This window comes from Streptomyces spirodelae, assembly GCF_017676385.1.
Lineage (GTDB): Bacteria > Actinomycetota > Actinomycetes > Streptomycetales > Streptomycetaceae > Streptomyces > Streptomyces spirodelae.
This window is the reverse complement of the sequence record NZ_JAFFZN010000001.1, coordinates 57,672-114,291: the sequence shown is the minus strand read 5'-3', so window position 1 is coordinate 114,291 and position 56,620 is coordinate 57,672. Positions and strand designations below refer to the sequence as shown.

The 56,620-nt window shown below is 70.5% G+C and carries 50 protein-coding genes (1 of these 50 running past the window's edge); 13 read left to right on the top strand and 37 right to left on the bottom strand.

All coding sequences use genetic code 11. The annotated features are described in order from the left end of the window. Positions 1 to 164 precede the first annotated feature (164 nt). Positions 165 to 959 (bottom strand): alpha/beta fold hydrolase, encoded by a 795-nt coding sequence (locus JW592_RS00485; RefSeq protein ID WP_209262791.1) that lies wholly within the window; start codon positions 957 to 959, stop codon positions 165 to 167. 185 nt (positions 960 to 1,144) lie between these two features. Continuing rightward, positions 1,145 to 1,771: an acyl-CoA dehydrogenase family protein gene (locus JW592_RS33490; RefSeq protein WP_372446435.1), complete on the bottom strand. Its 627-nt coding sequence runs from the start codon at positions 1,769 to 1,771 to the stop codon at positions 1,145 to 1,147. Here JW592_RS33490 and JW592_RS00475 point away from each other — a divergent pair. After that, on the top strand, positions 1,655 to 2,809 hold the full coding sequence (locus tag JW592_RS00475) for a Rieske 2Fe-2S domain-containing protein (RefSeq protein WP_209262789.1): 1,155 nt from the start codon (positions 1,655 to 1,657) through the stop codon (positions 2,807 to 2,809). The two genes, JW592_RS33490 and JW592_RS00475, sit on opposite strands and share 117 nt — an antisense overlap. A 36-nt stretch (positions 2,810 to 2,845) precedes the next feature. Here JW592_RS00475 and JW592_RS00470 read toward each other — a convergent pair whose 3' ends face one another. The 17 genes from JW592_RS00470 to JW592_RS00390 all read right to left on the bottom strand — a co-directional run bounded on the left by JW592_RS00470 (position 2,846) and on the right by JW592_RS00390 (position 20,846). Further along, complete coding sequence (locus JW592_RS00470; RefSeq protein WP_209262788.1) at positions 2,846 to 3,352, bottom strand: GNAT family N-acetyltransferase; 507 nt, start codon at positions 3,350 to 3,352, stop codon at positions 2,846 to 2,848. A 69-nt stretch (positions 3,353 to 3,421) separates the two neighbouring features. Further along, positions 3,422 to 3,931 (bottom strand): DinB family protein, encoded by a 510-nt coding sequence (locus JW592_RS00465; RefSeq protein WP_209262787.1) that lies wholly within the window; start codon positions 3,929 to 3,931, stop codon positions 3,422 to 3,424. Positions 3,932 to 4,175: 244 nt separating this feature from the next. Next, a complete protein-coding gene (locus tag JW592_RS00460; protein WP_209262786.1) occupies positions 4,176 to 5,774 on the bottom strand; it encodes an ABC transporter ATP-binding protein in 1,599 nt (532 codons plus the stop codon). Next, entirely contained in the window at positions 5,771 to 6,628 is an 858-nt protein-coding gene (locus JW592_RS00455; protein ID WP_209262785.1) for an ABC transporter permease, read from the bottom strand. The genes JW592_RS00460 and JW592_RS00455 overlap by 4 nt, the downstream gene beginning before the upstream one ends. An 11-nt stretch (positions 6,629 to 6,639) precedes the next feature. Next, positions 6,640 to 7,593 carry an ABC transporter permease gene (locus JW592_RS00450; RefSeq protein ID WP_209262784.1) on the bottom strand — a complete coding sequence of 318 codons (954 nt, stop codon included), beginning with the start codon at positions 7,591 to 7,593 and terminating at the stop codon, positions 6,640 to 6,642. Next, positions 7,590 to 9,209 carry an ABC transporter substrate-binding protein gene (locus JW592_RS00445; protein ID WP_209262783.1) on the bottom strand — a complete coding sequence of 540 codons (1,620 nt, stop codon included), beginning with the start codon at positions 9,207 to 9,209 and terminating at the stop codon, positions 7,590 to 7,592. The genes JW592_RS00450 and JW592_RS00445 overlap by 4 nt, the downstream gene beginning before the upstream one ends. A 77-nt stretch (positions 9,210 to 9,286) precedes the next feature. Beyond that, positions 9,287 to 10,105, bottom strand: coding sequence for a class I SAM-dependent DNA methyltransferase (locus JW592_RS00440; RefSeq protein WP_209263114.1), 819 nt, complete (start codon positions 10,103 to 10,105; stop codon positions 9,287 to 9,289). Continuing rightward, entirely contained in the window at positions 10,102 to 11,406 is a 1,305-nt protein-coding gene (locus JW592_RS00435) for an MFS transporter (protein WP_209262782.1), read from the bottom strand. The genes JW592_RS00440 and JW592_RS00435 overlap by 4 nt, the downstream gene beginning before the upstream one ends. Then, positions 11,390 to 12,472, bottom strand: coding sequence for an enolase C-terminal domain-like protein (locus tag JW592_RS00430; RefSeq protein WP_209262781.1), 1,083 nt, complete (start codon positions 12,470 to 12,472; stop codon positions 11,390 to 11,392). Before JW592_RS00430 ends, JW592_RS00435 begins: the two co-directional genes overlap by 17 nt. Further along, on the bottom strand, positions 12,469 to 13,560 hold the full coding sequence (locus JW592_RS00425; protein ID WP_209262780.1) for a PLP-dependent cysteine synthase family protein: 1,092 nt from the start codon (positions 13,558 to 13,560) through the stop codon (positions 12,469 to 12,471). Before JW592_RS00425 ends, JW592_RS00430 begins: the two co-directional genes overlap by 4 nt. After that, positions 13,557 to 14,414 (bottom strand): Rossmann-like domain-containing protein, encoded by an 858-nt coding sequence (locus JW592_RS00420; protein ID WP_209262779.1) that lies wholly within the window; start codon positions 14,412 to 14,414, stop codon positions 13,557 to 13,559. Before JW592_RS00420 ends, JW592_RS00425 begins: the two co-directional genes overlap by 4 nt. After that, positions 14,411 to 15,667 (bottom strand): ATP-grasp domain-containing protein, encoded by a 1,257-nt coding sequence (locus JW592_RS00415; RefSeq protein ID WP_209262778.1) that lies wholly within the window; start codon positions 15,665 to 15,667, stop codon positions 14,411 to 14,413. The genes JW592_RS00420 and JW592_RS00415 overlap by 4 nt, the downstream gene beginning before the upstream one ends. Before the next feature lie 323 nt (positions 15,668 to 15,990). Then, entirely contained in the window at positions 15,991 to 16,158 is a 168-nt protein-coding gene (locus tag JW592_RS32390) for a GNAT family N-acetyltransferase (protein WP_229374998.1), read from the bottom strand. Positions 16,159 to 16,483: 325 nt separating this feature from the next. Continuing rightward, entirely contained in the window at positions 16,484 to 17,422 is a 939-nt protein-coding gene (locus JW592_RS00405) for a MerR family transcriptional regulator (protein ID WP_209262777.1), read from the bottom strand. Positions 17,423 to 17,455: 33 nt separating this feature from the next. Then, a complete protein-coding gene (rox, locus tag JW592_RS00400; RefSeq protein WP_209262776.1) occupies positions 17,456 to 18,973 on the bottom strand; it encodes a rifampin monooxygenase in 1,518 nt (505 codons plus the stop codon). Between the two features lie 238 nt (positions 18,974 to 19,211). Then, entirely contained in the window at positions 19,212 to 20,012 is an 801-nt protein-coding gene (locus tag JW592_RS00395) for an SAM-dependent methyltransferase (RefSeq protein ID WP_209262775.1), read from the bottom strand. Between the two features lie 411 nt (positions 20,013 to 20,423). Continuing rightward, positions 20,424 to 20,846, bottom strand: coding sequence for an arsenate reductase ArsC (locus JW592_RS00390; RefSeq protein ID WP_209262774.1), 423 nt, complete (start codon positions 20,844 to 20,846; stop codon positions 20,424 to 20,426). A gap of 92 nt (positions 20,847 to 20,938) precedes the next feature. Between JW592_RS00390 and JW592_RS00385 the strand changes: the two genes are divergently transcribed. Both JW592_RS00385 and arsB read left to right on the top strand, forming a co-directional pair. After that, entirely contained in the window at positions 20,939 to 21,247 is a 309-nt protein-coding gene (locus JW592_RS00385; RefSeq protein ID WP_209262773.1) for an ArsR/SmtB family transcription factor, read from the top strand. Continuing rightward, positions 21,244 to 22,353 carry an ACR3 family arsenite efflux transporter gene (gene arsB / locus JW592_RS00380; protein WP_209262772.1) on the top strand — a complete coding sequence of 370 codons (1,110 nt, stop codon included), beginning with the start codon at positions 21,244 to 21,246 and terminating at the stop codon, positions 22,351 to 22,353. The genes JW592_RS00385 and arsB overlap by 4 nt, the downstream gene beginning before the upstream one ends. 157 nt (positions 22,354 to 22,510) lie before the next feature. On the opposite strand, the gene JW592_RS00375 is transcribed toward arsB, so the two are convergent. The 4 genes from JW592_RS00375 to JW592_RS00360 form a co-directional block, all read right to left on the bottom strand. Then, a complete protein-coding gene (locus JW592_RS00375) occupies positions 22,511 to 23,329 on the bottom strand; it encodes a class I SAM-dependent methyltransferase (protein ID WP_209262771.1) in 819 nt (272 codons plus the stop codon). Then, positions 23,326 to 24,924: a radical SAM protein gene (locus JW592_RS00370; RefSeq protein WP_209262770.1), complete on the bottom strand. Its 1,599-nt coding sequence runs from the start codon at positions 24,922 to 24,924 to the stop codon at positions 23,326 to 23,328. Before JW592_RS00370 ends, JW592_RS00375 begins: the two co-directional genes overlap by 4 nt. A gap of 344 nt (positions 24,925 to 25,268) precedes the next feature. Then, positions 25,269 to 25,850: an SRPBCC family protein gene (locus tag JW592_RS00365; RefSeq protein WP_307805240.1), complete on the bottom strand. Its 582-nt coding sequence runs from the start codon at positions 25,848 to 25,850 to the stop codon at positions 25,269 to 25,271. A 259-nt stretch (positions 25,851 to 26,109) separates the two neighbouring features. Then, positions 26,110 to 26,556 (bottom strand): anthrone oxygenase family protein, encoded by a 447-nt coding sequence (locus JW592_RS00360; RefSeq protein ID WP_209262769.1) that lies wholly within the window; start codon positions 26,554 to 26,556, stop codon positions 26,110 to 26,112. Positions 26,557 to 26,646: 90 nt separating this feature from the next. Between JW592_RS00360 and JW592_RS00355 the strand changes: the two genes are divergently transcribed. The 5 genes from JW592_RS00355 to JW592_RS00335 all read left to right on the top strand — a co-directional run bounded on the left by JW592_RS00355 (position 26,647) and on the right by JW592_RS00335 (position 31,584). Then, complete coding sequence (locus JW592_RS00355) at positions 26,647 to 27,225, top strand: TetR/AcrR family transcriptional regulator (protein WP_209262768.1); 579 nt, start codon at positions 26,647 to 26,649, stop codon at positions 27,223 to 27,225. Positions 27,226 to 27,501: 276 nt separating this feature from the next. After that, positions 27,502 to 28,530: a FecCD family ABC transporter permease gene (locus JW592_RS00350; protein WP_209262767.1), complete on the top strand. Its 1,029-nt coding sequence runs from the start codon at positions 27,502 to 27,504 to the stop codon at positions 28,528 to 28,530. Continuing rightward, a complete protein-coding gene (locus JW592_RS00345; protein WP_209262766.1) occupies positions 28,527 to 29,597 on the top strand; it encodes a FecCD family ABC transporter permease in 1,071 nt (356 codons plus the stop codon). The genes JW592_RS00350 and JW592_RS00345 overlap by 4 nt, the downstream gene beginning before the upstream one ends. Beyond that, entirely contained in the window at positions 29,594 to 30,475 is an 882-nt protein-coding gene (locus JW592_RS00340; RefSeq protein ID WP_209262765.1) for an ABC transporter ATP-binding protein, read from the top strand. Before JW592_RS00345 ends, JW592_RS00340 begins: the two co-directional genes overlap by 4 nt. A gap of 149 nt (positions 30,476 to 30,624) precedes the next feature. Beyond that, entirely contained in the window at positions 30,625 to 31,584 is a 960-nt protein-coding gene (locus JW592_RS00335; RefSeq protein ID WP_209262764.1) for an ABC transporter substrate-binding protein, read from the top strand. 190 nt (positions 31,585 to 31,774) lie between these two features. On the opposite strand, the gene JW592_RS00330 is transcribed toward JW592_RS00335, so the two are convergent. The 9 genes from JW592_RS00330 to JW592_RS00290 all read right to left on the bottom strand — a co-directional run bounded on the left by JW592_RS00330 (position 31,775) and on the right by JW592_RS00290 (position 45,353). Next, positions 31,775 to 33,133, bottom strand: coding sequence for a glutamine synthetase family protein (locus tag JW592_RS00330; RefSeq protein WP_209262763.1), 1,359 nt, complete (start codon positions 33,131 to 33,133; stop codon positions 31,775 to 31,777). Continuing rightward, on the bottom strand, positions 33,130 to 34,974 hold the full coding sequence (locus tag JW592_RS00325; RefSeq protein ID WP_209262762.1) for an IucA/IucC family protein: 1,845 nt from the start codon (positions 34,972 to 34,974) through the stop codon (positions 33,130 to 33,132). Before JW592_RS00325 ends, JW592_RS00330 begins: the two co-directional genes overlap by 4 nt. Then, positions 34,971 to 36,359 (bottom strand): MFS transporter, encoded by a 1,389-nt coding sequence (locus JW592_RS00320; RefSeq protein ID WP_209262761.1) that lies wholly within the window; start codon positions 36,357 to 36,359, stop codon positions 34,971 to 34,973. Before JW592_RS00320 ends, JW592_RS00325 begins: the two co-directional genes overlap by 4 nt. Next, the gene (locus JW592_RS00315; protein ID WP_209262760.1) at positions 36,356 to 37,765 is read right to left on the bottom strand and encodes a lysine N(6)-hydroxylase/L-ornithine N(5)-oxygenase family protein; all 1,410 of its coding nucleotides are present in this window, start codon (positions 37,763 to 37,765) and stop codon (positions 36,356 to 36,358) included. The genes JW592_RS00320 and JW592_RS00315 overlap by 4 nt, the downstream gene beginning before the upstream one ends. Next, positions 37,762 to 39,588, bottom strand: a complete 1,827-nt coding sequence (locus JW592_RS00310) for an IucA/IucC family protein (RefSeq protein WP_209262759.1) — start codon at positions 39,586 to 39,588, stop codon at positions 37,762 to 37,764. Before JW592_RS00310 ends, JW592_RS00315 begins: the two co-directional genes overlap by 4 nt. Next, positions 39,585 to 41,234, bottom strand: coding sequence for a pyridoxal phosphate-dependent decarboxylase family protein (locus JW592_RS00305; protein ID WP_307805239.1), 1,650 nt, complete (start codon positions 41,232 to 41,234; stop codon positions 39,585 to 39,587). The genes JW592_RS00310 and JW592_RS00305 overlap by 4 nt, the downstream gene beginning before the upstream one ends. Continuing rightward, complete coding sequence (locus JW592_RS00300; RefSeq protein WP_209263111.1) at positions 41,231 to 42,586, bottom strand: diaminobutyrate--2-oxoglutarate transaminase; 1,356 nt, start codon at positions 42,584 to 42,586, stop codon at positions 41,231 to 41,233. Before JW592_RS00300 ends, JW592_RS00305 begins: the two co-directional genes overlap by 4 nt. Positions 42,587 to 42,765: 179 nt before the next feature. Then, entirely contained in the window at positions 42,766 to 43,962 is a 1,197-nt protein-coding gene (locus JW592_RS00295; protein WP_209262758.1) for a type III PLP-dependent enzyme domain-containing protein, read from the bottom strand. A gap of 557 nt (positions 43,963 to 44,519) precedes the next feature. Next, complete coding sequence (locus JW592_RS00290; RefSeq protein ID WP_209262757.1) at positions 44,520 to 45,353, bottom strand: hypothetical protein; 834 nt, start codon at positions 45,351 to 45,353, stop codon at positions 44,520 to 44,522. Between the two features lie 236 nt (positions 45,354 to 45,589). Here JW592_RS00290 and JW592_RS00285 point away from each other — a divergent pair, with 236 nt between their 5' ends. Further along, entirely contained in the window at positions 45,590 to 47,053 is a 1,464-nt protein-coding gene (locus JW592_RS00285; RefSeq protein WP_209262756.1) for a hypothetical protein, read from the top strand. Positions 47,054 to 47,271: 218 nt separating this feature from the next. Here JW592_RS00285 and JW592_RS00280 read toward each other — a convergent pair whose 3' ends face one another. Further along, positions 47,272 to 47,637, bottom strand: a complete 366-nt coding sequence (locus JW592_RS00280; RefSeq protein ID WP_209262755.1) for a hypothetical protein — start codon at positions 47,635 to 47,637, stop codon at positions 47,272 to 47,274. Between the two features lie 113 nt (positions 47,638 to 47,750). After that, positions 47,751 to 48,320 carry a TetR/AcrR family transcriptional regulator gene (locus JW592_RS00275; protein ID WP_209262754.1) on the bottom strand — a complete coding sequence of 190 codons (570 nt, stop codon included), beginning with the start codon at positions 48,318 to 48,320 and terminating at the stop codon, positions 47,751 to 47,753. 70 nt (positions 48,321 to 48,390) lie between these two features. Between JW592_RS00275 and JW592_RS00270 the strand changes: the two genes are divergently transcribed. Then, positions 48,391 to 49,284, top strand: a complete 894-nt coding sequence (locus tag JW592_RS00270; protein ID WP_209262753.1) for an NADP-dependent oxidoreductase — start codon at positions 48,391 to 48,393, stop codon at positions 49,282 to 49,284. A 123-nt stretch (positions 49,285 to 49,407) separates the two neighbouring features. Here JW592_RS00270 and JW592_RS00265 read toward each other — a convergent pair whose 3' ends face one another. After that, the gene (locus tag JW592_RS00265) at positions 49,408 to 51,300 is read right to left on the bottom strand and encodes an NAD-binding protein (RefSeq protein ID WP_209263110.1); all 1,893 of its coding nucleotides are present in this window, start codon (positions 51,298 to 51,300) and stop codon (positions 49,408 to 49,410) included. Between the two features lie 307 nt (positions 51,301 to 51,607). Between JW592_RS00265 and pip the strand changes: the two genes are divergently transcribed. After that, positions 51,608 to 52,537, top strand: coding sequence for a prolyl aminopeptidase (gene pip, locus JW592_RS00260; protein ID WP_229374992.1), 930 nt, complete (start codon positions 51,608 to 51,610; stop codon positions 52,535 to 52,537). Between the two features lie 136 nt (positions 52,538 to 52,673). On the opposite strand, the gene JW592_RS00255 is transcribed toward pip, so the two are convergent. Beyond that, positions 52,674 to 53,201 (bottom strand): GNAT family N-acetyltransferase, encoded by a 528-nt coding sequence (locus JW592_RS00255; protein ID WP_209262751.1) that lies wholly within the window; start codon positions 53,199 to 53,201, stop codon positions 52,674 to 52,676. A 484-nt stretch (positions 53,202 to 53,685) separates the two neighbouring features. On the opposite strand from JW592_RS00255, the gene JW592_RS00250 reads away from it, so the two are divergent. Continuing rightward, positions 53,686 to 54,348 (top strand): GMC family oxidoreductase N-terminal domain-containing protein, encoded by a 663-nt coding sequence (locus JW592_RS00250; protein WP_307805238.1) that lies wholly within the window; start codon positions 53,686 to 53,688, stop codon positions 54,346 to 54,348. Positions 54,349 to 54,352: 4 nt separating this feature from the next. Next, the gene (betT, locus tag JW592_RS00245) at positions 54,353 to 56,500 is read left to right on the top strand and encodes a choline BCCT transporter BetT (protein ID WP_307805237.1); all 2,148 of its coding nucleotides are present in this window, start codon (positions 54,353 to 54,355) and stop codon (positions 56,498 to 56,500) included. A 58-nt stretch (positions 56,501 to 56,558) separates the two neighbouring features. On the opposite strand, the gene JW592_RS00240 is transcribed toward betT, so the two are convergent. Continuing rightward, positions 56,559 to 56,620 carry the 3' end of a hypothetical protein gene (locus JW592_RS00240; protein ID WP_229374965.1) on the bottom strand. 382 nt of this gene lie beyond the right edge of the window, so the window shows 62 of its 444 coding nt (coding positions 383-444); its start codon lies beyond the right edge, outside the window; its stop codon occupies positions 56,559 to 56,561.

The window sequence follows — 56,620 nt, the reverse complement described above, 5'->3', positions numbered from 1 at the left end:
AGAAATACAGCTGAAGCCGATGTGGCACTGAACAACTGCGACATCATGAAGGGCTCCGCGCAGCAAGGCAATGAATCGTAAAACCCAAGACGGCATGTTGATATGACGAACCATGCGCCGCGAAGCTCTTGGACCGCCGCAGGCACTCCACTCACCGATTGAGATCAGTTCTCATGCTGCTCCCGGTCGGTGAGGGCCACCGCGATGGCGCTCACGAAGGCTTCCGGGTTGTCCAGCATGATGTTGTGTCCGCAATCCGGGATCGGGACGACGGACACACCCGCCTCGGTGAGAGCGTCGGCGCCCGGGAGGGGGCCATCGGCCTCGGGCAGCAGGTACGTGCGGGGTATCTTCAAATCGAGCAAGAGTTCGCGCATGGTGGGGACGGTTCCGCGGGTGAGATGGACCGCGCTGCGATGCAGGGCTTCCCGGCCGGCCAGGCGCATCGTGGACCACCAGTGCGCACCGACGCGGTCACGGACCTCTTCCCATCCGCCCGCCAGGAACTCCTGCTCGGGGTACGAGGCGATGCCGCTGCTGCTCGCCGAGTCGATCGTGGGCGGTATCGGGTCGAGGTTGGCGTCGACCAGGACCAACCGGGAGACCAAGGAAGGGTGACGGTCGGCCAGGACGATGGCCACTGAGCCGCCCATGCTGTGCGCGATCAGCTCGGCACCCATGACACCCGCGCTGGTCAGAGCAGTAGCGAGTGCGTCGGCATGTGATTCCAGGGCGTAGTCGAAGTCCGTCGGGCGGTCGCTGATGCCGTGACCCAACAAGTCGATCAGCAGTGACCGGCGGCCGGCCAGCAGAGGATGAACCGCGACCTCCGTGAAGTAGGCGGGCGATGTAGCGCCCAGGCCGTGCACGTACACGCGCGGCGGCTCCTGTCCGGGCACCCCGGGCAGTTCGACCCAGCGGATGCGATCACCCTTGGGTGTTACGGCGACGCTGCGCATGGTCTGCTCTCCTCGGTCGAGATCGATGGAGAGACGAGAGTAGCTACCGAGGCTGCATGCACCACCGCTGCTCCCCTCCTCGGCGCCCCCGCCGAGCCGGACCATGCAGAGCGTGGCCTGAGGTGCCGCCAGCCAGTCCAGCTGATCACGGCTGCTCGGTCGCCCCCCGTCGAAAGATGTGGAATTCAACGCCTGCGCCAGGTGCGTTTGGCGCGAAGGAGCACAGGTGCGCAGCCGCTCGGAAGGCCCTGCGCAGCGAATCGCACACGGTCTCGGTCGTGGTCCCCACGGGCGAAGCCACCGGCGACCGGCGTTCGGGGCCTGCTCTCGGGCACGTCCTGGGTCCTGCTCGCAGGTACGACAGGGCTCGCGTCGTGGTGCGCGGCGGTTCCCGCCAGCTGGACCAGCCGCTGCACAGCCCGGATACACAGCCGCGCCATATACGCGCGGTCCCTGCTGATCGCGGCGCCGTGCACGCGTGTGACGTGCGTATACGCGATATGCGGATACCGCTCGCCGCGCGGGCGTCCGGCCCGGCCAGCCGCGCGACTCACCCCTCTGGGCGGTGCCGGGACGACAGGGGAGCGGGAGCCCGCGAGGATGGCAGACAGCGGGCCCTCGGTCGCATCAATGGATTGTTGGCACCTGCCGTGGCCCGTGACCGCAGAGCGGTACCCCCGCTGTAAGGGAGAGGTATGACCGAGACCGACTCCGAGCGGGCCGGCAGTGGTCGGCAGCCGGTACACCACAGCCCGGATTCCGGCCTCAGTCCGGGATCCGGCCTCCTCGACCTGAGACGTGTCGGCGCCCATCCGGACTTCTGGTACCCCGTCGCGCTGTCCCGGAAGGTACGTACCGGCCGGGCGGTCGCAACCGCGTTCGCCGGAGAGCGCATCGCGCTCTACCGCACGGAGAGCGGCACCGTCCACGCGCTGGAGGACCGCTGCGCCCACCGGCAGGTGCCGCTGAGCATGGGCGTCGTGGAAGGCGAGACACTCCGTTGCTGCTATCACGCCTGGGCCTACCGTGGCGACGGTCGCATCTCACAGATCCCGTATCTGTCGAAGGGGGACGGCCGGCCGCCGCGCGGCGTGCGCGGCTACCCCGTTCGTGAGGCATACGGGCTGGTGTTCGTCTTTCCGGGGGACCCGGAGAAGGCGGCGCTCACCGCGTTGCCCGAGCTGCCGGCGTTCGGCTCGCCGGCGTACAAGACGATGTCCTTCTCCCGGACGGTGCACTGCCACTACTCGTTCATGCACGAGAACCTGCTGGACATGAACCACCAGTTCCTTCATCGAGGCGTGGTCGGCAAGCTCCACCCCCAGCTGCTGGATTCCCGGACGCAAGCGCGATCGGTGGAGGCCAGTTACTTGTTCAAGCACGTCGGCGGAAAGCGGAACCGTGGCGCCGAGTTGCTGGCCACCGAGGGCACCGGACGCAGAGGTTCCGCCGACGTCTTGACCATCCGCACGGACTACCCGTACCAGACGCTCGACCTCGTTCCGCAGAATGCCGAACGCCCGGCCTTCCGTCTGTGGGCCGCATACGTGCCCGAAGATGCCGAGCAGCGCACCTGTCACGCCTACGGCCTCCTCATGATCGCCAAGCCCCGGGTCCCCGGCGCTCTTCACCTGGCCTGGCCGCTCATCAGGCGCTTCACCGAGCGCGTGTTCGCCGAGGACCGGATGGCCGTCGAGGCCGAGCAACGGGCGTGGGAGGAACAGGGCGAGGACCGCAACCACGAGGTCTTCCCGCTGATCCTGGACGTCCGCAAGGTCCTGCGTGCCAACGGCGTCCCACTGGTCCCCAGCGGTGGAACAGCCAGGTGCGGCTCCGCCCCGGGGGCATGAGCAGCGTCCCCGCCACTGTCGCTCGTCTTCAACCGTTCAAACCCGCGCGGCGGGTGCCAGGTCGCGCTGGTACCAAGTGCCTGGCTTCCCGCCGAGTTCGGCTGGATCGGCCGGACCGGCCGCGACGAACCCGGCCTTGATCAGCACCTTCTGGGACGCGACATTCCCGTGGGCGGTAGCCGCCCGCAGTGTGCTCAGCCGGTAGCGCACTGCCGCCAGGCGGCACAGCTTCAGAACAGTCGCGGTCGTTACGCCGCAGCCGGCCACGTGCTGCGCGACCCGGTAGCCGAGTACGGCAGTACCGTCCTCGAAGTCGTACAGATTGAACCGGCCCAGCACCGAACCGTCCTCGGCGACGAGCACGTGGAAAGCGCAGATGCCGGCTTCCTGCTCAGCCAGCAAGGCGCTGAACCGGTCGGTGAACCGGTCGAAGAAGTCGTCGCCGCGGTCCGGGACCGAGGCAGCGAAGTAGGCGCGGTTCGCCAGCTCGAAGGCCAGGACCGCCGGGGCATGACCAGCATCCAGCTGCTTCAGCTCGGGCACTGCCCGGACTTTACCCGGACGGTGCGCCGAGGCCACCCGAGTTTCCGCCGGCGGTCTACGGCCGGGGCATCAGGCGCCAACAGTCCCGTCGACCGCCTCACGCAGAAAGTCCGCGTGTCCGTTGTGGCGGCCGTACTCCAGGAGCACGTGCACCATCACCATCCGCAGTGACACCTCCTCGCCCCATCGTGGCTGGTACCCGGCCCGGTCCAGGGACTCGGTCTCCCGCTCGATGCGCCGCGAGTTCTCCACCTCGGCCTCCCAGGCCGCGAACGCCTCCTCCCTGGTCGACGCGCTCGCGTCGTACGCCGCCTGGAAGTCGATCTCGTCGGACCAGACCATGGGCGCGTCATTGTCCTCGAACGCTCGACGGAACCAAGCACGCTCCACCTCCGCCATGTGCCTCACCAGACCGAGCAGCGAAAGCGTCGATGGCGGCACGGACTGCTGCCGGAGCTCCTCGGCGGTAAGCCCTTCGCACTTCATGGCGAGGGTCGCACGGTGATACTCGAGGAAGGCCCGGAGCATGTCGCGTTCCGTGCCAAATCTGGGCGGCCCTATGCGATTGTCGCTGGTCACTGGTCGCACTCCTCAGTCTTTGCCTGTGCTGGTGGCCAGTATCCGTTCCGTGAGGGCCAAGCGTGCCCCGGCAGTGGACCTGTTGACTTCAAGCATGGTTGAACCCTTAACGTCTCCCCGGCCAGGCCCTACCACCAGTGGGTAACGGAGAATGCAGCCGCCTTCCGCTGACTCGCCCAGCACCCCCGTTGCAGGGGCGGCTCCTGGCCAGTGCCGGGGGCTGCGCTCGCCCGAGCCTGCAGTGTCAGCCGCTCGTTCCGGCCTTCAGGCGTGCCGTGGGTACCACGAGGGAGGCGGTGAACGGGTGGGTCGGTTCCGTGAGGAGGCGCTGGGCCGGGCCCTGTTCGACGACTTCTCCGGCGTCGAGGACGGCGATGCGGTGGGCCAGAGCCGCGGTGTCCAGGTCGTGGGTGATCAGGATCAGCGACAGGTCGTCGCGGTCGTGGAGCAGAGTGGTGAGGATGTCGAGGATGCCGCGGCGGCTGATCGTGTCGAGGCCGGAGGTGATCTCGTCACAGACGAGCACGCGAGGATGGGCGAGCAGTGCGCGGGCGAGCGCGGCACGCTGGAGTTCGCCGCCGGAAAGCCGCCCGGCGCTTCTGCCGGACAGGTCCGCCGGCAGTCCGAGGCGAGCCAGGGTGGTAAGAGCCTCCTGCCTGGCTGCGTCGGCGTCGGTGCCGCGCAGCCGGATCGCGGTACGGGCGACCTGGTGGAGTACGGGTCGGTGCTCGTCGAACGCGGCGCGCGCGTCCTGGAAGACGTACTGCACGGCGGCCAGTTGTGTGCGGCTGCGGTTGCGCAGGCTGCGTGGCAGGGCGACGTCGTCGAGGAGAACCTCTCCGTCGTGATCGCGGTGGAGCCCGGCGATGCAGCGGGCGAGGGTGGTCTTGCCGCTGCCGGAGCGCCCGACGACGGCAAGGCATTCGCCCGGGGCCACGTCGAGTTCGGGGGTACGCAGCACCGTGGTCGTGCCGCGTGCCCCGTCGCGGTGGTGGGCGGCGAGGCCGCGTATCCGGAGAACGGGACGGCCGGGGGTGCCGACCGCGGTCTCCGGCTCGGTGAACCCGGGTCGCTCGACGAGCAGTTCCTGCGTCCATGCGTGCTGGGGCGCGGCCCACAGGCGCGCTGCCGGGCCGGACTCCACGACCCGGCCCTGCCGCATCACGACCACGTCGTCGGCGAGGGCCCGTACGACGTCGAGGTCGTGGCTGAGCAGGATGACGGCGATGCCGCGTGCCGCGACGGCTGCCAGTTGGTCGACGACGCGGCTCTTGGTGAGCCGGTCCTGGCCGGTGGTGGGTTCGTCGGCGACGATGACGGGGGCACCGAGCAGCAGAGCCTGGGCGAGGACGACGCGCTGCTGCTGGCCGCCGGAGAGCTGGTGCGGGTAGCGCCGCAACAGGACTTCTGCTGCGGGGAGTTGAGCATCGGCCAGCGCCTGCAGGACGCGGCCGCGGATCGCGGAGCGGCGTCTGCCGCGGGGCAGGTGGCCCACCTGGGCCCGCGCGATGTCGGTCAGGAGCGCGGAGATGCGACGGGCGGGGTTCAAGACGGCCGCCGGGTGCTGGGGGATGTAGCCCACCAGGCCGTCGGCTGCCAGGCGAACGTCGCCGGTGACGCGGGCGCCGGACGGGTACTCACCGAGCAGGGCCAGGCCGGTGGTGGTCTTGCCGCTGCCGGAGGCGCCGACCAGTGCCGTGACCCTGCCGGGTACGGCCTTCAGGCTCACTCCATCGACGATCGTACTGCCGTCGACCTCGACCCGCAGGTCGCGGACCTCGGCCACGGGCTCGTCGGCGGTGCCGCCGGCACGTGAGGATGCGGTGGCGTTCTCGTGGTTCATGGGCGCGCTTCACTCCCTGCCCGGTTGCGGAGGGTCTCGGTCGTCTCCGGACGCTCCGTGCCCCGGGGCCGGCCGCTGCGGCGGTCCCCCGCCAGCGCGGCGTCGAAGAGGAGATTGGTGCCCATCGTCAAGGCCACGATCAGCAGCGCCGGGACGACAACCGCCCACGGCTGGACGAACAGGCCGGTGCGGTTGCGGTCGACCATGACCGCCCAATCGGCGGCGTCCGGGGCGACCCCGACACCGAGGAACGCGGCTGTGGCGACCAGATACAGCACGCCGGTCAGGCGGGTGCCGGCATCGGCGGCCAGGGGGCGCAGTATGGAGCGGCCGACATAGCCGACGGCCATGCGCCACCACGTCTCGCCCTGCATGCGCAGCGCCTCGACCGCGGGACGGGCGGCGGCCTCGGCGGCGGCTGCGCGTACGAGGCGTGCCGCGTCGGGCACGTTGACCAGCGCTACCAGCAGCGCGAGTCCGGCGACGCCGGGGGAGAAGACCGTTGCGGCCAGCAGGATCAGCAGCAGGGAGGGGACGGCGAGCAGGACGTCCAGGGGCCGCATCAGCAACTCTTCCAGCCATCGGCGGTGGGTGAGCGCGCTGACCAGTCCTACCGGGAGCGCGACGAGATAGGCGAGCGTGGTCGCGGCGAGAGCGGTCAGCACCACGGGGCGGCCGCCGTGGAGCACCTGCAGCCATACGTCGCGGCCGACGAAGTCGGTTCCGAGCCAGTGGCCCTCGCCCACGGTGAAGGACGCGGTCCGCGGGCCCGGGTCACCCGCGAGAGCCGGGCCGAGGAGGGCGAGCGCGAGGGGTACGGCGATGACGGCGAGACCGAATGCGAAGCGGCCCATGCGCGGCTTTTTCACGCTGCCACCCCGGCCCGTGGCGCGAGGCGGTGGGCGACAAGGTCGGCACCGAGGTTGAGTGCGACGGTCAGGACGCCGAACACCACGGCGAGGCCCTGCACCACCGGCACGTCGCGTTCGGCGACGGCGTTGAGCAGCACGGTGCCGAGTCCGGGGATCACGTACAGGGCCTCCACGACGATGACGCCGGACAGCAGCCAGTCGATGGTGCGGGCGAGCTGCTGAGTGGCGGGGGCGAGGGCATTGGGCAGCGCGTGGGCGTAGCGGATGCGGGCGCCGGTGACGCCGTAGCGGCGGGCCTGTGACACGTACGGTGAGGCGAGCGCGTCGATCATGCCGGCGCGCATCAGACGGGCGAGCGAGCACACCGGGCGGGAGAGCAGGACGAGTACGGGCAGCATCAGCGCGGCGGGGTGACCGAGCAGGTCGGTGCCGAAGCCGACCGCGGTCGGCGGCAGCCAGCCCAGCTGGAGCGCGAAGACGGTCACCAGCAGCACTCCGAGGGCGAACTCGGGCACCGCGTAGACGGCGAGCGTCACAGAGCTGATCAGCCGGTCGACGAGGCGCCCTTCGTGGCGGGCGGCCAGCACCCCGAGGCCGAAGCCGACCGGGACGAGCACCGCCACGGTGAGCGCGGCCAGCAGCAGGGTGGGGCCGAAGCCGTCGGCGATGTACTGGCTGACCGGGCGGCCTGAGGCCAGGGAGGTGCCGAGGTCGCCGTGCAGGAGCCCCATCGCCCAGTCACCCAGCCGTTCCCACGCCGGCCGGTCCAGGTGCATCGCCTCGCGGATCGCGGCGATCCGGGCCGGGTCGGGGTCGTCACCGGCCAGGGCGACCGCGGCGTCGCCCGGCAGCGCCTCGGTGAGCGTGAAGACCAGCAGCACGACGGCCACGGTCTGCACGACGCCGAGGAGTAGCCGCCGGGCGACGAAGGAGCGCAGTGCGGTCACGCGAGCCACACCTTGTCGAAGCGTGCCCAGTCGAGCGTGTTGGCGGGTGCCTTGCGCTCGACGCCCTTCACTGTGCGTGCCGTGCCGAGAATCCAGTCGGCGAAGCCCCAGACCAGGAAGCCGCCCTCGGTGTACAGGCGGCGCTGCATGCGCTCGTACACGGCGGCCCGCTCCTTCTTGTCGCGGGTGGACTGCACCTGCTGGTAGAGCGCGTCGAAATCCTTGTGCTTCCACTTGGTGGCGTTGGTGGTGGAGTCGGTGAGCAGGCGCTGGGAGACGTGGGACTCGATGGGCATGGCGCCGGAGCGGTAACAGCACAGGGTGCCGCCGTCGAGGATGTCGTTCCAGTACGAGTCCTTGCTGCCCATCTTGACGTCGAGGGTGACGCCCGCCTTCTTCGCCTGGTCGCGGAAGATGCTGGCGGCCTCGGTGAACCCGGCGGCGACCGCCGAGGTGTCGAGGGTGACCTTCAGATTCTCGGCGCCGGCCTTCTTGAGCAGCACGCGGGCGCGGTCGAGATCCTGTTCGCGTTGGGGGAGGCTGTCGGCGTAGTACTCGTAGCCCTTGCCGAACAGGTCGTTGCCGATCTCGCCGGCGCCGGACAGGGCCCCGCGTACGAGCTCCTCGCGGTCGGCGATGAGGAAGAACGCCTCACGCACCCTCTTGTCGTCGAAGGGTGCCCGGTCGGTCTTCATGCAGAAAGCCTGCATGGCGCTGTTGCGCAGGCGCACGATCCCGATCTGCCCCCTGCCCTCATGGGCGCGGGCCGTGGTGGGGTTGAGCTCGTGTGCGTACTCCACCTGCCCGCCGAGGAGTGCGTTGACGCGGGCCGACTCCTCGTTGGCGACGATGAACTCGAGCTCGTCGAGGTGGGGGGCGCCGTCCCAGTACTCCTCGTAGCGGCGGAACACGGCCGAGCGGCCGGGGGCGAAGGAGACGAAGCGGAAGGGGCCGGAGCCGATCGGCTTCTTGTCGAAGTCGGTGGCGTTCTCGGGCACGATGTAGGCGCCGAACGCGGCTAGGACGTTGGGGAATTCGGCCGTGGGCCGCTTCAGCACGAACTCGACGCTGCGCCGCCCGGTGGGGCGGCTGGCGTCGAGGTCGATCGGTTCGAGGGATGCCTTGGCGCGGAACGCCTTCTTCGGGTCGGCGATCCGCCGGTAGCTGTAGAGCACGTCCTGCGCGGTGACCGGCCTGCCGTCGTGGAAGGTGGCCTTGCGCAGGGTGACCTGCCAGCGGTCCAGTGCCTTGTTGGCCTCCCACTTCTCGGCGAGGCGGGGCTGCGCGGACAGGTCGGCGCCGTAGTCGGCGAGCTTGTCGAAGAGCGCTTTGGCGCGGGCGACGTCGGCGAAGAGGTTGGAAAGGTGCGGGTCGAGGGTCTCGCCGGCGCCGCCGCCCGCGAACGCGGCGCGCAGCCGCCCGCCTCTCTTCGGTTTCCCGTCGCCTCCGCTGCCCCCGTCGCGGGCGCCGCCACCGCACCCGGTGAGGGCGAGGGCGCCGAGCGAGGCGGCGCCTGTGACGGCTGTGGCGGCGAGGAAGCCGCGGCGGCGCAGGCCCGGAAAGCTCTCTGCGAAGGGAGCGGAGGAGGGGAGAGGCCGGGGGGATTCGTCGTGCATGCGGGTTTCCTCACGGTGGGTTGGGACACGCCTTGCGGCGCGGGGACGGGGACGGGGACGGGGTTGGGTGTCCGGCGTCAGGGCGCGGTGCGGCAGGCCACGACATGCAGCCGGTCGGCGTCGGCCGTAGACCCTGGGGACAGGCCCTCCCGCCAGGGCGGTTCGGTGCGCGGGCCGGGCCCGTCGTGGAGCTCGAGGACTTCGAAGCCGTGCGCGGCCATGAGGTGGCGCAGCTCCTGAGGAAAGAGCAGCCGCCATGCGGAGTGCTGCTCAACCGACGGTGACCCGTCGTCCACGGTCCACACGCGCGTACGGCGCAGAAGTTGGGCCGTATGGTCCACGGTGAGGGTGGTGGTGGACCGGTAGACGGCGCCCTGCCAGGTGAACGCGTTGCGGGTGGGGGCGTCGAGCAGATCGGTACGACCCAGGAAGTAGGCGCCGTTCCGCATCTCGGCGATCAGCACGCCACCAGGGGCGAGGGCCTGACGGCAGGAGTCCAGAAAGCCGCCGAGCTGGTCGTTGGTGTGGCAGTACAGCAGGGCGCTGTCCAGACACACCACGGCGTCGAAGATGCCCCGGCCCAGAGCGAAGCTGTGCAGGTCGGCGCGGACGTACGCGGGCCCCGGGTGGTGCGTGCGGGCGTGCGCGAGCATCGCCTCGGAGAGGTCGGCGCCGGTCACCTCCCGCCCTGTGCCGTGCAGGTACGCGGCGTCGCGGCCGGTACCGCAGCCCATGTCCAGGACACGCGGGCCTGCGCCATGCCGACGCAGGCAGTCCTCCGCCCAGCGGCCGGCAAGCCGTTCCGGGTCGGGGAAACGCGTCTCGTACAGCTCGGGGTTGTCGGTGAGCAGGTTGCGCACGCTCGCGGCTGCGCTCCCGACCGTCGTGGGGGTCATGTCGCCCGTCGTGCGGGGCATTTCGTCCTCCCTCCGCAGGCCGCCGCCGGCACGGCGGGCTTCGACGGCGTCGGCAGCGACCCCAGCCGGTGCAGCCAGACCACGCCCAGCGCGGAGGCGAGCCCGAACAGCGCGCAGCAAGCCCACGGCAGCCAGCCGAGTGCTCCCCGCTCTCCGGTGTCCATGGCCCAGCCGACGACGGTGTTGCCGACGGCGGCGGCAACACCGGAGACCATGTAGAAGAGCCCGAAGTAGGTGCCGGTCAGCTCGGGTCGGCCGAAGCCGGGGATCAGCTCCATCACGAACGGTTGGGCGACCATCACGCCGAGGTAGAGCAGCAAGGCGCCGGCCAGGATCGGGAGGGCGCGCAGTGCCGCGTCGGCCGCCGAGCCCGCCGGGCCCCCGGAGCTGCTCGCCACCACGGAAGGCGGCAGGAACGCCAGCGTCATCAGACCCAGCCCCGCGGAGATCCAAAGCCCCCGGTTCCCCCGGTTCTTGAGGGCGCGCGTGATGCGCAGTTGCAGCGCGAGGTTGGCCAGAGTGCCGGTGAGGAAGACAAGACCGGCCGCGCCGTCCCAGCCGGTGGCATCGCGCGCTCCGTGCGGCAGCAGCAGGTACAGCTGGTTCTCCAGGGTGAACATGCCGACCATGGCCAGTGCGAAGGCCAGGAACGCGCGGTTGGCGACGACCTCGCGCCAGTCGGCGAGCACCGTGCCCTTGCTCGGTTCGACCTTCCGGGCAGGGAGCACCACGGACTGTGCGAGGGTGAGGACCGCGAAGAGCCCGGCGGCGGTGAGCGCGGACGTTCGGAAGTCCACCAGCAGCAGCACGCTGCCCAGCAGCGGGCCGATCAGCGCCCCGGTCGTGGCGAACACATTGAAGAGGGCGAACGCCTCGACCTGGCGCTCGGCCGCTTCCTGGGAGATGTAGGCGCGTACGGCGGGGTTGAACAGCGCCCCGGCGAAGCCGCTGAGCACGGAGGCGGCGAGCAGCACGGCGAGGTTGTCACCCAGCGCGAACAGCCCGAAGCCGGCGGTGCGCAGTGCGCATCCGGCGATGATGACACCCCGGGCCCCGAGCCGGTCGGCGGCGGAGCCCCCGATGATGAACAGGCCCTGCTGGCTGAGGTTGCGCACGCCGAGTACGACACCGACGACGGCGGCCGACATGCCCAGGTTCTCGTCGAGGTGGGTGGCGAGGTAGGGGATGAGGAGGTAGAAGCCGATGTTGACACCGAGCTGGTTCACCAGCAGAAGCTGAACGGCGAGCGGGAACCCGCGCATCTCACGCCACGTCTTCACGGCTCCCCTCCTCTTCCGTTGACCGCGACGGACGCGGCCGGACACCGAGACCGGGCAGGGCGCTCGCCCGTACGAAGCCGTCGGTGCCGCCGATACCTGTCCACGGGTCGTGGCTGAGCAGCAGGTGGCCGTCCAGATCGGCCCAGCGGGCGCGGTCGGCGAGGTGGACGGCGGGTGCCAGGCCAAGGCTGCTGGCGGTCAGACAGCCCAGCATCAGCTCCGTACAGCTGTCGTCGAGTGCCTCGGCGATCCGCAGCGCCGCATGCACCCCGCCGCACTTGGCGAGCTTGACGTTGACCCCTTGGACGCGGCCGGCCAGGCGGCGTACGTCATCGAGGTCGACGGCGTCCTCGTCGGCGATGACGGGCAGCGGCGAGGTCTCGGCGAGAGCGCCCAGCGCCTCCGGGGTGCCGGGTGCGAGGGGCTGTTCGACGGCCTCGACGCCGAGTTCGGCGAACCGGTGCAGCAGAGCTTCGGCCTGCGGTCCGGTCCAGGCGCCGTTGGGATCGAGCAGTAGTCGTGCCCGGGGCGCCGCGGCGCGGATGGCGCGTACGCGCTCCACATCGTCCTCGGGATCGGGAGTTCCTGCCTTGACCTTGATGACCTCGAAGCCGCTCGCCGCGAGCCGGCGGGCATGCGAGGCCGCCAGTGCGGGAGAGGTGATGCCGATGGTGCGCGCTGTGGCCGCGACCGGAGGTTCCCCGGCGCCGAGAAGCCGATGGACGGGGCTGCTCGCGCGCTTGCCGACGAGGTCGAGCAGCGCCGCCTCGACCGCGGCGGTCACGGCCGGGGGAGTGTCCGCACCGGCGAGCTCTCCCGCTCGCAGGGCCTCAAGGGCGCTCTCGGGGTCGGGGCAGCGCGCGAGGTCGGTTCCGACGGCGGTCAGGAGCCGCTCCAGGGCGCCGGTGTCGAGGCCGTAGTAGACGCTGGTGACGGCCTCGCCGTGACCGGTGACGCCGTCGTGCTCGATGCCCAGCCACACGGCGTCGCGGGCGGTCATGGTGGAGCGTGAGATGCGCAGCGGCTGGGTGAGTTCGAGGCGGGTGGTGTGCAGGCTGGCCTTCACGGGTTCCCTTCCTGGTGGGGGAGGGCCTTGAGCGGATCGGTGACGCGCGTGCAGCGCACCCAGCCGGTGGCCTCGGCCGCGCAGGGGTGCGAGATTTCCACGGGGCGGGTCGCTGCCGCCTCGGGGCGGAGTCCGTGAACCGCGGCGAAGTCGTCGTCGTAGACATTGCCGAGGTAGCGGTGTGGGCCGTCGGGGAAGACGGTGGCGACGACAGCGCCGGGGTGGACGCGGGCGGCCCAGGCGGCGACGCGGGCGGCGGCGCCGGTGCTCCAGCCGCCGCTGACGAAGCTGTGCCGGGCGAGCTGGCGGCAGCTGTAGACGGCCTCGGCCGGACCGACCCAGTGCACCTCGTCGAACGCGTCGTAGGCGACATTCCGCGGGTGGATGCTGCTGCCCAGGCCGCGCATCAGCCGGGGCCGGGCAGGCTGGCCGAAGATGGTGGAACCGGTCGAGTCGACGCCGATCAGCCGCAGCGCGGGCCAGTGCCGCCGCAGTGGGCCGATGATCCCCGCGCTGTGGCCGCCGGTGCCGACGCTGCACACCAGGATGTCCAGATGGTCCAGCTGGGCGATGAGTTCGTCAGCCAGGGAGGCGTAACCGGCGCTGTTGTCAGGGTTGTTGTACTGGTCGGGCCAGTACGAGCCGGGCAGTACGGCGAGCAGCTCCTGGAGCCGGGCGAGCCGCGCTGCCTGCCAGCCGCCCCGGTCCGCGGGCCGGTCCACGATCTCCAGGCGTACCCCGTGGGCACGGAGCAACTGCCGCATGGACAGTTCCAGTTCGCTGTCCCCGACCAGCACGACGGGGTGCCCGAGGGCTTGGCCCGCAAAGGCGAGGCCGATGCCGAGGGTGCCGGAGGTGGATTCCACCACCGGGGCGCCGGGGCGCAGTTCGCCGCGCCTGCGGGCGCCCAGCAGCATGGAAACAGCGGCTCGCGCCTTCATGCCGCCTGCAGCGAGCCCTTCGAGCTTGGCCCAGAAGCCGGGGTGCGGCCCCGGCAGGCCGGCGGTGATCCTGACCAGTGGCGTGTGTCCGAGCAGGGCGAGCAACTCGGGGCGTGCGGCGGGCCGGACGACGGTGGTGGCGGTCACCGGTCACCTCCCGGACGGGTGCCGGGACCGTCGGCGCGGTAGCGGTGGAGGACGCCGGGGCCGCCGTCGAGCCAGAAGAAGGGGTACGGCTCGGCGCACACAGCACTCACCCCTTGGCCGAGGAAGCGCGGCAGGACGGCGCTGCCGGTCTGGGCGAACATCACCAGCTGCTTGCGGTGCCGCAGCGCGTGCTGCCGCAGCGACTCGAAGGTGCCGTTGCCCAGCGTCATGCCGGACACCAGCAGCGCGTCACAGCGTTCGGCCTCGGCGAGGGCGTCGGCGGCCACCGTCTCGCCCCACTCGGTCGTCCCGCCCTTGAGATCGCAGGGCACATAGCGGAGCCCGCGTGAACGCAGCCCTTCCAGCAGGGAGTTGACGACGCCCACCACGAGCACCTGGGCTCCCGGCTGCAGATCGAGCAGCTCGACCACAGCCTTCGCCCGCGCTCTGGACTTCTCCAGCGATGTCCCGGGCGGCAGCTGGACGGTCCGAGCCCCGCTGTCCGGGGTGTGCGGGGTGACGTGCATCAGGTAGGCGTCCAGGGCGGCCACTCGTACCGGCAGCAGCGGATGGTCAAGCAGCCGGCCCACGTCGGCCCCCACGCACTCGTCGAGCGCGCCGTCGGGCAGGGTTCCGGGCTCGACGGCGCACGAGCCGACGGCTCCGGCCAGGCGCAGGCTGAGGACCTCGTTGCGGTAGCCGGTGCCGCGCCCGTCGTGCCGTACCGCCTGCCGCGTCGTGAAGGCCACGGCGATGCGCTGCGTGGCGGGGTCCGGGCCGAGCTCGCGTGCGAGGACCTGCTCCACGAGCTGGTCGTACGTCGTCGCGCGTGCTGTGCCGGCGGCGGCCGTCATCGGATCACCAGTCCGGACCGCAGCTCGCCGAGCAGGGTCTCGACGCGGCCCCGCGCGCCCAGCCCCTCGGGGTCGCCCGCCATGACGTGCCCCAGGTATTCGTTGTTGCTGCCCGCCGCCTTCACCTGCTTGCCGGGCTCGGTGAGGTGGAGCTCCAGTACGTCCTGCGCGGCTTGCAGTTCGCCGCCGTCCAGCGCCTCGAGAGTCCCCGCGGTCTCCGGTACGAGGAAACCGATGGCTGCGCTGCGCAGCCCGGTGTCCTTGTGCCGCAGGTCGGGCTCGTGACCGAGGGACACTTCGACGAAGGCGGCAGCCAGATCGATGCCGGTGACGTGCCGGACCAGTTCGGTGATGCGGTTCCCGGCGGGCCGTGGGTTGACCTCGACGACGCGCGGCCCGCCGGCCGTCAGCTTGATCTCGGTGTGCGCCACCACTCCGTCCACCAGGCCGAGCGCCTTGAGCGCCGCCGACGCGGTCTGTTCGGCGGCCTCGGCCTCGTCGGCGGTCAGGGCGGCGGGGAACATGTGCCCGGTCTCGATGAAGGCGGGTGCCCCGCTGACGCTCTTGTCGGTCACCCCCACCACGTGGACGGTGCCCGCTTGCGACACTGTCTCGACGCTCACCTCAGGGCCGTCCAGCAGTTCCTCCAGCAGTACGGCGGGCGTTCGCTGCTGCCCACGGGCGTTGACCGGGAAGTCGGCCATGTGCCGGACGGCGGCCATCAGTTGGGCTTCATCGTCCACCCGCCGCACGTACATGCCCGCGCACAGGTCGACAGGCTTGACGACCAGCGGGTAGCCGAGTTCCCGAGCCCCCGAGGCGATATCGGTCCACTCCTCGTGTACGGCGAAGCCCGGTCCCGGGACCCCGGCCTCGGCGAGGACCCGGCGCGTGGCGTCCTTGCGGCAGGCGTTCTCGACCGAGACCGGGCCCGAACCGGGCAGGCCGAGGTGTCCGGCGATCCTCGCCACCGTCGACAGGTAGTAGTCGCAGGAGGTGAGCACCCCGTCGAAGCCGAGCACCGAGTGGAGTCGCTCGACCTGCGGCAGCAGGGCCTCGATGTCGTTGGTCTCGGCGGTGACCACGTTGTGTGCCCCGAGCAGCGGGTGTGCGGTGCCCTCGGGTGCCGAGCGCAGGTAGTGGTGCAGGTCGCGGGTGAGGAACGTGAACTCGTGTCCGCACTCCCGGATCGCCCGTGGCAGCAGCCTGCTCATCGATCCGACCCAGCTCTCGATCACCAGCAGATGAGCCACAGCTTTCCTTTTCGTCCCGTTTCGTGGTGTGCGGTTCCGACGTCGGGGCAGCCCGAAGGACGCCTCCGTGGAGAGGGGCGCCGGGCTGAGCCGTCGACTACCATAACGATAATCATTTTCATTGTCATGTCAGTTGTGAGCCGGAGACCCTGAGCCCCGAACTCCGACGGAGAACTTGGCAGTCGCCGCCGCGACCTTCATTCCCGGCCACCCCGCCCACACCGCGGCCCCTCCCGATCGCGGCCTCCGCGCACGACCGTCGAAGGGGCCCGGCAGCTGCGCCGGCCTGTTCCCGGTTGGCGCCTGGTCATGCTCGTGAACGACTACTCGCACGGTGCGTTCGCGACGCGGCACGATGCTGCGTTGTCCACTTGGTGCAGGAGTTCAAGACGCGTCAGTTCGTCCCCGGGAAAGGCAGCAAAGGCCCACTCCGTCAGTGCCCGCAGCGCTCGGGGTGTCACTCCCCGGCCGCGGGCGTGAGCTGGGTCCAGTAGCCGACCTCGGCGGAAGAGGTGCCCGGTGTGACGCTCTTGAGGACCACGTGCCCCAGCACCCTGCCGTCGCCGTCTGCGGTTCGTGATTCGGCGATGGCGAATCCGGAGCGGTCGCCCGTCTCTCATCCCCGTTGCTGTTCGTGAATCCACTGAGCCGCGCTCGCCCCGTCGTGCACAGCTGAGCTCGTCCACCGGCGCAGGGCGTCATCCTGGTACAGCTCGACAAGGTCGGCAGTGTCCGCCTGGCCCAGGGGCGCAGTGTGAGGTCAGGGGCAGAAGGTGCGGCGTCAAGCTGTGGGGCGGGGCTGTGAGGTGGTGGCTGTCACCAGGCTGCACGTTTCCGCAGAGCTGTGATGGACCAGTTGAGCACCGGGGCGAGGGGTTCCGGTGTCGGCCAGTCGTTGATCAGCGCGAGCAGCCGGACGTATCGATCCCTGCGCGGATCGCTCGCGGCTTCCAGGCGGTGCACCAGCCATCGGTGCAACTCGGCCTCATCGGGGTGGCCGTGGGCGAGCGCGCAGCGAGCGGTGAGCGCCTCGACGACAGGGTCGGCCTGGGGTGAGTCGGGGCTGATGCCGCGCGCAACGGCCGGCCCGACGAGATCACGGGCAATGGCGGCCACGTCCGGGCGCGGTGGCGTGGGCGCTTCAGCGGGCAGGGCGGCCAGATGATCTTCGGCCTGCCGCCGCACGCCGGCGCGGAAATCCGGGTCCAGGGACAGTTCGGCCAGCTCCACCCATGCGCCGGCCTGTTCGTCTGTGGGGCTGTCGGGGAGTTCGGGCGTCATGGAACGCCGAGCTGCGGCGTAGTAGGAGCCGCGGTGGAGCCCTTCGAAGACGCTGTCGAGAAAGTCGTCGATCAGGCGTCGGCGTTCAGCTGCGGTCAGTGTGGCCAGCTGATGCATGAGTTCCATCTCCTCCAAGGTGGGCTCGCGGTTGGCGGCGGCTGTCAGTACCGCCCGTCGCAGACGCAGGATGCTGATCTGCGCGTCAAGCGCGGCAGCGTGTTCCGCGGCGACTTCGCTGAGCGTGAGTTCCCGGTGCACGACCTGCCGGATCATGGCCAGGCCGAGCCCCAGCTCTCGCAGCGTCCGCACGAGAGCAAGGCGAGCTACGGCGTCCGGGGCGTACAGCCGGTAACCGGCGTGGGTACGACCGGCAGGCTCGACGATGCCCCGATCCGAGTAGAACCGGATCGTCTTGACCGACAATCCGGTGCGCTGGGCCAGTTCGCCGATCGAGTAGAGGGTGCCGCCGTCCATGGGCTCACCTTCCTGTCTCCCCCTGCAGGAGGCTCAAGTCTGCGCTCCGCCGCGAGACGGTGCCGCCGCACGCCTGCCGAACCAGCGGGAGAGGTGGTCGTCCAGATCCTGCTGGTCGTCGCCGATCCAGGCGACGTGGCCGTCCGGGCGTAGCAGGACGCACGGAACATCCAGTGCCGCGGTGGGGTCGGCAACGTGATCGACCCGGTCCGACCAGCCGCCGACGGTCAGACGTTCGGTGCGGTCCAGCAACAGGCCGCGGCCGCGGTGCAGCAGCCCGTAGAGGCGGCCGCCTTTCACGTCGATGTCGGCCAGGCGGCGGCCGAGCAGCTCAGGGCCCGCACCGAAGTCGTAGCGGATACCGATCGCGGTGATCCTCTCGATGAGATGGCGATTCACCTCGTCGAAGTCCATCAGCTCGGTGAGAAGCCTGCGCACGGCCTGCGGGCCCGGTTCGGGGGAGTGCAGTTCCATCTGGGCGCGGGTGTTGTCCAGCACACTCTCGGCGACCGGGTGGCGCTCGGCCTGGTAGGTGTCCAACAGCGTTGTCGGCGCCCAGCCGCGGATCTGTGCGGCCAGTTTCCAGCCGAGGTTGAACGCGTCCTGAACGCCCAGGTTGAGACCCTGTCCGCCGGTGGGTGGATGGATGTGGGCCGCATCGCCGGCCAGCAGAACCCGGTCGACCCGGTACCGTTCGGCCAGCCGGGTGGCATCTCCGAAGCGGGACAACCAGCGCGGGGAGTGCACGCCGAAATCGGTTCCGGCGACGGCGCACAGCTGTTGCTTGAAATCCTCGATGCCGGGTGGCTCCGCATCGCGACCGCTGACTCCCGCCGCTGGAACGACGATGCTGTAGGCCCCTCCGCCGAAGGGCCTGAGCCAGAATCGCTTGTTGGTCCTGCCGATTTCGGTCACCTTGGCGGCGATCTCCTCCGGCGGCACACCCACTTCCATCTCGCCCATCAGCGTCTCGGTCCGCGAGGGCTCACCGGGGAAGCCGACGCCGAGCAGTTTGCGCACCGTACTGCGCCCGCCGTCACAGCCGACGAGATAGTGCGAACGCACCTGTTCGCCGTCGGCCAGCTCGACGGTCACCCCCTCGTCGTCCTGCTCGAGATCGGCCACCGCACAACCGCGCCGGACCTGCGCACCGAGTTGGCTCGCATGCTCTTCGAGCAGGCGGACGATGACCGGCTGCGGGATGCCCAGCAGATAGGCGTGGGCGGAATCCAGGCCCGTGGGAGCGGGTTTGTCGATGGCGGCGAAGAGTCCGGCGGCCGGACGCTGTCTTCCGTGCTCGCGAATCCGCTCCAGCAGTCCGCGCATTGCCATCAGCTCGAGACTGCGGATGTGCAGGCCGACGATGCGGACGAACGACGCGGGCTCGGTTTCCTTCTCCAGAACGAGTACCCGCACATCGTGCAGCCGCAGTTCGGCGGCCAGCATCGCACCGGTGGGGCCGCACCCGGCAATGATCACGTCGAACATGAGGGGCGCGCGACCGGCGCCGGAGATCGGCGACGTCTCGGCGGTGAACTGCGGAGAGTCCATAGGTGTTGCCTTTCGGGAGTGCCTTCTTGTGGAGGCGCTCCCGGCGACACCTACGTCAATCGCCGGCCGTGACGGAAGGAGGGAGCACCCACGTCCATACGGCGTTCATGGGTCTCACCTCCTCGGGCGGTGTCACGGTCCACCGCAAGCTACAAGTCCGAGCACCACCTCGTCCATTTCTTTTCACGTGCCGCTGACGTGCCTTTCCGGTACCCCGGCGAGGAGCGAGGAGTGCTGGTCAGGGTTTGCGCGCGACGCCGCCCCAGCCCGCCCGGTCGGTGGCGGTCCCCGTGTCCGCGTCGGGCATCCAGCGAGGCCAAGAGGTGTAGCCAGGAGGGTCGATCAGTTCGAGGCCGTCGAAGAGCTGCACGGTCTGGGAAGGCTCACGGAAGATGTAAGGGATCGCACCGCTGCGGTTGTACTCCTCCTGTACCTGGCGGTGCTTCTCGTCGGCTGCGGTCGAGTGGCTCATGGCCAGCCAACTGCCCGACGGGAGGCTGTCCATCAGGCGCCGCACCAGCCCGCGCGCCTCGTCCCAGTCCACGATGTGCCCCAGCACGTCACTGATGACGACGGCGACCGGCTTGGACAGATCCAACGTCTTGCCGGCCCCTTGAAGGACGAGGTCGGTCTTCTCCATGTCCTCTTCGATGTAGGCCGTGGCGCCTTCCTCCGTGCTGGTGAGGAGCGCTTCGACGTGAGTGATCACGAGCGGGTCGTGGTCGACGTAGACCACCCGGCTCTCCGGGGCGATCCGCTGTGCGATCTCGTGAGTGTTGTTGCTAGTGGGAAGGCCGGCACCGAGATCCAGGAACTGCCTGGCACCCTCGTTCCGGGTCAGGAAGGTCACGGCGCGCCGCAGCCAGTCCCGGCTCTCCGGGGGAAAGAGGCGCATCGGCGGATAGTTCTCGATGTAGCGGTCACCGGCGAGGCGGTCGACCTCGTAGTAGTCCTTGCCTCCGGTCCAGTAGTTCCAGATCCGGGCCGAGTGCGGGACCGTGGTGTCTATCCTGCGGCGAGGCCGTGGTGCATTGGTCATAGCGGTTCTTCTCCCGGTCGATATGGTCCCGGCACGTGTGCGGCTGTCCGCGAGGAGATCATCCAGTATCGCGAAGGACAGCAGGACGGCGGCCGGACAGACGGCATACTGCCGCATCAGCTCTCTCCCGTCACTTCGACTCCCCCTGCTCTCCGGGCAGTTCACACATCGACTGCGGAACTGCCGTACGGGAGTTCACGTGACGGCCGTGACAACGCCGTGCCGCGGCCTGGCAGAGCGGGAGCGCCTTTCCATGGCAGACCGGGTGGCACCGCCCCGCACTGTGCAACGGCGATGCGGTCCGGTCTTCGAGCCGAGCCTCCGGCGCCGGGCCGCGATCGTCCACGTGGTGTCAGCCGTGCGTGACCGGGAGTTCGGCGACTCGGGGGACGTGGATGTCGCGGATCCGGCTCACGCCGCGGTCTCCGGCTTTTCCGGGGCGATCTCCTCGATCAGGCCCTCGACCAGCGCCCTGATCTCGTCCCGGATCGGGCGCACGGCCTCGACGCCCTGGCCGGCCGGGTCGTCCAGCTGCCAGTCGAGGTACCGTTTGCCGGGGAAGACCGGGCAGGTGTCGCCGCAGCCCATGGTGATGCAGACGTCCGACTCCTTGACCGCGTCGACGGTGAGGACCTTGGGGACCTCCGCGGAGATGTCGATACCGACCTCGCGCATGGCCTCGACGGCGGCCGGATTGACGTGCTCGCCCGGGTTGGAGCCGGCGGAACGGACCTCGACGCGGTCCCGGGCCAGGTGGGTCAGCCACGCCGCGGCCATCTGGGAACGGCCGGCGTTGTGGACACAGACGAACAGCACGGAGGGCTTGTCGGACATCAGGAGGTCCCTCTTGTCTCACGACGGCGTCAGGCGCGAATGACTTCAGCACCCGATGGTGTCAGCCACCACTGATATGAGAGTATCAGTCCATGATGACGTCAGTCGACACTGACCTGATCCGGGTGCTGGCCGACCCGCTCAGGCTACGGATCGTGACCCTGCTGGCCACAGAGACGCTGTGCACCACCCACCTGGTGGAGGAGACCGGCGCCCGGCAGACCAACCTCTCCAACCACCTGAGAGTGCTGCGCGAGGCCGGCGTCGTCGAGACGGAGCCGTGCGGCCGTTACACGTACTACAAGCTCCGCCCGGACGTCATCGCCTCTCTCGCAGGTCAGTTCGCCGACCTGGCCGAATCCGCCCGTACCGCCGCCGAGAACAAGAGGGCCTGCACATGACCCGCACCGAAGCATCCGCGACCGCCGAGGTGCCCTCGGTCGTCGCGAAGCTGTCGACGCTCGACCGCTTTCTCGCCGTCTGGATCCTCGCAGCCATGGCCATCGGCCTCGGCCTCGGGAGGGCCGTCCCCGGCCTCGACGACGCCCTCGCGAAGGTCGAGATCGGCGGGATCTCGCTGCCGATCGCCCTCGGTCTGCTGATCATGATGTACCCGGTGCTGGCCAAGGTCCGCTACGACAAACTCGACGCCGTCACCAGCGACAAGAAGCTCATGGTCTCGTCGCTGGTCGTCAACTGGGTCCTCGGCCCGGCGGTCATGTTCGCGCTGGCCTGGATCTTCCTGCCGGACCTGCCGGAGTACCGCACCGGCCTGATCGTCGTCGGCCTGGCCCGCTGCATCGCCATGGTCATCATCTGGAACGATCTCGCCTGTGGCGACCGCGAGGCCGCCGCCGTGCTCGTAGCGCTGAACTCGATCTTCCAAGTCCTGGCCTTCGGCCTGCTCGGCTGGTTCTACCTGGCCCTGCTGCCCGGCTGGCTGAACCTGAGCAACGGCGAACACCTCGACATCTCGATGTGGAAGATCGCCCTGAACGTCGTCATCTTCCTCGGCATCCCGCTGCTGGCGGGCTTCCTCACCCGCCGTGTCGGTGAGCGGAAGCTGGGCCGTGCGAAGTACGAGACGGGTTTCCTGCCGAAGATCGGCCCGTGGGCGCTCTACGGCCTGCTCTTCACGATCGTCGTCCTCTTCGCCCTGCAGGGGAAGACGATCACCTCGCAGCCGCTGGACGTGGCCCGGATCGCGCTGCCGCTGCTGGTGTACTTCGCGGTGATGTGGTTCGGCACCTTCGCCCTCGGCAAGGGCCTCGGCCTCGCGTACGACCGCACCGCCACCCTCGCCTTCACCGCGGCGGGCAACAACTTCGAGCTGGCCATCGCCGTCGCCATCGCCACCTTCGGCGTCACCTCAGGCCAGGCGCTGTCCGGGGTCGTCGGCCCGCTCATCGAGGTGCCGGTCCTGGTCGCCCTCGTGTACGTCTCGCTGGCCTGGCGGCGCAAATTCAGCCCCGCACAGCGGCTGGCGGCAGCGCCGCAGGAGACCTGACGCCCTGCATGGACTGCGACGGCATCGCCGCCGCGCTCGCAGGGGCCCCGGAGGCCGCCGACGGACGTCGGCTGTCGACCCGCTGCCGACCCGTCCCGGCAGCGGGGCACGGGATGTGCGGACGCTTACGGGGCGGCGGGCAGGCGGGCTGTGGCCGTCAGCGGGGTTTCTCGGCGATCAGCAGGGCATAGCCCAGGCTGCCCTCGGCCACGGCCGTACGAGCTGCCGCGAGGACGGCGGGGGAGGCGTTCAGGTCGATCCCGGCCTCGGTGAGCTTGGCCTGCGCGGTGATGCGCAGCAGGTTCAGCCGGGCCTCGATCTGGTCGATCATGCGGGTCATGGCCTGGTCGTGCCGCTCGGTGCGGACGGTACGCAGCCCGGCTGCGGCCAGGATGCCGGCGTACTCGGTGAGCGGGCGGGCATCGGCGATGCAGGCGATCCGAGCGGCGAGACCGGACAGTCCGGGCGGGAGCCGGCCGCGATCGGCGGTCACGTCGGTGATACCGAGGCGGCCTCCGGGCTTCAGAACGCGGGCGAACTCGTCGGCGGCACGGGCCTTGCCGGGGAAGGTGCACAGGGCGCACTCGCACACCACCGCGTCGAACATCCCGTCCGGATAGCGCAGTTCCTCTGCGTCACCGGTGGTGAAGACGGCCCGCTCGTGGAGCCCCGCGGCCTGCGCTGCGCCCTGGGCGAGGGCGGTGTTGGCCGGCGAGTAGTCCACACCGTCCACCTGGGCACGGTAGGCGTCGGCGAGGAGCAGGGCGGTGGTGCCGCGGCCGGAGGCCACATCGAGCACGCGGCGGCCCTCGCCCAGGTCCAGGCCGTCGGCGAGGCGCCGGGTCAGCGTGGTGCCGCCAGGGTGGTACGAATCACCGAGCAACAGGGTGACGACGTCGGACGAGTACGCGGCGGCGCAGCAGGCTTTCACCTCGTCGCCGGACGGGCCGGACGGCGGCCTGTCCTGGTCGGTCATCGTGCTGCCTCCTCGGCGGGGCCGGTACGGGCGGTCTTGGAGCCGTACGGTGTGTCGGTGATCCGGTCCGCCAGGGGCAGAGCGTTGGGCACGACCTGCGCGACGGGGACGCCGGACATCGCGGCGCGCGTCTGTTCGCGGTAGCCGACGGAGTTGTACGCGCAGAAGGGGATGAGACGCCCGTCGGGGGTGATCTCCTCGACGCAGCACTTCATCAGCTGCTTGACGTTGAGGGTGTAGGGGTCCTGGAAGTCCTGCACGACGACCATGAACGCCTTGTCGTTCAGTTGCCTCACCGCCTCGGGCAGGTCGATTCCGCAGCTGTCGGCGCAGTCCAGCGCCTGTGCCGTGGCGCGCAGCTTCTCCTCGGTCGTGACCGTGCCCATGAACGCGGAGGCCGACCACAGCCTCTCCAGGGCCTCCCGGATTCCGTCGTCGGGCAGGACCCGGTTGGTGACGTAGTCGAGGTGGTCCTCCACGTTCAGCAGCCTCGGGATCGGGACGACGGTACGGTTGCCCGGCTCGCCGTCCACCAGCAGATAGGTGACCGAGCGACAGGTCGGGAAGCAGCACGGTACGGGGAAGAAGTCGCCCTTCCGGAACCAGTCCGGCCGCTGCTCGTTGATCAGCCGGATCACGTCGGGGTTGGTGAGCCGGTTCAGCGGGTCGAACTCCACGTGCCGGCCGGAGTGGGTGACGGGCTGGAACGCCACCGAGCGGACGGCGGGGTGGTCGATGCCGTACTCGATGATCGCGCCGAGTTCGTGCTCGTTCAGGCCGCGTTCGACGGCGGCGACCAGGGTGACGGTCAGTCCGGACTCCGCGCAGTTGTCCAGTGCGCGCTGTTTGAACGTGCGCAGGTCCCGGCCGCGGATCTGAAGGTGGGTGCGTTCGTCGAAGCCGTCGAACTGGAGGTAGACGTTCACTGACCTGCCCGGCACCTGGTCGCGTTTGCCGAGTTCGGCGACGAAGTTCCGGTCGGTGGCCAGACGGATGCCGTTGGTGTTGAGGCTGACCGCTTTGATCGGGCGGGCCTGGGCGAGGTCGATGAAGTCCAGGATGTGCCTGTGAATGGTGGGCTCACCGCCGGAGAACATCACCACCTCCGCCTCCCCTTCGGAGGCCACGAAGGCGTCCAGCATCCGCGCGCACTGCTCGTGGGTGATGGAGTAGCCTCCCACGGCCTCCGTCCGGGCGGTGCGCCCGGGCTGGCGGCCGGAGTCGGCGAAGCAGATCGGGCAGTCCAGGTTGCAGCCGGTGTTGACCTCGACGATCCCCAGGCAGGCGTGCTGCTTGTGCTCCGGGCACAGCCCGCAGTCACTCGGGCAGCCCTCCTTCACCTCGGTCTGGAAGACCAAGGGGATGGTGCCGGGCTTGTTGAACCGCGAGGAGGCCAGATACTCCTCGGCGTCCCCGTACACCAGCGCCTCGAACTCGCCGTGGTCGCGGCAGCGTTTACGCAGGTACACCTTGTTGTCGCGGAGGTTGACCTGCGCGTCGACGGGTGTCTTGCACAGCGGGCAGATGGACTTGGTGAACTCCACGAACACCTCGCTCCGATCCACCTTGTGCGGGGGCGTCGGCGCTTGAGTCATGACGGAACTCCTCTCGCAGGGGCAGTCGCCGCCGGCCACCGGACCTCGGCGATGCCGGAGGCGGCACCGTAGGCATGCGTGCTACCGGCCATGGCCACGACGCGCCGACGCGCCGACACGCAGAGGGTGATCAGCCGCTGAGCCCCAGAGCACCACCGGGGAGCTGAGGGCCCATCCGGCCACGGGCAGCGGCTCGCGCAGCACGCCCTCACCTGTCCCGCTACCCCGGGGGCCTTTGAGCCGCGCGCACGAGCACTGCGGCGTACACGAGGGCCGGCGCCACGGTACGGCCCCGGGGCGGCCGGAGCTGTAAGCGCACCGACCGAAGCGAAGCGGCTGGGTGATCACCGGCGCGGTGCCGCGCGGCGTTCCGCTTCGGCCTTGACCGAGTCGAGCGAGGCGGCGACCGCGGCCTCCCAGCGCGCGGCCACCGCTGCACCCCACCACTGCCCGGCTCGCCACAGGTCGGTGCCCAGCTCTCCCTCGTACACCAGCCGTGTCCCCGCCTCGGTCTCGTCCAGTACGAACGACTCGGTCACGTGCGGCACCGGGCCGCGCACAAGCCGGAAGTCGACGCGCTCGGGCTGGGTGAAGCGCACCGTTTCCACCGTCACCGCGCTCAGCCGTCCACCCGCGATCGGCGTGTAGTGCTCGGCCAGCACCAGGTCGCTGCCGCGCTCCAGCACCCTCAGCTTCTCGAGCATCACCCGCGGCGTGCGGCCCAGATACGGCTGCGCCACCACATCGAACACCGTCCGGCGAGAAGCCGCGATATCGACAGTCTGCGGGCCCAAGAGCCGCGTCCGGCGTCCCACGCCCACATCGACCGGGACGGCACCCGTCACCAGCCCCAGGTACGCGGCGGTCAGCGAGCCGGTTGCGCCCGAGGCCCAGGCCGCGACCCGCAGAGCGCGCCCGGCACTCACCGGCTCTCCAGCGGGGCGACTTCCCCGGATGCGACGGCGGTGATCGTGCCGCCCTCCACCTCAACGGTCCGTTCCGCCTCCGCGAGCACGGTGCCGTTCCACACGGCGCACATCATGACCGGCCACCTCCGACGGGATCCTTGTCGTCCATACCGCGACGCTAGAGCGCCGACCGCGGGCCCGCCGGTGACCGCGCCCGCATTCCCCGCCTGTGTCGCCGACAACCATCAGGGCTGCCGAACCGTGTCGGCGCGTGGGCTCAGGAGAGGGCGGCGGCCAGTAGGGCGAAGGCGGCGATGATGACGGCGACGCGGACGTAGTGGAAGCGGTCCCAGCGGTTCATCTGCTCCTTCCAGTCGGCTGGCCGGTTGTCGGGGGTCCACTTCTTGCCCCGGTTGTTGATCGGGACGAGCAGCAGGATCGACATGATCACGCTGACGATCAGCAGTGCGCCGGCCGTGACGGCGAGGCCGGTGCCGGGGTCGTGCCATCCTGCGGCGGCCCAGGCCGCGACGAGGACGAGCGAGGTGATGTACCAGACCGGCATCACGGCGCCGAGCATCCGGCCCCCGTGCGCGCGGCCCAGTTGGCCGCTGTCGCCCGGGAGGGCGTCGAGGATCCGGTTGATGACGAAGGCGACGGAGAACTCCACCCCCACCATCACGCCGACGATCACGGTGGTGACGACCTGGAGTGCGTTGAGCATGGTGATCCTCCTGAGATCTAGCATTGATAGCCGTTGTGGCAACGCTAGCGCTGCTGCCGCTCGAATGTCTAGCAGTGCTAGGCTTGGAGCATGTCGGTACAGGAACGCAAGGAGCGCGAACGAGCCGGCCGCGAGCGCCTCATCGTGGCGACGGCCCGCGAACTCGCCGAGCAGCAGGGCTGGGACGCGGTCACCACCCGCCGGCTCGCCGAGCGCATCGAATACAGCCAACCCGTCCTCTACAGCCACTTCCGCGGCAAGCGCGAGATCATCGGCGCGGTCGCCCTCGAAGGTGCCGCCGAGATGGCCGCGGCGCTGCGGGCCGCGGCCTCAGCTGCGGACGGTCCACGCGCCCGGGTCACCGCACTCGCCCGTGCCTACCTCCACTTCGCCGCACGCAACCCGGCGGTCTACGACGCCTTGTTCCGGCTCGACGGTGGCCTGGCGTTCGCACAGGAGGACACCCCGGGGCCGCTGAAGGACGCCTTCGCCGCCCTGCTGGAGAGTCTCGAAGAGGTCGCCGGGGACGGTGTCCACCCGGGGCTGTTCACCGAGGTCTTCTGGGCGTCCCTGCACGGCCTCGCGACCCTGACCCGGGCGGGGCGGCTACCGCCTGAGGAAGCCGAACTGAGGACGGAGCTGCTGGTGGACCGGCTCGCTGAGTTCTGACGCACCGTCCCGGCGGGCTTCGGCCGGGCCCTCGGGGCGCTGCCCGCCCGCGGCGTCGCTTCTGGCCGCTCGGGCCCATGCGAAGCGCACCGTGGCCGAGTTGCTTCTCCGCGGGCGCGCGATGCAAGGCGACTGCCACGACGGCGTGCGGTGTGCAGGCAGGCGCCCCGCTCGTTGTCCGTGGTCGGTTACGCGCTCCGACGGTACCGCTCTACACTTAGGGTCGCCTAAGTCCGTGATCATCAAGATCAGTTCTCGTCATGCGAAATGGATGCGATGTCAGCTGCCACGATCAGCAGCCCAAGAGGCGTTCTGGTCGGCCGCCGCATCGGCTGGACGGCTGCGGCCGTCGTCGCACTGCTGCTCGCGGTGCTGCTCAGCCTTGCGGTAGGTGCCCGCCAGATAGCCCCGGCTGAAGTCTTCGATGCCCTCTTGTACGGCGGCACGAGCGATGCGGCTGAGGTCGTCCGGTCCCTGCGGGTGCCCCGGACCATCGTCGGTCTGATGGTCGGCGCGGCGCTGGCCATCGCGGGCACACTGATGCAGGGCATCACTCGCAATCCCATCGGTGACCCCGGTGTCCTGGGGATCAGCCAGGGCGCGGCGGCCGGCGTCGTCACGGCCATCGCGGTGGCCGGGGTGCACACACTCACCGGCTATGTGTGGTTCGCCTTCGTCGGCGCCGGTATCGCGTCGGTGGCCGTCTACGCCGTCGCAGCCAGCGGACGCGGCGGTGCCACCCCGGTGAAGCTGGCGCTGGCCGGCGCCGCCATCAACGCGCTGCTCATCGCCTTCATCCAGGGGATGCTGACGACGGACGCGGCCACGCTGGACGAGTTCCGCTTCTGGCAGGTCGGGTCGATCGCCGGACGGGGTGCCGACGTGGCGGGTCAGATCTGGCCGTTCCTCGTCGTTGGCGTGGTGATGGCGCTGTCGGTGGCGCGAGGGCTGGACGCCCTCGCGCTGGGCGAGGACGCGGCCAAGGGGCTCGGCCACAGGGTGGGCACCGTACGGATCGTGGGCGGCCTCGCCGCCACGGTGCTCACCGGTGTCGGTGTGTCGGCCGCCGGGCCGATCGCCTTCGTGGGACTCGCGGTACCCCACATCGCGCGTGCCCTGGTGGGCACCAACCACCGCTGGGTGCTGCCGATGGCGGCGCTGCTCGGGCCGGTCATGCTGCTTGTGGCGGATGTGCTCGGACGGATCACCTTCCCGCCGGGCGAGGTGCCCGCGGGTGTGGTCACGGCCCTGCTCGGTGTGCCGTTCCTGATCCTTCTGGTTCGCCGCAAGGCGGTGAGTTCGTGACGACCTCGGTCGCCGAAGCCTCCACGGCCGTTCGTCCCGCCGGATACGGGCTCATCAGACGAGGGCGTGGCTCCTTCCTCTTCCACCGGCGCGCGGCAGTCGTCGCGGCCGCCCTCGTGCTGCTGACGGCAGCCATGTGCGTCACCTACCTCTGCCTCGGCGAGACCAATGTCCCGCCCGGCGAGGTCCTCGACGTCCTGGCGGGGCAGCCGTCGTGGGCCGCGCTCGTGGTGAGTGACCTGCGGCTGCCGCGTATGGCTCTCGGACTGCTGGTCGGCGCCGCCTTCGGGGTGGGCGGCGCGCTCATCCAGACCGTGGCCCGCAATCCGCTCGCCAGCCCCGACATCATCGGCGTGTCGCAGGGTGCGAGCGCCCTGACCATCGGCGCTCTGACGTTCGGGATCACGTCGTTCAGTGTGCTGCCGTACGTCTCTGTCGTCGGTGGTCTGCTCGCGGCCGTGCTGGTCTACCTCTTCGCCTGGCGCGGCGGGCTGCACGCCGCACGGTTCGTGCTCATCGGTATCGGTATCGCCATCGCGCTGCGTTCCATCGTCCATCTGTTCATCACCAAGGGCGATTACCTGGTGGCCGCGCAGGCGCAGGTGTGGCTGACCGGTTCGCTCAACGGCCGGGGCTGGGCGGAGGCCGCCCCGCTCGGCTGGGCGCTGCTCGCCGTGGTGCCGTTCGTGGTCTGGGCGGCGCGCGCCCAGCGCAACGCGGGCCTCGATGACGACACCGCAACGGCGCTGGGCGTGCCATTGCAGCGGACCCGGTTCGGACTGGCGCTGCTGGGCGTGTTTCTCGCTTCGGTGGCGACGGGCGCGGCCGGCCCGGTTGACTTCGTGGCGCTGCTCGCTCCGCAGATCGCCCGCCGGATGACGCGCACGGCGCAGATCCCGCTGCTGTGCTCGGCGCTGCTCGGCGCGTTCATCGTGGTGGCCGCCGATCTGCTGGCACGCCTGTTGTTCGCGCCGGTCGAACTGCCCGTGGGCGTACTGACAGCAGCCATCGGCGCCCCCTATCTGATCTGGCTGATCGTTCGCAGCCGCACTGGAGGAAGAGCGTGACCGAGAGCAGGCTCACAGCCCGCGAACTGACCCTGGCCTACGAGGAGACCACGGTCGTCGAGGACCTGGATCTGGAGGTCCCACACGGCCGGATCACCGTCATCGTCGGCCCCAACGCCTGTGGCAAGTCCACGCTGCTGCGCGCGCTCGGGCGACTTCTCAAGCCCCGGCGCGGCTCGGTGCTGCTGGACGGCAGGGAGCTGAGCCGCATACCCACCAGAACGATCGCCCGGTCGATCGGGTTGCTGCCGCAGACACCGGTGGCGCCCGAGGCGATCACGGTCGCCGATCTGGTCGCGCGGGGGCGCCAGCCGCACCAGCGGTGGTGGCAGCAGTGGTCGAAGGAGGACGAGCGCGCGGTCACCGACGCCATGGAGCGTACGAACGTGGCGCAGCTCGCCGAGCGGGGGGTGGACGAGCTGTCGGGTGGGCAGCGGCAGCGCGTATGGATCGCGATGGCGCTCGCCCAGGAGACGGATCTGCTGCTGCTCGACGAACCGACCACATATCTGGACATCTCGCACCAGGTGGAGGTGCTGGATCTGGTGCGGCAGCTCAACCACGAGCGCGGCCGGACCTTCGTCGCGGTGCTGCACGACCTCAACACGGCAGCACGGTACGCGGATCACTTGGTGGCGATGAAGGCGGGGCGGATCGTCGCACAAGGCCCGCCCTCGCAGATCGTCACGGCCGACCTGGTGCGGGAGGTGTTCGGCCTCGACTCGGTGGTGGTCCCTGACCCGGTGACCGCCAGTCCGCTGGTTGTTCCCGGCAGCCCGTGGCAGGCGAACGGTTCAGGCGGTGACCACGCGGAAGAGGCGGGACCCGGGAAGAACGCGGAAAGGGCGGGCCTCAAGAAGAACGCAGCCCCCGCGTAGTCGGCCGGTCCAGCGCGGTGGAGCGCGCCGACGGCGCATGCTGCCGAGTTGTGATCCGGTCGAGCTTGCTCACCCCCGGTCATAAGGTTAGCTTTACCTAAGTTCACCCCCCGCTGAACGCGTCCCCGTACAGGAAAGGCTTTCCGCTGATGTCCCGCTCCTTCAGCAACCGCGCCGCGGCCGTCGCCGCCGTCGCCGTGCTCACCGTCACCGCCACCGCCTGCGGGGGGGCCGAGGACGACTCCGCGAACGCGTCCGCCAAGGGGGGCCGGCACACCGTCAAAACGGCCATGGGCAAGGTGAAGGTCAACAACGATCCCAAGCGCGTCGTCGTCCTGGACACCGACGCCCTCGACTCGGCGATCACCCTCGGCGTCAAGCCGGTCGGCGCCGTCCAGCCGGAGGCGGGCGCGCCCCTGTCCACCTACCTGCCCAAGGACAAGCTCAAGGGCATCAAGAAGGTCGGCCTCATCGCCGAGCCCAACCTCGAGGCGATCGCGGGGCTGAAGCCCGATCTGATCCTGAGCAGCAAGGCGCGCGACGAGAAGAACTACCAGGAACTCTCGAAGATCGCCCCGACCGTCTTCACCGAGACCACCGGGCCCACCTGGCGTGACAACTTCGAGCTGCACGCCGACGCGCTCGGTGCGAAGGACCGGGCCAAGAAGGTCGAGGCCGACTACGAGAAGCACGTCGCGAAGGTGACCGAGGCGCTCGGCGGCGAGGAGAAGGCCAAGGAGACCAAGGTCGGCTTCGTCCGCTTCGTCGAGGGCGCGGACACCCGCCTCTACAAGAACGACACGTTCGTCGGCAGCATCTTCAAGGACTTGAAGGTCGGCCGCCCCGCCAACGTGGACAAGACCGGCTTCTCCCTGGACATCAGCCCGGAGAGGATCGACGAGGCCAACGCCGACGTCGTCTTCCACTCCACCTACGGTGACCCGAAGAAGGCCAAGGAGACCACCATCACCGGCAGCAACATGTGGAAGAAGCTGGACGCGGTGAAGAACAAGAAGGTCTACCCGGTCAACGACGATCTGTGGATGCTCGGCATCGGTTACACCGGCGCCGGCAAGGTCCTCGACGAGATGGAGCAGAAGCTCGGCTGACGCTCCGGCGGCCGACGAACGGCGACATCGTCTGTTCCGCAACCGGCTGCTCCGCAACCGGCTGCTCCGCAACCGCACAGCAACGCAGGCGGCCCGACACCGGACTCGGTGTCGGGCCGCTGACGTTCGGGCAGCCGCGCGGCCGCGCCCGGCAGCCCCAGGGGGCGCACCGCGCTGCCGCCAGGTGGCCTCAGAGGCGCTCGAAGCCGCGCACACGCTCCCAGTCGGTCACCGCCGACTCGAACGCTGCCAGTTCCGTGCGGGCGGCCTGCGCGTAGTGGGCGACCACCGACTCACCGAAGACCTTCGCGGCGATCTCGCTGTTCTCCCAGCGGTGCACGGCCTCGGTCAGCGTGGTGGGCAGCCGCGGAACCGACGGATCGGTCAGAGCGTTGGCGGCGTGCGGCTCCGGCAGCGGGAGGCGGTTCTCGATGCCGTACCGGCCGGCGGCCACCGCGGCGGCGACGGCGAGGTACGGATTGGCGTCGCCACCGGGGACCCGGTGTTCGATGCGCATCGAGTGGCCCGAGCCGACGACGCGGACCGGGCAGGTGCGGTTGTCCCGTCCCCAGGCGACACCGACCGGGGCGAAGCCGCCGGGCTGCAGCCGCTTGTAGGAGTTGATGTTCGGCGCCATCAGCAGCGCGAAGTCCGGGAGGCAGGCGAGCTGACCGGCTACGAAGTGGCGCATCAGCTCGGACATGCCGTCCGCCGCGGACGGGTCGGCGAGCACGGCGGAGCCGTCGGTGCCGCGCAGCGACAGATGGATGTGGCAGGAGTTGCCCTCGCCCTCGTCGAACTTGGGCATGAAGGTGAGCGCTACACCCTCCTGGGACGCGATCTGCTTGGCGCCGTTCTTGAAGAAGACATGGTTGTCGCACGTGGCCATCGCCTCGTCGTAACGGAAGACGATCTCGTACTGGCCGGCGTGGCACTCGGCTCGCGCGGTCTCCATGGTGAGCCCGGCGCGCACCATCTCCCGGCGGATGCGGCGCACCACCGGCTCGATCTCGGCCAGCCCCTGGAGGGAGTAGTCGACGTTGTAGGCGGTGGCTGTCTCCAGGCCGTGATAGCGCCGGTCCCACGCCTGGCGGTAGGACTCGCGGAAGACCAGGAACTCCAGTTCGGTGCCCGCGAACGCCGCCAGCCCGCGCTCGGCGAGCCGGTCGAGCTGGCCGCGCAGCACTTGGCGGGGCGCCACCTCGACCGCCCGGCCGTCCGGCCAGTGAGCGTCGGCGAGGACGAGCGCGCTGCCCTCGTCCCAGGGGAGGTTGCGCAAAGTGGCCGGGTCGGGGCGCAGCACGAAGTCGCCGAAGCCGTTCTGCCAGGCGTCGATGGCGTAGCCGGGACCGGTGTCCATCTCGACGTCGGAGGCGAGCAGGTAGAGGCAGGCGCCGAAACCCGACTGAGCCGCCTCGCCGAGGAAGTGCGGCACGGACAGCCTGCTGCCCTGGAGCCGCCCCTGGAGATCCGGGACGCTGACGATCACCTCCTCGACCTGTCCGGCGTCCGCCTCGGCGCGCAGTCGTTCGTACGGCGCGGGGGTCATATCTGCTCCTGGGGGGCCTGGGCCTGGGCCTGGGCCTCGGCCTGGGCGTGGGCGGCTGCGGTGGCGAGGGGGTTGGCGAGGGTGCCGTGGACGACGTCGAAGCCCTCGTCCTTCTCGGCGCGGTCGTGGAAGCCGCCGCCGAGCAGCTGCTCCCGGTTGAGCGCCACCCGGTCGAACTCGGGGGCCAGCAGGCCGAACTCCTCGAAGCGCTCGGCCAGTTCGGGAAAGCGGGTGTGGTAGCGCTCGATCTCGGCGCGGACCATGCCCCAGAACCCCTCCTCCGGTACGCCGAGGTGCTCGGCGACCAGCGGAGCGAAGAACCGGAAGTGCCCCGCGAAGACCGCGCTGAGGAGGGAGTGGGCCAGCTCGCCTGCGGGCCAGCGCAACAGGAGCGCGTCGGCCCGCTCGGACAGTCCGGCGTACTCGGGGCGGTCGCCGGGCAGCAGATTGACGTCCTCGGCGAAGTCCTTCACCGCGATACCGAGCGGAGTGTCGGTGCTGTCGTAGAGGACGACGGTGTTCTCGCCGTGCGGGCAGAACGCCGTGCCGTACCGGTACAGGTAGTGCAGGAGACCGGGCAGCAGGGCCTGGAAGAACCGGGTCAGCCAAGCACGGGGCGCCTGTCCTGAGCGTTCGACCAGCTCGCTGACCAGGGCGCGGCCGTCCGAGCCGACCTTGAGCAGCGCGGCCATGGTGCGGGCCTGCTCGCCCTCTTCCAGCAGTGCGGCGACCGGCTCGCGCCAGACGGCTCCGAGGAGTTCGTGGTAGCGGTACGGCGCGTCCTGGACCGACTCGTACAGCGGATGGTGCACGGCCACGCCCGCCACCTCGCCGAGCGGGTGGAAGCGCAGTTCGTCACGCAGGTACGGGTCCGCTTCACGGACGGCGTGCAGCCAGGCGCTGACGTCCGGCGCGGCCTTCGTCGGCCCGGTGGACAGGCCGCGCCAGACGAGAGTGTTGCGGATGAGCAGCGGCACCTTCACATTGCGGCGGTGCGGGTGGTCGAGGTTGGCGAGCGTACGGATGGACTGCAGGGGCCGGTAGCGGTCCGGGCCCTCGCCGAGCAGCACGACCCGGCCGTCGGCGAGGTAGGGGGCGAACAGGGGTGCGACCGCCTCGTCCCAGTGGAAGGGGTGCACCGGCAGCCAGTGGAAGTCGTCGGTGGCGTAACCGGTCTCGGCACAGGACTCCTGGAGGGCGGCCGCGAACTGCTTGCGGGTGTCCTCGTCCAGTTCCTCGGCGAGGAGGGTGTCCTCGTCCAGGCCCTCCACTCCGGAGTAGGAGGCCAGACTGCGGTGGATGCCGGCCCACAGCAGGAACACCGTCCCGGCCGCCTCGGGGGCGTAGGCAGCGGCGTCGGAGGCGGAGAAGCCCAGTCGGCCCTTGTTGAGGAGCATGCAGGGGTGACCGTCCTGGTGGGCCTCGAGGTCGAGGTGGTCCAGGTCGGCGAGGCCGGCGGCGGGCAGGGCACGAGCGATGACCTCGGCCTCGGCCCGCCGGGTGGCGGTGAGTTCGCGCAGGACCTCGGCCGTGGTGGGCCCGTCCCAGCCCAGGACCTGACGGGCGTCGAGCAGCAGCCGCTCGGGGCCGAGCGCGCCGTCCTCCGGCGCCGGATGCCGCCGCAGGGTGCCGGGGACCAGCCGCCAGGTGCCGAAGGTGCCGCGGGCGGCCCGGAACGTCCAGTGGACGCCGTCGCCGAACTCCAGCCGGTAGGCGTCCGGTGCCTCGGCCGAGGCGTCGGGCTCGGGGACGAGGAACTCCTCGTAGGCGAACTCCTCCACGGCCTTGACGAGCAGTCGCCGGCCCGCCTGCGCCCAGGCTTCTCGTGTGGTGCGGTTCATCGGTGGATCTCCTCGGAGTGCGCGGGTGCGGCGGTGGAAGCGGTGGCCGAAGCGAGCGCGGGCACGGTGTCAGGCTTCGGCCGGGACTGCGGTGGTACGGCGGTCGTGGCGGCGTCTTCGGACCTGTCCGCAATCGGCTGGACCGGTGACGAAGCGGTGCTCCGTGGGCGCCGTAGGGACAGAGCGGCGGCCAGCGCCTGGACGGCCGCGGCGACCGCGAGCGGCAGCGCCAGGTCGTGGGAGACCGCAGCGGTGGCGGCGATCGGCGCGGCCAGCAGGCCGGCTGACCTGGCGGTCTCCACAGCGGTGAAGGCCGGGCCCTCCGTACCCGTCGCGCGGAACATCCGCAGTTCGACGGCGACCTGCCCCAGCCCCAGGCCGACGCCGAAGAGCAGCCGACCGCCGACCAGCCCGGGCAGTGCACCGGCCAGCCAGCTCCAGGCCAGCCCGGCAGCACCCACCGTCAGGGACAGCGGCAGCAGCCGGTCGCCCAGCACGTCGTGGCAGCGGCGTACCACGGGCAGGACAGCCAGCGCCGAGACGCTCGGCAGGAAGAACAGCACACCGCTGCCCACCGAGCCGCTGCCCAGGTCCTCGGCGAACTTGGTGAAGAAGGGCCGCGCCACATTGGCGGAGAAGTCGAAAGCGATGCCGATCAGCGCGGCGTAGGCCAGGGCCATGAGCCACGGGAGGCGACGAGTACCAGCTGCGGAAGTGCCGTCCCTCCGGGTCTGGGTCAGGGCCTCACCGGCCCGTCCGGTCCGGGTGCCGGGACGCTTGCCCAGGATGCGGTAGGTCAGCACGGCCAACAGCGTGTCCAGTACCGCGAACGCGGAGATGCCGACACGCGGTTCCGGGAGCGCGAGCACCCCGGCACCCACCATGGTGGAGACGACCACCGACAGATGGAACACGACCACGAGCGAGCAGATGCCCGTCAGCCGCGCACGCACCCCGTCCTGCGACGATTCGTCGCCGTGCTCGGCGATGAACGCGGGATAGGCCAGCAGCAGGGCGCTGTTGGTGCTGACGATGAGTGTGGAGAGGACCAGATACGCGGCATAGCTGGGCGCCAGCCCCAGGAGCAGGTCGAGAACGGCGGAACCGCACAGCCCGGCCAGTACGAGTCCGTGCAGGGACCAGCGCCGGGCCGCCAGCCCCCACAGCGGGAGGGCGGCGAGCCCGGCGATGCGGCAGATCCAGATGTAGAGCCCGGTGGCCTCCGGGTCCTCGATCCCGTACAGCCTCTCGAAGAGCTGTGGCAGGAACGGCGTCAGAGCGGTCTCGGCGACCAGGTGGAGGCCGATGACCGAGAGGAGGACCGACTTGGCTCGGCGCGCCGACCCACCACGGGCCGACGCGCCGTCCTTCCCCACGGCGGTCATCGCTGTGTCTCCGCCGGGGCCGGGACATGCACGGCGGGCGGCTGGTCCGGGACCGGGGCAGGCTCCTGCGGTGCGCCGAAGGTGGTGAACGCCTGGCGCGGTGCGACCGGCAGCACGGCCTTTCCGACAGCGGCGTTCAGGATCGTCGCGGCGCGCCAGGCGCCCAGCGTGAGGTCGGGAGCGCCCACACCGTGCGTGTGCATCTCGGCGTTCTGGACGTAGAGGGTGCCCGAGACCCGGGGGTCGAGGGCGACCCGGTAGTCGCCGTCGACCTGGTAGCGGCCCTTGACGTCCCAGTCGACCAGGTCCGCCATCTTCTTGAGGAAGGCGGGACGGGAGGCGGCGTAGCCGGTGGCGGAGACCACCGCCGCGGTACGGATCTCGAACACCGAGTCCTGCTGTCGGCTGCGGCAGGTGAGCAGATACCGGTCTCCGTCGGCCTCGGCCGCGAGGACCTCCACGGCCGGGTGCAGCGAGGCGCGCGGTTCGCCGCCTCCGATCGTGCGCTCGTACAACTCGTCGTATATCTCGCCCAGTGTCTCCTCACTGACACCCTTGTACAGCTGCCACTGCTCGGCGGTCAGCCGCTCCCGCGTGGTCTCGGGCAGGTCGCGGAAGAAGCGGATGTAGTCCGGGGTGAAGTGCTCCAGGCCGATCTTGGAGTACTCCATGGGAGCGAAGGCGGCGGTACGGGCCAGCCAACGCACGTATGGACCGCCCCGGCCGTCGCCGTCCTGGTTGCGCAGCAGGTCGAGCGCGACCTCGGCGCCGGACTGGCCCGCGCCGATGACGGTGACGTCGTCGGCCGCGCCGAGCCGGGCACGGTGGACGCGGTAATCGGCACTGTGCAGGACGCGCCCCGCGTGGGTGTCGGTCAGCAGCGGGCGCAGCGGCGCGGGGACGACCGGGTCGGTGCCCACGCCGAGGACGACCTGACGGGTCAGCACCCGGGTCTGCTCACCGTCCGCTGAGCGGTGCACGACGGCGAACGCGTCCGCCGTCTCGTCCCACTCCAACGCGGTGACCCGCGCGTCGAAGCGGCAGGAGGACAGCCGCTCGGCGACCCAGCGGCAGTAGTGGTCGTACTCGCGGCGCGGGATGTGGAAGCGCTCGGAGAAGAAGAACTTGAACATGCGCTCGTGGGCGCGGAGGTAGTTCAGATACGACCAGGGGCTGGTCGGGTCGACCATGGTGACCAGATCGGCGAGGAACGGCACCTGGAGCGTCGTACCCTCCATCAGCAGGCCCGGGTGCCACGAGAAGGCGGGCTTTGCGTCCAGGAAGAGCGAACGGAAGCCGGGGACACCGTCGGCCAGCGCCGCCAGCGACAGGTTGAACGGGCCGATGCCGACACCCACCAGGTCGTAGGGCGCGTTCTGGTCCGGGGAAGTCGAGGGCGCGGTCACCGCTGTGCCTCCGTAAGAGGGTTGGGAAGGTCGATGTACACGGACTGGGTGTGAACTTCGCCGACCAGTTCGTCGAGACCGTCCACGCAGGTCAGATAGTTGCCCTTGCAGCGCAGCACCGGTGCGTCGAGCAGCAGGTCGAGCAGGCCCTTGGCGGCGGGCTCGGCCCTGCGCAGCCGCTCCAGCACTCCGCGCAGTACGCGCAGCAGGTCGCCCTCGTCGGCCAGGCCGAGCGCGCCGAACGCGCCGACGATCCCGAGGAGGTTGTTGATGCCCAGGTAGTAGGCGACCCGCTCGTCGACGAACGCGTCCGCGAAGACCAGGTCGACGCCTTCGGTCGCGCCCGGCAGCAGTCGCTCGATGTCGGCGACGCGGGACTCGGCCAGGTAGTAGCCCTGGCTGTCCCGGTACCAGCCGGCGCACGGCAGTCCGGTCGCGTCGAGGGCGACAAGGGTGTTCTGGTGATGCGGTTCCAGAGCGATGCCGTACCGCGCCTGAAGGCGGATCAGGGGGACGGCCAGGACGTCCAGATAGCGCTCCAGCCAGCGCGCCGACGCCTCGGCCACGGAAACCCCCAGCGCGTGGGCGGCGCCCTCGACCGCCGCGCTCAGCAGCGCGCGGTGGCGCGGCGCTGTGCCGTCACCGGGTCCTGTGCGCTCGGCCAGCAGACCGGCCACGCACAGCCCTTCGGCCCGTGCATCCGCGCCGCCGCGGAAGGGGTTGTCCCGGATGGCCGTCTCCAGACCCGTCTCCGGCCCGTCCGTGCCGACGGAGACCCAGGCGAAGTCGCGCAGGATGCCGAACTCGGGGTGCTCGGAGCGCAGCCATTCCACGGGACCCGCGGCCAGCAGCTGCGCCGCGCGTACGCCGAGCCGCATCTCGCTGCGCAGGTTGTTACGCCGGGAGTTGGTGATCCGCATACCGAGGGACAGCTTGAGCATCACCTCGGCGTCCGGCCGGTGCACCGTCCGTACGGAGGAGGTGGGGTACCAGGCGGGCCCGGCCGCGCCGAGCGGACGCAGCAGCCCGGCGTCGAGGAGACGGGCGACCTCCGGGCGGGCCAGGACCTCGCGTGCCTGCCAGGGGTGCGCCGGCACCGGCACCATGCCCTCCGGCAGATGCAGCCCCTCGGCCAGCGGGCGCAGCAGTTCGGCGGGCGACCGGCCGTCCGCGCTCCCGCCGACGACGACATCGGGGTGCGCGGCGAACCAGTGCAACGGGAAGGAGCCGCGCAACTCGGGCGAGTACGCCGAGAGCTCCACGTCCGACGCCTCCTCGCGGCTCTTGGGCGCTGGATGGAACGGGTGACCCAGCAGCAGTGCCTGCTCGCTGTCGAGGAACGGTGTCGGGCCCCGGCCTTCCGGACCCTCGGCGCGACGACGCTCGATGTGGGCGGCGGTGCGCCGTGCGGAGTTCAGCACCCGCGCCGCCGCGTCGCCACCGTGGTGCGGCAGTGCGCCACGGCCCACGGTCGTCTCCCGGATCAGCGCCGCCGCCACGAGCGAGGCGTCCGCCGGGAGAGTGCTGCCCTCTCCCGTGGAGACCAGGCGGGCTGCTCCGAACCGGTGCCAGCCGGTGGCGGACCGGTAGCGCACCGGCACCCGCAGGGTCAGTCGGCTGGCCGGCAGATGCAGCAGGAGCGACTGGCCGGTCGCTGGTACGCCGGTGCCGGTCTCGCGCACGTAGGCGCGCAGCAGCGTCTCCATCGCCGCCGCGTCGCCCGCGCGCAGCGCTTCGGCGTGGTCCAGCGGATCGGGACCGGGGGCTGCGGCCGACGCGGGCGGTGCTGCGGCTGTCGGCCGGGTCCCGGTGGAGTGGCTCACAGCTCCTCCTCGGCCCGGCCCGCCGCCACGACCGCGTCGAGCAGTCGCTCGACCTCGGCGGGAGTCGCGTGCGGGTTGAGCAGTGTCAGCTTGAGGCGGACCCGCCCTGGGCCCTCGCCCGGCAGCTCGGTCCGGCCGACCACGGCGCGCCCCTCGCGCAGCAGCCTGCGCCGCAGCCCCGCGTTGATCCGGTCCACACGCTCCGGGTCGATGTTGCGGGGGCTCTCGGGCAGATAGCGGAACAGGAATGCCGTCAGAACCGGGTCGGCGTGCAGCTCCAGGTTCGGGTGGGCGCGGACTGCTTCGGTGCCGGAGCGAGCCAGGGCGTGGCAGGCGTCCACGAGGCGGCCCAGGCCATCCCGGCCCAGGGTCCGCAGCGTGACGGCGATCTTGAAGGCGTCGGTACGGCGAGTGGTGCGCAGCGACAGGCCCAGCAGGCTCGGGTATCCGGCCTCCTCGTCGTCCTGCGGGTTGAGGTAGACCGCCCGCCGGGCCAGTGAAGCGTACGTCTCCGCCCGCTTCACCAGGAAGATGCCCGCTGCGACCGGCTGCCAGCCCAGCTTGTGCCAGTCCAGGGACACCGAGTCGGCCAGCGCGACCCCGGCCATCAGCGGGGCGAGCTGCTCTGACAGCAGCGCGCCACCGCCGTAGGCGGCGTCCACGTGCAGCCAGGCGCCGTACTCGGCTGACAGCGAGGCGCAGGTGCGCAGCGGGTCGATCGCACCGGTGTCGGTGGTGCCGGCGGTGGCCACGACGGCCAACGGCAGTTCGCCCCGCCGCACACAGTCGCGCAGGGCGGTGGCGAGCGCGTCGGGCCTCATCCGCAGCTGGTCGTCGACGGGAACGGGGACAACCGCGTCCTCGCCCAGACCCAGCAGGGCAGCTGACCGCTGCACCGAGAAGTGCGCGGCTTCGGAGGTGAAGATCCGTGCGCGCCGGCCCGTGCCAGGCAATCCGCTCAACTCGATCTGACGCCCGCTGTCCTGGCCGATCACCCGGTCCCGGGCGAGCATCAGTCCCATGAGGTTGGACTCGGTGCCACCGGAGGTGAGCACACCGGCGGCCTCGTTCGGGTCGTACCCGACGAGCTGCGCGAGCTCCTGCAGCAGCAGGGTCTCCAGTGCGGTGGCGGCGGGCGCCTGGTCCCAGGAGTCCTGGGAGGGGTTGAGCGCGGAGACGGCGAGGTCGGCGGCGACCGCGACGGCCAGCGGCGGGCAGTGCAGATGGGCCGCGCAGGACGGGTCGGCCGGGTCGGCGCTGCCGTAGGCAAGGACGTCGGTCAGCTTGTGCAGGGCGCCGTCCCCGTCCGCCTCGGCGAACACCCGGGCGACGTCGGCGGCCAGTTGTGCGGGGGACCCGGCGGGCAGCGGTCCGCCGCGCCGCTCGGCGCCCTCGGCGAGGGCGCCCAGGACGGTACGCAGCATTGGCGTGAGCGCGCCGGGACCGCCGGGACCGCCGGACAGCCTGGTCAGCGGGGTGTCGGACTCCGCAGGGACGACCGCCCTGAGCAGTCCGGCCATCTCTTCGTCGAGGCGGTCGGTGTGCCCGCCCTCGTCCGGGGCGAGCCGCAGATTGCCCGGGGTGTCGGTCTCGTCGAGCACCGTCACGTCGGCCGTCGCCCGCAGATCGGGTGTCTTGCCGCTCATGCCACCACTCCTCGGAAGTGAGTGGCCGTCACCGCGGCGATGGCGTCGGTCAGCCGGTCCAGCACGGCCTCCACCTGTTCGTCGGTGATGACGAGGGGCGGCAGCAGCCGGACCGTGGAGTCGTGCCTGCCGCCGAGTTCGACGATCAGCCCCCGATCCAGGCAGGCGTCACGGATCTGCGCGGCCAGCTCAGGGGCGAACGGCCGGGCGCCGCACGCGTCCGGCTCGGCCTCGGCGTCGACCAGTTCGACACCGATCATCAGGCCACGGCCGCGGACATCGCCGATCACCGGCAGTTCGGAACGCAGCGCCTCGAGCCGCTCGGTCATCCGGGCACCGACCGCCCCGGCCCGTTCGACCAGACCCTCACGGGCGACGTACCGAAGGGTGGCGGTACCGGTCGCCATGGCCAGGGTGTTGCCGCGGAAGGTCCCGGTGTGTGCTCCGGGCAGCCATTCGTTGTAGTCCTCGTGGTAGACGATGACCGCCAGGGGCAGGCTGCCGCCGATCGCCTTGGACATCACCATCGCGTCCGGCACGATCCCGCTGTGCTCCACGGCCCAGAAGGCACCGGTGCGTCCGACGCCGGTCTGCACCTCGTCGACGATCAGCGGCACGCCGCGCTCGGCGGTGATCCGGCGCATCTCGCGCAGCCAGCCGTCCGGGGCCGGAACGGCGCCGCCCTCGCCCTGGACGGCTTCGAGGATCATCGCGGCGGGCGGTACGACACCGCCGTTGGGATCGGCCAGCAGCCGCTCGACGTACGTGGCCGACAGCTGGGCACCGCGCTCCCCGCCGACGCCGAACGGGCAGCGGTAGCTGTACGGGAAGGGCAGCCGGGTCACATCCGCGGCGATTCCCGGCACCGGATTCTTCGCGCCGACCCCGCCGGAGGCGGCCAGCGCGCCCGCGGTCATACCGTGGTATGCGCCGGTGAAGCCCAGCACCCCCCGGCGCCCTGTGGCCGTCTGCATCAGCTTGAGTGCGGCCTCGACCGCGTCGGTGCCGGCCGGGCCGCAGAAGTGGATACGGGCCTTGTCGGCGAAATCGCCGGGCAGGGTGGCGAACAGCGCGTCGGTGAACTCGTCCTTCTCCGGGGTCGCCAGGTCCAGGACGTGCAGCGGGGCGCCGCTGCCGACCGTTCGCTGGACGGCTTCCAGGACGACCGGGTGGTTGTGTCCGAGGGCGAGGGTACCGGCGCCGGAGAGGCAGTCGAGGTAACGGCGTCCTTCGGTGTCCACGATCGTCATGCCCTTGGCGCGGGCCGGGACGATGGGGAACGAGCGGGAGTAGGTGCGGGCGGCTGACTCCCGCTCGCGCTGGCGCTCCAGGATGGCGGCGCCGTCGGGCATGGTCCGGTCGGGTGCGGGCAGATCGGTGGGTCGCGGTGGCACGGTTTGACTCCAAGGATCGGGACAACGGTGATGACCGCGCCGGAGGGGCCGGATGCGGCGCGGTCCGGGGGCCATCGGCGCCGGTGGAGAGGGGCAGCGGCGGCCGGCTACTCGGTCAGCGGCGGCCGGCTGCCCGGTCAGAGCAGGAGACGCTGGGCCACGGGGTGTCCGAGGAAGCTGTGCATGGCGAACTCCCAGCCATAGGAGCCCGCGTCGGGGAAGACGACGAGGTCACCGGCGCGTACGCGGTCCACCTTGACGTCGCGCAGCAAGGTGTCCTCGGGAGTGCACAGCTCGCCGACGACCGTCACACGGGTGTCCTCGGCAGCGGGGCGGGGACAGCCCTCGGGCCAGCTCTCGACGGGCAGGACCGCGACGTTGTGCACGATCTCCCAGGAGGTGGGCAGCTGGAAGTGGTTGATGCCGCCGCGCAGCACGACGAACGACTCGCCGTACGACGCCTTCACGTCCGTCACCTCTGCGGCGTACCACCCGCAGTCGGTGACCAGGAAGCGGCCGGGCTCCAGCACGACCTTGACACCCTCGGGAACCTCGACCTGCGCGGCGAGTTCACCGAAGCGGGCGACATCGAAAGGCTTCTCGCCCTCGAAGGCGACGCCGATGCCACCGCCGATGTCGACGTGCCGCAGGTCGATGCCGTTCTCCTGCGCGGTCCGTATGCTCCACTCCACGCACCAGCGCAGATATGCGGCATGCGCCTCGGCGTCGAGGTTGTTGGAGGCCGCGTGGATATGGAAGCCGACCAGGTCCAGGGCGGGCAGCTGGAGCGCCGCGCGCAGCACGCCGGGCACATCCGGCTCGGCCACGCCGAACTGGGACGGCACGCCGCCCATGTGCAGCGAGCCTGTGACCGGGGTCGTCGCCGGGTTGACGCGGAGCGCCACCTTGGCGCGGACGCCTTCAGCGGTGGCGATCCGGCTGATCCGGTGCAGCTCGAGCAGGCTCTCGGCGTTGATCGCCTCGACACCGGCCCGGACCAGGGCGGTCAGGACCGGGACGGACTTCGCCGGGCCCGCGGCGACCACCGGGGCAACAGCGCCCTCGGCCACCGGCTTGGCCGAGACGGCGAGTTCGAGTTCCGTGCGGGAGGCGACCTCGAACCCGTCGACGCACGGAGCGAGCGCCGCGACAACACCGGGGAAGGAGTTCGCCTTCACGGCGTAGTACACGTCCGCCCATTCCGGGAGGGCGGTGCGCAGCTCGCGTGCCCGCTCGGCGGCGACCGCGCCGTCGTACACGTAGGCCGACACCGGGGTCCCGGCCCGAGTCAGCTCCAGGAGGCGGTTGCGGACCTGCTCAGGGAGGACGTCCACGGGGTGGACGGATCGCGGGGCTGCGGACGGCGGCAACTCAATGGACACAGTTCTGCCTCGGGTCGGGGACGGAGAGAGGAGAGAGGTTCAGGTCTGACCGGGACCTGGAGCCGGAGGGGGAGGCGTGGAGCCGAGGGAGAAGGAACATCAACCGCGGTCGACCGGGCCGTCCGAGGCTACGGTGGCACCATCGTCGTGCTCGCTCCGGAGCCCGGTTGACGGCCCCTCCGGCCGCGGCGCGATTGCACTGGTCGATCGGGACACGAATGCTCCCAGGGATGCGGGCAGGGTACAGAAGTGTCTGGCCGCAGGGATGCGGCCAGACAGAAACTTAGGTGAGGCTAACCTAATGGCCTCTGCTTGCCAAGTGGAGCTGGACGTACGTACGGCGTATTCAGGCCACTGCCACAGCGATCAACTGGTCCGGCTCCCGCGCGCCATCGGCAACGCCGCTCCACGCCGCCACGACTGTCCGCGGTCGATCGGCGCCGTGCGCGTCGATCATGGCCGGGGAGTCGAGCATGGCCGGGGACTGGTCGTGGCTCGGGTGCGTCCGCTCAGCTGGTCCCCGTGTGAACAGGGATCGGCAGCGGCGACGTACATGTGGGGCATTTGAGCTGGATCTCGAGGAGCAGCCGGGTGAGGCTCTCGATGCCCGGTGGGCCGAAGGAGATGGTCATCGCGATCTCGGCGCTGATCCGGTAGGAGTCCTCGTTTCGGACGTCCGTGAACCACCACAGGACCGGGGTCAGCGCGCCGAGCTGAGCGGGGAGCTCCTTCTCGTGCTGCATGGCCCAGCGGTAGAGATCGGTCAGCTGCTTGAAGCGCTGTTCCGAAGGAGTGGGCCGCAGACCGAACCGGGTACGGGCGATCCGGTCGCCGTGATCGAGGGAGGTCTGCTCTGCCTTGCTCCACTCCTCGTCGTGCCGGGGACGTGAGGTGAGGCGGCCGGCTGCCAGGTTCGTCAGGTAGCTGGACCAGCGCAGGGCCCCGGGGTTGCCGTACGAGTCCGCTTCCGGATCGAGCCCCCGGGCGAGTCCCCGTTCCATCGCCTCCAGCAGGCCCGCGTTGGTCACCGACATCCACGTGCCCGGACCGCCGATGCCCCGATCGCGCGCTGCTGACATCACACCGGCGATCGCGGCCCAGCGCCGGAAGCCCGGTTCGAAGACCGGTCCGTGCCTGCGCTGCAAGTCGCGGACCATCTCCACCCGATCGGCCATGGACACCCGCTCCAACTCGGCCAGGTCGCAGCGCAGCGTTGTCGCGCAGTTCCCTGCCGGGGTTCGGAGTGTGGCGGAGGCGGCCGGTACGGGCCCGGCCAGCACGGTCAGCAACGCCAGTGCCACCACGACGACCTGAACGGACCACGACCGCTGACGCCTGCGCATGGGCCTCCCCTTTCCAGGGGCCGCCGTGCGAAGCCCTGTATCCCATTCCAGCAGGGTCCAGCCGAAGTGCCCAGGGGACACGCCGAGTTGGGCTCCATGACGGAGGGAAGGCGTCGGGCACCTGCAGCTCCTCGAAGAGGGTGTCGAGGTGGGGAGCGGTGTCACCGGCAACGAGTGGGCAACAGCAGCCCGTCCAGGCTGGAGTCGGGAGGGCGCGGGGTGCGAGGGTGAGGCGCATGAGGTCTCGCACCGCTGTACCGGTCTTCGCTGTCGGCGTCTGCGTCCTGCTCGCCTCGCTCACCGGATGCGGCGGTGGCGGAACGGGCCGTCAGTCGTCCGCCTCGGATGGCGGCACGCCGACTGCCGGGGTGCCCAGCGCGCCCGCCGAGAGCCGGGCGCCGACCGCGGGGAAGGGATCGAAGGACCCCGACGACATCAACGGAGACGGATACCGCGACCTCATGGTGCCTGTCTTCACCGACGGCGACCGGGACGCTCCGGGCCGCGGTGAGCAGGTCGGTGTGGTCTACGGCTCGGCCAAGGGGCCGGACCCTTCGACGCGTACGGTCCATGGGGACCGCGACCTGGGCCTGCCCCGTCCGGCGGCGGGCGCTGGGCGCGCCGCGGTCGCCGCCGACAGGATGGTCACCGCCGATCTGGACGACGACGGCTTCCCGGACTTCGTCACCACCGTCGCGGGCGAGCGCGCGACGGACGGGCAGGTCACCGCGCCGCGCAGCGTCCCGTACGTGAGCTGGGGCGGACCGCACGGGCCCGCGGCGGGGAGGGAGGCGACCCCGGTGCGGCTTCCGGACAGCGTGTCGAAACTGGGCCTGGAATCCGTTGTGCGCGGCGACTTCGACGGGGACGGGCACCACGATCTCGCGGCGCTCAAGGGCGATCGCTCGTCCCTGGTGCTGCTGTACGGACCGTTCACCCGGTCCGGTGCTCCGACGCGCACCGATACCAGCCTGCCAGGCTCGGACGGCCGGCTCGTCGCGGACGACATCGATCCGTCCGGCAAGCCGCGCGCCACCTCCCTGCTGATCCACCACGTGAGCGATGGCGAACAGTCCGGCAACACCCTCTACCCGGCCGGCCGCGGCACCGGCCTGTCAGCGAACGGCAGGCAACTGCGCCGCGGGAACGCCCACGCGTTCGGCGACTTCGACGGCGACGGGCTGCGCGATGTGGCCATCGGCGACGACGGCGGCCGGAACGACGAACCCGGCTACGAGACGGAGGCGCCCGAAGTCGACGGAACGCTCGCCGTATACCCCGGAAAGGGCGGCGCACCGGTCACCCACCGGCTGCCCAAGGCACCCAAGGGCGCCGCCACCGACTACGGGCCCGGCCGTTTCGTGGCTGCCGACCCGGACGGCGACGGCCGCGACGGCATCCTGGTTGCCACGTACGAGGGCGGCACACTCATCGACGGCGACGAGCGCACACCCGTCCTGCGCGAAGGGCCTGCGAAGGCCAACGGTCACAAGACGCCCGGCAAATGGCGGCATGCCCGCCCCGCGGGGGCGGCCGACTTCGACAGCGACGGCACGGACGAACTCGTCCTGAACTGGGGCTCCGGCACCGAGTTCGGCCTCTACGGTGAGCATCCGACGCACTGGTGGATCACCGACGGCACGACGTCCCGGAACAAGGCGTCCTTCACCACGACAGGGTTCGCTGCGCCCGCTTCCTAGCGCTGCGAGGTCAGGCCCGGGCGGTCCCGGCGGTACGGAACTCCTCGATCGCGCCGGTCAGTTGCGGGGGCAGACCGCCGATGCCGCCCACCGGTCTCGACTGCCCGGCGTTGTCCTGCCCGCGCCGGCTGGACCGGCTGCGACGAACTCAGCGTCCGCGCTACCTGCCCAGGCCGACCAGTCACGCCGGTCTCCGGAGACATCCGTCGGTTGCCCGGTCACCAGAAGCCCATTGTTTTCCGCTGCTGGTAGCAGAGCACTGGTTCCGTTCTCGGACCCTCGTTGGAGTGCTCCCAGTTGGTCAGTGCGGTGGCCAGTCTGCGGGCTGCCTTTCTCGTCAGCCGCCTCACGGCTGCCTGCGTCGTCTCCTCGGGGTTGCGCGGCGCTGTCTTTGTGCCCTTGACCGCCTTGTTGAACTCCGTGTCGAACCGGTCGCGTCTGACCTTGGACGCCAGCATCATGAGATATCTGATCTGCTTGTCGGTGGCCGACTCCACTCCGGCCTCCGTCACCTGTCTGCGCCGGTCCAGGGTTTGGTGCGCCAGTTGATCGTCGTGTGTCGTCTCTCGCGTGGAATCCGGCATGCGCAGCAGGGTCTCACTCCCGGCCCGCCGTGGAACGGGGGGTCTCGAGTCCGCGCGTCCCGAGTCGGTGCCGTGGCCGCGCTCTCGGACAGCTCACGCGGGCGACCAGGAGGTCAGGTGGCCTCCCAGGCTGCCTCGATCATCCGGAAGATCTCGTCCACCGCGGCGTCCGGATCGGCCGCCTCGCGGGCCAGCGAGTAGGCGTCGATCACGAACCTCGCGATCGTCCGGCTCGCCGTTGCGGTCTGTGAGAGTTCGGAGTCGGCGGCGATGGCTGCTGCCAGCGTCTCCGCGTGGCGCAGCCTCATCGACTCCTCGTACTTCCGCAGGGCGGGTGATTCGTCGATCATGCGCCAGACGGGCGCTGCGTCCTCCGCCGTGCAATGTCGCACCAGGGCCTGGATCTCGCGGCGCAGCGCGGGGATGAGCGGCTGGTTCGGCGCCCGGCCGGTGACCGCCTGCGTGAGGCGTTGCTCGAAGTCTTCGTCCTGCTCGAACACCAGCGCCTCTTTGGAGGCGAAGTGCGAGAAGAGCGTGGTGACGGCCACGTCGGCTTCCGCGGCCACTTCGCGGATACCCACCGCGTCGTACCCGTGTTCCAGGAAGAGCCGCATGGCGGTGTCAGCGATCTTCTGGCGGGTCGCGGCTTTTTTACGCTCGCGGCGTCCGGACGGCACGGTCATGCACTGACGCTATCAAGTGCGTAACTGAAGCAGTTTCAAAAAGCTAACCGTTAGTGCTACGGTCCCTCGTATGAAGAAGGTGAGCTTCGCCGAGTTCGGCGGTCCGGATGTTCTGCAACTCATGGACGCCGAGGAGCCCCACGCGGGCCCCGGCCAAGTACGCATCGCCGTGCGGGCAGCGGGCGTGAACCCCGTGGACTGGAGGGTTCGTGAAGGCCAGGTCCTGAAGGCCCATCCGATCGAACTGCCCGCCGGAGTCGGGCTGGACGCCGCTGGGGTGGTGGACGAGGTCGGCGAGGGGGTCGAAGGTGTCGAGGTCGGCGACCACGTGTTCGGCGAAGGCTCCGACACCTACGCCGAGTTCGCCGTGCTCTCCGCCTGGGCCCGTATGCCCCGCGAGCTGACGTTCGAGGAGGCCGCCGGGTACCCCTCCGTGGTGGAGACGGCGCTGCGCATCATCCACGAGTCCGGTGTGCGGCCCGGGCAGACGCTGCTGGTCAGCGGTGCGTCCGGGGGAGTCGGTTCGGCGGTGCTGCAGATCGCCCGCGACCGCGGCATCACGGTGATCGGCACCGCGGGGGCCGCGAACCAGGACTACCTGCGCAGCCTGGGTGCCCTCGCCACTACGTACGGCGAGGGCTGGGTCGAGCGGGTGCGACAGCTCGGCCATGTCGACGCGGCCCTCGACCTGGCCGGCTCGGGCGTGATTCGCGAACTCGTCGAGCTGACCGGGGACCCGCAGAAGGTGATCTCCATCGCCGATCTCGGTGCGCCGGAGTTCGGAGTCCGCTTCTCCGGCGTGGCCGGGAGTGTGCCGGATGCCCTCGCCGAGGCCGCCGACCTCATCTCGCGGGGCAGGCTCCACATCCCTGTCGAGAAGTCGTACACGCTCGCCGACGCCGCGGCAGCGCACATCGACAGCCAGGCCGGTCATACGCGCGGGCGCCGGGTCATCATCGTCTGACCCGGTCCCGGCCGGCCGTCCGGCCCCTGGCCCGGCGGGCTGGATTCCCTGGTGCGGTGGTGGGCGGCGATCGTCGGCGCCCGCGCCGGACCGGCCGGGTCAGCCCAGCGGTATGAGGACGGCTCAGCGCCCGGAGGTAGGCGGCTGCGGCTGTCCATGCAGCTCGGCCAGTCCGCGACGGGTCGCCGCCAGCACCACGCGGTCGTCGGGCTTGAGGACGTAGCCCGGCTCCAGCTCCCAGACCAGACCGGTCGGGCGCTGCTCTTCATCGACCGGGCGCGGACTGGCCAGGTCGGGGCGCCGTTCAGCCGGCTCGGTGGTGTCCAGGGCGAGAATCCGCCAGACGCCGGGCCGGAAGGTCTCTTCGATGGTGCGGCCTTCCAGCTGCGGATGACCCGCGACCGTCAGCGCGGCGAACACCAGCACCCTGCGCTCCACCGGTATCGCGCCGAGGATCTGCCGCCCCATCATCGCCCCGGCGAAAGCGGGAGCAGCCAGGTGCGAGACGCTGCGGCTGCGGGTGAGCGCGTCGGGGTGGGCGGCGCGCAGGGTCCGGAACACGACGGCTGCGAAATCGTCGTCGTACAGTCGCAGCGCCACGCGCAGGTTCGCCTTGACGGTGCGGGCGTAGAGGGCGGCCTCCAGGTTGGTGGTGTCCGAGCTGGTGAGGGCCAGCAGAGAGTGAGCCCGGTGGACCTTGGCGGCTTCCAGGACGCCCTCCTGCGTGACATCGCCGATCACAGTCGGCACGCGCAGACGCCGGGCCAGGGCCACCCCGCGTGCCTCGGGGCTCTCCTCCACGCAGACGACGGGGATCTCGAGGTCGCGCAGCTGCGCCAGGACCCGGGTACCGATCTTGCCGAGTCCGAGCAGCACGACATGACCGGACAGTCCGCGAGGAGGGCGGCGCAGGGCCGACGCGCTGCGGAACGCGCCCAGCGCCTCCAGGGCACCCGCCACCAGAAGCGGCAGCAGAACAAGACCGACGAGCCCGGTCAACAGCTGAAGCACCTGCCGCGCGGTGCTCTCGCCGAGTGCCGGGTCGTTGATGGAGAACAGATTGAGCAACGTGACGTAGGCGGCGTGGAGCAGATGGTCGCCCGTGATCAACCAGGACACGACCGCGAGGGCCAGTACGGCCAGTGCGGTGACGGCGACGGCCCAACGCAGCCGGCGGGAGAAGAGCTCGGCGAGCGGGCGGCCCCGGCCGGCCAGGCGTCCGGACGGCGAAGCGGGGCGGGTGTGGGAGACGGTCTCCAGGACGATGGCGCCCCGGCCGGTGGCAGCACGGATCGCGTCCGGAGCGGGGAGCAGTTGGGGGCCGGCTGTTCCGCTGCTGTCCGAACCTTCCTCGCCTGCCGGGTCGTTGACGGTCGCCGACAGCAGAGCGAGAGTGCACAGGCCCGTGTCGGCGCCCGCGCGGTCGGAAGGTGTGCGCTCCACCGCACGCAGTAGCAGACCGTCGGCGTGGACGACCTTGCTGGTGCCCGCGACCGCGGTGGCAGCCAGGGCGGGTGCGGCCGTGTCGGCGTCGGAGAGCACGGTGGTGGACGCGTCGATGGTGGCGGCGTCCGCGTCCGGCAGGGCCACCATGGCGGCCTGGTCGAGGAGCTGCTCCAAGTGCTGGCCGAGCCTGCGGTTGTACAGCCGGATCACCAGCCGCAGCTCCGGGTTGAGCCTGCGGGCTGCGAGAGCGGCGTGGATGTTCGTCTCGTCATCGTCGTAGACGAGGGCCAATGCGGCGGCCCCGGCCACACCCGCCGACTCCAGCACCTCTTCCGTCGGCTCATCGGCCTCCACCTCGGACGGTGCCGCTGCCGGGCCGGGTGACCCACCGGTCACGGCTGTGGAGACCCGGCCCAGCAGCGCCGCAGCCCGGCCCTGCCGGGTAAGGGCAAGGCGCGGTCGTCCGGCCGACCCGCTGCTCGGGCGGACGAGCGTGACGCGTGCCCGGTAGACTTCGCGGAGCTCAGCCGCCAGGCGGTGCGCCAGGGCGTCGTCGCCGCAGACGATCATGTGTCCGGCGAAACGGTCGGGGTCGAACTGATCGGGAAGCGTAGCCACGTCCGTAGCGTGCCAGCCCACCGACCGCACGGAAACTCACGGGTGCCGCACAGCAAACGGGGCCGGCACGCGGCCTGTACGCCGGGGGCCCACGGGTGCCGCCCGCGCGCCGCGCGCTGCCACTGCGATACTTCTCCGCCTGGTCCCGGACATCACCGCCGAGGCGATCGAGCCGTTCTCAACCGCCGGAGCTGGACGGGTGTGAGGAGGTGGGGAAGTGGGTGGGCTGTACTCGCCGACCGAGCCGCACGAGAAGGGGATGCTCGACGTGGGCGACGGCAACCTCGTCTACTGGGAAGTCTGCGGCAACCCGGACGGCAAGCCCGCGCTCGTCGTTCACGGCGGCCCCGGATCAGGGTGCAGTGAGAACATGCGCCGGTACTTCGATCCGGACCGGTACAGAGTCGTCCTGTTCGACCAGCGGGGCTGTGGGCGCAGCACCCCGCACGCGAGCAACCCCGCGACCGACATGCGGCACAACACCACCCAGCACCTGATCGCGGACATGGAACGGCTCAGGGAGCATCTGGGCATCGACCGCTGGTTGCTGTTCGGAGGCTCCTGGGGATCCACGCTTGTCCTGGCCTACGCCGAGCAGTATCCCGGGCGAGTGGCCGAGATCGTCATCTCCAGCGTGACCACCACCCGGCGCTCGGAGATCGACTGGCTGTACCGAGGCGTCGGCCGGTTCTTCCCCGGACAGTGGGAGCGTTTCCTCGCAGGCGTGCCCGGTACGCCGCGCGACGGTGACATCGTCGCAGCCTACGCGCGCCTGATGGAACACCCCGAGGCCGCCGTACGGAACAAGGCAGTGGCCGACTGGTGCGCCTGGGAAGACGCGGTCCTGTCCGGGGAGACGAACGGCGCCTCGAACCCGTACGGCGACCGCCCTCCGGCCGCCCAGCAGGCCCTGGTCCGCATCTGCTCCTCCTACTTCTCCCATGGAGCATGGCTGGAGGAGGGCGTACTCCTGCGCGAGGCCCACCGGTTGGCGGGGATTCCCGGCGTCCTGGTCCACGGCCGACTCGACATGGGCAGCCCGCTCGATACCGCGTGGAAGCTCAACCGCGCCTGGTCCGGGTCCGAGCTGAATGTCGTCGAAACCGCGGGCCATCTGGCCAACGCTGCGACACGCGACTGCGTACTGCGCGCCCTCGACCGCTTCGCTGTCGGTCAGGCCCGGAGCTGACCCTGTCTCCGGTGCCCTGCTCCGGGAGCCGGGTACAACCGGTGGTAATACAACCGGTCGTTCCCGGCGGCACCGGAGAAAGTCAGTGGCTCCAGCTGCAACGCGTCCCCCTGCCGGCTCGGATCCACGAGAGCCCTCATCGGGTATCGGTACGCAGGTCCTGGATGTACCAGTCGAGCCGTGTCCCGTCCGCACCCGGTGCGGGTCTGCCAGGGGCGAACCCCGCCCGGCGGGCGACTGCGGCAGACGCGACATTCTCCGGCTCTGCCCGGATCACGGCCTCCTTCGCTCCCGCACTTGCCGCGTACCGAGAGACCAGGAGAACAGCGCGTGTGGCCAGGCCGCGACCCCTCCAGGACGGGTAGAGGCCGTAGGCGACGTTCACCTGGCCGGGAGACAAGCCCTCTGCTGTGAACCGCAGGTCGATCGTCCCCGCGAGCGCTTCGTCGGTGCCCACCCGGATACCGAAAGCGCGGAGTGGGCCGGCCGTGTCCCACTGTTCCAGGCAGTGCCGGATGTAGGCTTCGACGCCCTCGCGTGTGCCGGGACTCCCGCTGAGCCAGCGCACCAGCTGCTGATCCTCCCCTGTGAAGTGCGCCTCCGCATCGTCCGGGCGCAGCGGGGACAGAGTGATGATCCCGTCGGACAGCTTCACTTCACGCATCCGGCGATTCTTGACGCCGGAGCCGCGTGGCGCCATCGGATTCCGCTGGGCTGCACGCAGAGCTGCTTCGCACAGGGATGATCTCGGCGTAGCTGGTGTGATCACGGGGCCGCGCCATGCCCTGGAACGCCGCAGCTGTGCTGCCCGCATGGGGCGGGCCTGTGCGCGCTCGGAGCCGTAGGGCTGCGGGAGCACACCGGTGGCAGTGAGCCGCGGGGTGAACCTGGCGGGTCCTTTCGCGGATCGGGATGAATGCACCCTTACCGTGAGGCGCAGGAATGGCCACTTCTTATGTTGGTCCCGTCACACTGTGCTGCAACGCGACCCGAGGAGCGTGCATGGGCCGGGTGGAAGACGACTTCACCACCTTCGGCGGTGGCTCTGCCAGGTGTGCCCTGGTGAACCGGGTGAGCGCGGATTCGGAGACCGGATTCCGGTGCTGGAGGCCGGGCACTCGCACCGGACATGGGACGTGCTCACTCAAATGCCCGCCGCGCTGAGGATGGTCATCGGTAATTCCCTGTACGACCGGCGCTACGCCTCCGAGCCGGAGCCGCATATGGATGCCCGGCGGGTGAACCACGAGCGCGATCGGCTACTGGTGGGATCGAGTTCCATCAACGGGGTGATTTCCAAGCGGGGAAATCCGAGGGCGGCCCTGGAACGCTGGGCCTCTGACCCGGGCACGGAGGTCTGGGACTGCGCGCGCTGCCTGCCCTTTTCCAAGCGCATGGAGCCCTGCGTCGCCGAGACCTGCGAGTGGCGGGGCCAGGGCGCCGCCCGGGAGTTGCGGCAGTCCGTACCGGTCGGGTACGACACTGGGGAGAGGCTCCCGGGTCACTCGGTGGAGACGGGCGGGGAGATCCCGGCGTGGTTCGCCCAGGACGCGGAGACGGCCTACCATCCGTCCTGCGCCGCCCGCCTGAGCACCGACCAGCTGTCCGTGCCGTACCCCGAGCCCCCGCGGCCGCACGGGGTGGAGCGGCTGCGAGTGGTGGCTGCGCCCGCCGCGCCCTCCTTCGACAACGCCAACATCTACGCGCCGGTGACGAGGCCGGCCGAGAAGTCCACCGAGTCGAGCCTCGGCAGCACTCCGCTGCCGCCGTTCACCGCCGGCTTCCACCACTACCGCGCACAGGAGGTCTGAGACCTTGTCGGCAGACGGAGACAACGGCACAAGCGGCGAGAACGCCCCCCGGACGAAGTTGCCGACGGCGGTCACCCACCCCGGCGACGGCATCCGGCTGAAGCCGACCGTCTTCTTCGGGGCGTCCCTGCTGATCCTCGCCATCTCGGCCTGGGCGATCCTCACGCCGTCCGGCGCCGAGGACGCCCTCGGCGTGGCGGTGGCGAAGATCTCGTCCTGGTTCGGCTGGTACTACTTCCTCGCCGCCACGCTGTATCTGGTCTTCGTGGTGGCTGTGGGCGTGTCCCGGTACGGCGGCATCAAGCTGGGGCCCCAGCAGTCCACGCCGGACTACGGGGTGTTCGCCTGGGCGGCCATGCTGTTCGCCGCGGGGATCGGTATCGACCTGATGTTCTTCTCCGTGGCGGGGCCGGTCACCCACTATCTCGCACCTCCGGAGGGGGAGGCCCAGACCATCGAGGCGGCCCGGCAGGCCGTGGTGTGGACGCTCTTCCACTACGGCGTCACCGGCTGGGCCATGTACGCCCTGATGGGCATGGTCCTCGGCTACTTCGCCTTCCGCTACCGGCTGCCGCTGGCCATCCGGTCCGCGCTCTACCCCATCATCGGTCGGCGCATCCACGGCCGGATCGGCGACACGGTGGACCTCGCCGCCATCATCGGCACGGTCTTCGGTATCTCGGTGTCCCTCGGCATCGGCGTGGTGCAGCTCAACTACGGCCTGGACTATCTCTTCGGGGTGGGCGAGGGACTGCCCGCCCAGATCGGTCTGATCATCGTGGCCGTGGCGATGGCCACGGTGTCGGCTGTGGCGGGCGTGGACAAGGGAATCCGGCGCCTGTCCCAGCTCAACGTGCTGCTCGCAGTCCTGCTGATGCTCTACATCCTCTTCGTGGACAGCCCCATCCGGCTGCTGAACGCGCTGATCCTCAACATCGGCGACTACGTCAGCCGCTTCCCGTCGATGACGCTCAACACCTTCGCCTGGGACCAGCCGACCGACTGGCTCAACTCCTGGACGCTCTTCTTCTGGGCCTGGTGGATCGCCTGGGCGCCGTTCGTCGGGCTCTTCCTGGCGCGGATCTCCCGCGGCCGGACCATCCGTCAGTTCGTGGCGGCCACGCTGGTGATCCCACTGCTGTTCACCCTGATCTTCCTCTCCGTCTTCGGTAACAGTGCGCTGGGCGTCATCCGCGACGGCAACACCCAGTTCGGCCGGACCGCCATGGACGCTCCCGAGCAGGGCTTCTACGGGCTGCTCGCGCAGTACCCCGGGGCGACCTTCAGCGCCGGGCTGGCCACCTTCGTCGGGCTGCTGCTCTATGTCACCTCAGCGGACTCCGGCGCGCTGGTGATGGGCAATCTCAGCTCGCATCTGCCCACCCCGATCACCGACACCACGGCGTGGCTGCGGATCTTCTGGGCCTCGGCGACTGGCCTGCTCACCCTCGCCATGCTGCTCGTCGGCGGTGTGGACGCGCTGACCAACGCGACGATCGTGATGGGCCTGCCGTTCTCCTTCGTGATGTTCCTGATCATCGGAGGTCTCTACAAGGCGCTGCGGTTCGAACACATGCGGGAGGCCGCGCAGGTCACCACGATGCCGTCGTCGCTCTCCGGGCGGACCACGCACCACGGCGCGGTCGCCGAGCGGCACTGGCGGCAGCGGCTCGCCCGGGCGATGAGCTTCCCCAGCCGCCGTACCGCCACACGGTTCGCGGACGAGGTGGCCCGGCCGGCCCTGGAGGAGGTCGCCGGGGAACTGCGTCTCCAGGGTGTCGATGCCGCGGTGGAGGAGGAGCGGGACGAGGAGCTCACCCTCCCGAGCCTCGGGCTGCGGGTGCCGATCGGCGAGCAGGAGGAATTCACCTACTGGCTCCGGCCGGTCGAGGTACCGGCGCCCGCCTTCGCCACTCGTACGGTCACCGAGCACGACACCTATGTGCGGTACGAGGTCCACCTGCCGCAAGGCAGCCAGGGCTACAACGTCATGGGGTACAGCCGGGAACAGCTCATCGGGGACATCCTCGACCAGTACGAGCGGCACATGGAGTTCCTGCGCCTGCACCGGGAGGCCGCCGCCCGTTCGGCCATTCCCGGGCACCGGCCCGACACACCGGAGGCGGAGGCGCCCCCGGAGGAGGGGTACTGAGTCCGCCGCCACCGTGTGCAGGGAGCCGCGTTCCCAGGCGTGGCGGGCACGACGGGTGTTACTCGTTGATCCAGGAAGGACACCTGTTCATGCCCACGCAGTACGCGGTGATGACACCGA

Excerpts from the sequence above, each read along its gene's own strand:
- JW592_RS00485 (WP_209262791.1), bottom strand. The coding sequence starts at position 959 with ATGCGCAGCGTCGCCGTAACACCCAAGGGTGATCGCATCCGCTGGGTC.
- JW592_RS00475 (WP_209262789.1), top strand. The coding sequence starts at position 1,655 with ATGACCGAGACCGACTCCGAGCGGGCCGGCAGTGGTCGGCAGCCGGTA.
- JW592_RS33490 (WP_372446435.1), bottom strand. The coding sequence starts at position 1,771 with ATGGGCGCCGACACGTCTCAGGTCGAGGAGGCCGGATCCCGGACTGAG.
- JW592_RS00460 (WP_209262786.1), bottom strand. The coding sequence starts at position 5,774 with ATGAACCACGAGAACGCCACCGCATCCTCACGTGCCGGCGGCACCGCC.
- JW592_RS00455 (WP_209262785.1), bottom strand. The coding sequence starts at position 6,628 with ATGGGCCGCTTCGCATTCGGTCTCGCCGTCATCGCCGTACCCCTCGCG.
- JW592_RS00445 (WP_209262783.1), bottom strand. The coding sequence starts at position 9,209 with ATGCACGACGAATCCCCCCGGCCTCTCCCCTCCTCCGCTCCCTTCGCA.
- JW592_RS00440 (WP_209263114.1), bottom strand. The coding sequence starts at position 10,105 with ATGACCCCCACGACGGTCGGGAGCGCAGCCGCGAGCGTGCGCAACCTG.
- JW592_RS00420 (WP_209262779.1), bottom strand. The coding sequence starts at position 14,414 with ATGACGGCCGCCGCCGGCACAGCACGCGCGACGACGTACGACCAGCTC.
- JW592_RS00405 (WP_209262777.1), bottom strand. The coding sequence starts at position 17,422 with ATGGACGGCGGCACCCTCTACTCGATCGGCGAACTGGCCCAGCGCACC.
- rox (WP_209262776.1), bottom strand. The coding sequence starts at position 18,973 with ATGGACTCTCCGCAGTTCACCGCCGAGACGTCGCCGATCTCCGGCGCC.
- JW592_RS00395 (WP_209262775.1), bottom strand. The coding sequence starts at position 20,012 with ATGACCAATGCACCACGGCCTCGCCGCAGGATAGACACCACGGTCCCG.
- JW592_RS00390 (WP_209262774.1), bottom strand. The coding sequence starts at position 20,846 with ATGTCCGACAAGCCCTCCGTGCTGTTCGTCTGTGTCCACAACGCCGGC.
- JW592_RS00385 (WP_209262773.1), top strand. The coding sequence starts at position 20,939 with ATGATGACGTCAGTCGACACTGACCTGATCCGGGTGCTGGCCGACCCG.
- arsB (WP_209262772.1), top strand. The coding sequence starts at position 21,244 with ATGACCCGCACCGAAGCATCCGCGACCGCCGAGGTGCCCTCGGTCGTC.
- JW592_RS00375 (WP_209262771.1), bottom strand. The coding sequence starts at position 23,329 with ATGACCGACCAGGACAGGCCGCCGTCCGGCCCGTCCGGCGACGAGGTG.
- JW592_RS00370 (WP_209262770.1), bottom strand. The coding sequence starts at position 24,924 with ATGACTCAAGCGCCGACGCCCCCGCACAAGGTGGATCGGAGCGAGGTG.
- JW592_RS00360 (WP_209262769.1), bottom strand. The coding sequence starts at position 26,556 with ATGCTCAACGCACTCCAGGTCGTCACCACCGTGATCGTCGGCGTGATG.
- JW592_RS00355 (WP_209262768.1), top strand. The coding sequence starts at position 26,647 with ATGTCGGTACAGGAACGCAAGGAGCGCGAACGAGCCGGCCGCGAGCGC.
- JW592_RS00350 (WP_209262767.1), top strand. The coding sequence starts at position 27,502 with ATGTCAGCTGCCACGATCAGCAGCCCAAGAGGCGTTCTGGTCGGCCGC.
- JW592_RS00335 (WP_209262764.1), top strand. The coding sequence starts at position 30,625 with ATGTCCCGCTCCTTCAGCAACCGCGCCGCGGCCGTCGCCGCCGTCGCC.
- JW592_RS00330 (WP_209262763.1), bottom strand. The coding sequence starts at position 33,133 with ATGACCCCCGCGCCGTACGAACGACTGCGCGCCGAGGCGGACGCCGGA.
- JW592_RS00325 (WP_209262762.1), bottom strand. The coding sequence starts at position 34,974 with ATGAACCGCACCACACGAGAAGCCTGGGCGCAGGCGGGCCGGCGACTG.
- JW592_RS00320 (WP_209262761.1), bottom strand. The coding sequence starts at position 36,359 with ATGACCGCCGTGGGGAAGGACGGCGCGTCGGCCCGTGGTGGGTCGGCG.
- JW592_RS00305 (WP_307805239.1), bottom strand. The coding sequence starts at position 41,234 with ATGAGCGGCAAGACACCCGATCTGCGGGCGACGGCCGACGTGACGGTG.
- JW592_RS00300 (WP_209263111.1), bottom strand. The coding sequence starts at position 42,586 with ATGCCCGACGGCGCCGCCATCCTGGAGCGCCAGCGCGAGCGGGAGTCA.
- JW592_RS00290 (WP_209262757.1), bottom strand. The coding sequence starts at position 45,353 with ATGCGCAGGCGTCAGCGGTCGTGGTCCGTTCAGGTCGTCGTGGTGGCA.
- JW592_RS00285 (WP_209262756.1), top strand. The coding sequence starts at position 45,590 with ATGAGGTCTCGCACCGCTGTACCGGTCTTCGCTGTCGGCGTCTGCGTC.
- JW592_RS00280 (WP_209262755.1), bottom strand. The coding sequence starts at position 47,637 with ATGCCGGATTCCACGCGAGAGACGACACACGACGATCAACTGGCGCAC.
- JW592_RS00275 (WP_209262754.1), bottom strand. The coding sequence starts at position 48,320 with ATGACCGTGCCGTCCGGACGCCGCGAGCGTAAAAAAGCCGCGACCCGC.
- JW592_RS00270 (WP_209262753.1), top strand. The coding sequence starts at position 48,391 with ATGAAGAAGGTGAGCTTCGCCGAGTTCGGCGGTCCGGATGTTCTGCAA.
- JW592_RS00265 (WP_209263110.1), bottom strand. The coding sequence starts at position 51,300 with ATGATCGTCTGCGGCGACGACGCCCTGGCGCACCGCCTGGCGGCTGAG.
- pip (WP_229374992.1), top strand. The coding sequence starts at position 51,608 with ATGCTCGACGTGGGCGACGGCAACCTCGTCTACTGGGAAGTCTGCGGC.
- JW592_RS00255 (WP_209262751.1), bottom strand. The coding sequence starts at position 53,201 with ATGCGTGAAGTGAAGCTGTCCGACGGGATCATCACTCTGTCCCCGCTG.
- JW592_RS00250 (WP_307805238.1), top strand. The coding sequence starts at position 53,686 with ATGCCCGCCGCGCTGAGGATGGTCATCGGTAATTCCCTGTACGACCGG.